This window comes from Bradyrhizobium sp. 164 (assembly GCF_023073715.1).
Lineage (GTDB): Bacteria > Pseudomonadota > Alphaproteobacteria > Rhizobiales > Xanthobacteraceae > Bradyrhizobium.
On sequence record NZ_JADPKA010000043.1, the window covers coordinates 57,672 to 114,585 of the forward strand.

General features: G+C 64.4%; 49 protein-coding genes (1 of these 49 running past the window's edge). 32 read left to right on the plus strand and 17 right to left on the minus strand.

Features of this window, described 5'->3' with window-relative positions; all coding sequences use genetic code 11:
• Positions 1–2: 2 nt before the first annotated feature.
• The 3 genes from IVB01_RS15700 (at position 3) to IVB01_RS15710 (ending at position 4,639) form a co-directional block, all read left to right on the plus strand.
• A complete protein-coding gene (locus tag IVB01_RS15700; protein WP_247421914.1) occupies positions 3–509 on the plus strand; it encodes a ferritin-like domain-containing protein in 507 nt (168 codons plus the stop codon).
• A 209-nt stretch (positions 510–718) separates the two neighbouring features.
• Positions 719–2,128, plus strand: coding sequence for an MFS transporter (locus IVB01_RS15705; RefSeq protein ID WP_247421912.1), 1,410 nt, complete (start codon positions 719–721; stop codon positions 2,126–2,128).
• A 111-nt stretch (positions 2,129–2,239) separates the two neighbouring features.
• Positions 2,240–4,639, plus strand: coding sequence for an EAL domain-containing protein (locus IVB01_RS15710; RefSeq protein WP_247469406.1), 2,400 nt, complete (start codon positions 2,240–2,242; stop codon positions 4,637–4,639).
• Positions 4,640–4,643: 4 nt separating this feature from the next.
• Here the strand turns inward: IVB01_RS15710 and IVB01_RS15715 are convergent, their stop codons facing one another.
• Entirely contained in the window at positions 4,644–5,078 is a 435-nt protein-coding gene (locus IVB01_RS15715) for a hypothetical protein (RefSeq protein ID WP_247421907.1), read from the minus strand.
• A gap of 78 nt (positions 5,079–5,156) precedes the next feature.
• Between IVB01_RS15715 and IVB01_RS15720 the strand changes: the two genes are divergently transcribed.
• On the plus strand, positions 5,157–5,738 hold the full coding sequence (locus tag IVB01_RS15720) for a hypothetical protein (RefSeq protein ID WP_247421905.1): 582 nt from the start codon (positions 5,157–5,159) through the stop codon (positions 5,736–5,738).
• A 7-nt stretch (positions 5,739–5,745) separates the two neighbouring features.
• On the opposite strand, the gene IVB01_RS15725 is transcribed toward IVB01_RS15720, so the two are convergent.
• On the minus strand, positions 5,746–7,089 hold the full coding sequence (locus IVB01_RS15725) for a PLP-dependent aminotransferase family protein (protein WP_247494684.1): 1,344 nt from the start codon (positions 7,087–7,089) through the stop codon (positions 5,746–5,748).
• Positions 7,090–7,275: 186 nt separating this feature from the next.
• Between IVB01_RS15725 and IVB01_RS15730 the strand changes: the two genes are divergently transcribed.
• Positions 7,276–7,512 carry a DUF1127 domain-containing protein gene (locus tag IVB01_RS15730; protein ID WP_247421900.1) on the plus strand — a complete coding sequence of 79 codons (237 nt, stop codon included), beginning with the start codon at positions 7,276–7,278 and terminating at the stop codon, positions 7,510–7,512.
• A gap of 1,109 nt (positions 7,513–8,621) precedes the next feature.
• Here IVB01_RS15730 and IVB01_RS15735 read toward each other — a convergent pair.
• Together IVB01_RS15735 and IVB01_RS15740 are read right to left on the minus strand one after the other, a co-directional pair.
• Positions 8,622–9,047, minus strand: coding sequence for a universal stress protein (locus IVB01_RS15735; protein ID WP_247421898.1), 426 nt, complete (start codon positions 9,045–9,047; stop codon positions 8,622–8,624).
• A 49-nt stretch (positions 9,048–9,096) separates the two neighbouring features.
• Positions 9,097–9,633 (minus strand): histidine phosphatase family protein, encoded by a 537-nt coding sequence (locus IVB01_RS15740; RefSeq protein ID WP_247421894.1) that lies wholly within the window; start codon positions 9,631–9,633, stop codon positions 9,097–9,099.
• Between the two features lie 92 nt (positions 9,634–9,725).
• On the opposite strand from IVB01_RS15740, the gene IVB01_RS15745 reads away from it, so the two are divergent.
• From IVB01_RS15745 to IVB01_RS15780, 8 genes are all read left to right on the plus strand, one after another.
• Positions 9,726–11,183: an FAD-binding oxidoreductase gene (locus IVB01_RS15745; RefSeq protein ID WP_247421893.1), complete on the plus strand. Its 1,458-nt coding sequence runs from the start codon at positions 9,726–9,728 to the stop codon at positions 11,181–11,183.
• A gap of 87 nt (positions 11,184–11,270) precedes the next feature.
• The gene (gene msrB, locus IVB01_RS15750) at positions 11,271–11,783 is read left to right on the plus strand and encodes a peptide-methionine (R)-S-oxide reductase MsrB (protein ID WP_247421890.1); all 513 of its coding nucleotides are present in this window, start codon (positions 11,271–11,273) and stop codon (positions 11,781–11,783) included.
• 178 nt (positions 11,784–11,961) lie between these two features.
• Positions 11,962–14,223 (plus strand): flagellar hook-basal body complex protein, encoded by a 2,262-nt coding sequence (locus IVB01_RS15755; RefSeq protein ID WP_247278680.1) that lies wholly within the window; start codon positions 11,962–11,964, stop codon positions 14,221–14,223.
• Between the two features lie 34 nt (positions 14,224–14,257).
• On the plus strand, positions 14,258–16,141 hold the full coding sequence (gene flgK, locus IVB01_RS15760) for a flagellar hook-associated protein FlgK (protein WP_247494685.1): 1,884 nt from the start codon (positions 14,258–14,260) through the stop codon (positions 16,139–16,141).
• Between the two features lie 21 nt (positions 16,142–16,162).
• Positions 16,163–18,046, plus strand: coding sequence for a flagellar protein (locus IVB01_RS15765; protein WP_247421884.1), 1,884 nt, complete (start codon positions 16,163–16,165; stop codon positions 18,044–18,046).
• Between the two features lie 71 nt (positions 18,047–18,117).
• Entirely contained in the window at positions 18,118–18,903 is a 786-nt protein-coding gene (locus IVB01_RS15770) for a hypothetical protein (protein ID WP_247421882.1), read from the plus strand.
• A gap of 10 nt (positions 18,904–18,913) precedes the next feature.
• Positions 18,914–20,137, plus strand: a complete 1,224-nt coding sequence (locus IVB01_RS15775) for a hypothetical protein (protein WP_247421879.1) — start codon at positions 18,914–18,916, stop codon at positions 20,135–20,137.
• Positions 20,134–21,633, plus strand: a complete 1,500-nt coding sequence (locus tag IVB01_RS15780) for an aspartate aminotransferase family protein (RefSeq protein ID WP_247421876.1) — start codon at positions 20,134–20,136, stop codon at positions 21,631–21,633. The genes IVB01_RS15775 and IVB01_RS15780 overlap by 4 nt, the downstream gene beginning before the upstream one ends.
• Before the next feature lie 104 nt (positions 21,634–21,737).
• Here IVB01_RS15780 and flbT read toward each other — a convergent pair whose 3' ends face one another.
• Positions 21,738–22,178 carry a flagellar biosynthesis repressor FlbT gene (gene flbT, locus IVB01_RS15785; protein WP_247421873.1) on the minus strand — a complete coding sequence of 147 codons (441 nt, stop codon included), beginning with the start codon at positions 22,176–22,178 and terminating at the stop codon, positions 21,738–21,740.
• Between the two features lie 321 nt (positions 22,179–22,499).
• Between flbT and IVB01_RS15790 the strand changes: the two genes are divergently transcribed.
• From IVB01_RS15790 to flaF, 3 genes are all read left to right on the plus strand, one after another.
• Positions 22,500–24,746 (plus strand): DUF1522 domain-containing protein, encoded by a 2,247-nt coding sequence (locus IVB01_RS15790; RefSeq protein ID WP_247421870.1) that lies wholly within the window; start codon positions 22,500–22,502, stop codon positions 24,744–24,746.
• A gap of 218 nt (positions 24,747–24,964) precedes the next feature.
• Positions 24,965–27,205 (plus strand): DUF1522 domain-containing protein, encoded by a 2,241-nt coding sequence (locus IVB01_RS15795; protein ID WP_247449110.1) that lies wholly within the window; start codon positions 24,965–24,967, stop codon positions 27,203–27,205.
• A gap of 288 nt (positions 27,206–27,493) precedes the next feature.
• Positions 27,494–27,862 (plus strand): flagellar biosynthesis regulator FlaF, encoded by a 369-nt coding sequence (flaF, locus tag IVB01_RS15800; protein ID WP_008554779.1) that lies wholly within the window; start codon positions 27,494–27,496, stop codon positions 27,860–27,862.
• 119 nt (positions 27,863–27,981) lie between these two features.
• On the opposite strand, the gene IVB01_RS15805 is transcribed toward flaF, so the two are convergent.
• The 4 genes from IVB01_RS15805 to IVB01_RS15820 form a co-directional block, all read right to left on the minus strand.
• Positions 27,982–28,341: a hypothetical protein gene (locus IVB01_RS15805; RefSeq protein WP_247334423.1), complete on the minus strand. Its 360-nt coding sequence runs from the start codon at positions 28,339–28,341 to the stop codon at positions 27,982–27,984.
• A 161-nt stretch (positions 28,342–28,502) separates the two neighbouring features.
• Entirely contained in the window at positions 28,503–29,000 is a 498-nt protein-coding gene (locus IVB01_RS15810; RefSeq protein WP_247300105.1) for a hypothetical protein, read from the minus strand.
• Positions 29,001–29,011: 11 nt separating this feature from the next.
• Positions 29,012–29,380: a flagellar assembly peptidoglycan hydrolase FlgJ gene (gene flgJ, locus IVB01_RS15815; protein WP_247421864.1), complete on the minus strand. Its 369-nt coding sequence runs from the start codon at positions 29,378–29,380 to the stop codon at positions 29,012–29,014.
• Entirely contained in the window at positions 29,380–30,504 is a 1,125-nt protein-coding gene (locus IVB01_RS15820; RefSeq protein WP_247278668.1) for a flagellar basal body P-ring protein FlgI, read from the minus strand. Before IVB01_RS15820 ends, flgJ begins: the two co-directional genes overlap by 1 nt.
• A 286-nt stretch (positions 30,505–30,790) precedes the next feature.
• On the opposite strand from IVB01_RS15820, the gene IVB01_RS15825 reads away from it, so the two are divergent.
• Entirely contained in the window at positions 30,791–31,204 is a 414-nt protein-coding gene (locus IVB01_RS15825) for a flagellar assembly protein FliX (protein WP_247421860.1), read from the plus strand.
• A 221-nt stretch (positions 31,205–31,425) separates the two neighbouring features.
• On the opposite strand, the gene IVB01_RS15830 is transcribed toward IVB01_RS15825, so the two are convergent.
• Positions 31,426–31,797 (minus strand): helix-turn-helix domain-containing protein, encoded by a 372-nt coding sequence (locus tag IVB01_RS15830; protein ID WP_247421857.1) that lies wholly within the window; start codon positions 31,795–31,797, stop codon positions 31,426–31,428.
• Between the two features lie 151 nt (positions 31,798–31,948).
• Between IVB01_RS15830 and IVB01_RS15835 the strand changes: the two genes are divergently transcribed.
• From IVB01_RS15835 to IVB01_RS15850, 4 genes are all read left to right on the plus strand, one after another.
• Complete coding sequence (locus IVB01_RS15835) at positions 31,949–32,560, plus strand: NAD(P)-dependent oxidoreductase (RefSeq protein WP_247421854.1); 612 nt, start codon at positions 31,949–31,951, stop codon at positions 32,558–32,560.
• 216 nt (positions 32,561–32,776) lie between these two features.
• Positions 32,777–33,142: an RNA polymerase-binding protein DksA gene (gene dksA / locus IVB01_RS15840; protein ID WP_085966600.1), complete on the plus strand. Its 366-nt coding sequence runs from the start codon at positions 32,777–32,779 to the stop codon at positions 33,140–33,142.
• A gap of 259 nt (positions 33,143–33,401) precedes the next feature.
• Positions 33,402–34,211 (plus strand): phytanoyl-CoA dioxygenase, encoded by an 810-nt coding sequence (locus IVB01_RS15845; RefSeq protein WP_247449109.1) that lies wholly within the window; start codon positions 33,402–33,404, stop codon positions 34,209–34,211.
• 430 nt (positions 34,212–34,641) lie between these two features.
• Positions 34,642–35,421 carry a fumarylacetoacetate hydrolase family protein gene (locus IVB01_RS15850; protein ID WP_247421849.1) on the plus strand — a complete coding sequence of 260 codons (780 nt, stop codon included), beginning with the start codon at positions 34,642–34,644 and terminating at the stop codon, positions 35,419–35,421.
• 339 nt (positions 35,422–35,760) lie between these two features.
• Here IVB01_RS15850 and flgH read toward each other — a convergent pair whose 3' ends face one another.
• The 4 genes from flgH to flgF are packed head-to-tail and all read right to left on the minus strand — an operon-like array spanning position 35,761 to position 39,237.
• Positions 35,761–36,525, minus strand: a complete 765-nt coding sequence (gene flgH / locus IVB01_RS15855) for a flagellar basal body L-ring protein FlgH (RefSeq protein ID WP_247300082.1) — start codon at positions 36,523–36,525, stop codon at positions 35,761–35,763.
• Between the two features lie 4 nt (positions 36,526–36,529).
• Complete coding sequence (gene flgA / locus IVB01_RS15860; RefSeq protein WP_247421847.1) at positions 36,530–37,660, minus strand: flagellar basal body P-ring formation chaperone FlgA; 1,131 nt, start codon at positions 37,658–37,660, stop codon at positions 36,530–36,532.
• A 10-nt stretch (positions 37,661–37,670) separates the two neighbouring features.
• A complete protein-coding gene (gene flgG / locus IVB01_RS15865) occupies positions 37,671–38,459 on the minus strand; it encodes a flagellar basal-body rod protein FlgG (protein WP_247278072.1) in 789 nt (262 codons plus the stop codon).
• Positions 38,460–38,475: 16 nt separating this feature from the next.
• Positions 38,476–39,237: a flagellar basal-body rod protein FlgF gene (gene flgF / locus IVB01_RS15870; protein ID WP_247421844.1), complete on the minus strand. Its 762-nt coding sequence runs from the start codon at positions 39,235–39,237 to the stop codon at positions 38,476–38,478.
• 377 nt (positions 39,238–39,614) lie between these two features.
• Between flgF and fliL the strand changes: the two genes are divergently transcribed.
• The 5 genes from fliL to IVB01_RS15895 all read left to right on the plus strand — a co-directional run bounded on the left by fliL (position 39,615) and on the right by IVB01_RS15895 (position 43,397).
• Positions 39,615–40,115 carry a flagellar basal body-associated protein FliL gene (gene fliL / locus IVB01_RS15875; RefSeq protein ID WP_247278070.1) on the plus strand — a complete coding sequence of 167 codons (501 nt, stop codon included), beginning with the start codon at positions 39,615–39,617 and terminating at the stop codon, positions 40,113–40,115.
• Between the two features lie 18 nt (positions 40,116–40,133).
• Positions 40,134–41,336 (plus strand): flagellar motor switch protein FliM, encoded by a 1,203-nt coding sequence (fliM, locus tag IVB01_RS15880; protein WP_247278069.1) that lies wholly within the window; start codon positions 40,134–40,136, stop codon positions 41,334–41,336.
• Entirely contained in the window at positions 41,333–41,779 is a 447-nt protein-coding gene (locus IVB01_RS15885) for a DUF6468 domain-containing protein (protein WP_247421842.1), read from the plus strand. The genes fliM and IVB01_RS15885 overlap by 4 nt, the downstream gene beginning before the upstream one ends.
• 10 nt (positions 41,780–41,789) lie before the next feature.
• The gene (locus tag IVB01_RS15890) at positions 41,790–42,551 is read left to right on the plus strand and encodes a flagellar protein FlbB (protein ID WP_247421840.1); all 762 of its coding nucleotides are present in this window, start codon (positions 41,790–41,792) and stop codon (positions 42,549–42,551) included.
• Between the two features lie 600 nt (positions 42,552–43,151).
• Positions 43,152–43,397, plus strand: coding sequence for a hypothetical protein (locus tag IVB01_RS15895; protein ID WP_247421838.1), 246 nt, complete (start codon positions 43,152–43,154; stop codon positions 43,395–43,397).
• On the opposite strand, the gene IVB01_RS15900 is transcribed toward IVB01_RS15895, so the two are convergent.
• Entirely contained in the window at positions 43,364–47,518 is a 4,155-nt protein-coding gene (locus IVB01_RS15900) for a VCBS domain-containing protein (RefSeq protein ID WP_247458421.1), read from the minus strand. The two genes, IVB01_RS15895 and IVB01_RS15900, sit on opposite strands and share 34 nt — an antisense overlap.
• Before the next feature lie 378 nt (positions 47,519–47,896).
• Between IVB01_RS15900 and IVB01_RS15905 the strand changes: the two genes are divergently transcribed.
• The 3 genes from IVB01_RS15905 to IVB01_RS15915 all read left to right on the plus strand — a co-directional run bounded on the left by IVB01_RS15905 (position 47,897) and on the right by IVB01_RS15915 (position 53,457).
• A complete protein-coding gene (locus IVB01_RS15905; RefSeq protein ID WP_247278064.1) occupies positions 47,897–48,532 on the plus strand; it encodes a FecR family protein in 636 nt (211 codons plus the stop codon).
• A 126-nt stretch (positions 48,533–48,658) separates the two neighbouring features.
• Entirely contained in the window at positions 48,659–49,504 is an 846-nt protein-coding gene (locus tag IVB01_RS15910) for a tetratricopeptide repeat protein (RefSeq protein ID WP_346015467.1), read from the plus strand.
• 224 nt (positions 49,505–49,728) lie between these two features.
• Positions 49,729–53,457: a tetratricopeptide repeat protein gene (locus IVB01_RS15915; RefSeq protein ID WP_247421832.1), complete on the plus strand. Its 3,729-nt coding sequence runs from the start codon at positions 49,729–49,731 to the stop codon at positions 53,455–53,457.
• A gap of 230 nt (positions 53,458–53,687) precedes the next feature.
• On the opposite strand, the gene fliP is transcribed toward IVB01_RS15915, so the two are convergent.
• Both fliP and IVB01_RS15925 read right to left on the minus strand, forming a co-directional pair.
• On the minus strand, positions 53,688–54,446 hold the full coding sequence (gene fliP / locus IVB01_RS15920) for a flagellar type III secretion system pore protein FliP (RefSeq protein WP_247278061.1): 759 nt from the start codon (positions 54,444–54,446) through the stop codon (positions 53,688–53,690).
• Complete coding sequence (locus tag IVB01_RS15925) at positions 54,443–55,402, minus strand: flagellar biosynthetic protein FliO (protein ID WP_247421831.1); 960 nt, start codon at positions 55,400–55,402, stop codon at positions 54,443–54,445. The genes fliP and IVB01_RS15925 overlap by 4 nt, the downstream gene beginning before the upstream one ends.
• A gap of 352 nt (positions 55,403–55,754) precedes the next feature.
• Here IVB01_RS15925 and flgB point away from each other — a divergent pair, with 352 nt between their 5' ends.
• The 3 genes in view from flgB to fliE are tightly spaced (at most 36 nt apart) and all read left to right on the plus strand, a layout consistent with a single transcriptional unit that may run on beyond the window.
• Complete coding sequence (gene flgB / locus IVB01_RS15930) at positions 55,755–56,159, plus strand: flagellar basal body rod protein FlgB (RefSeq protein ID WP_247278059.1); 405 nt, start codon at positions 55,755–55,757, stop codon at positions 56,157–56,159.
• 36 nt (positions 56,160–56,195) lie between these two features.
• The gene (gene flgC, locus IVB01_RS15935) at positions 56,196–56,621 is read left to right on the plus strand and encodes a flagellar basal body rod protein FlgC (RefSeq protein WP_247278058.1); all 426 of its coding nucleotides are present in this window, start codon (positions 56,196–56,198) and stop codon (positions 56,619–56,621) included.
• A 16-nt stretch (positions 56,622–56,637) separates the two neighbouring features.
• On the plus strand, positions 56,638–56,914 hold the 5' portion of the coding sequence (fliE, locus tag IVB01_RS15940; protein WP_247278057.1) for a flagellar hook-basal body complex protein FliE. 32 nt of this gene lie beyond the right edge of the window; the window shows 277 of its 309 coding nt (coding positions 1–277); the start codon lies at positions 56,638–56,640; its stop codon lies off the right edge, out of view.

A 56,914-nucleotide genomic window follows, 5' to 3' on the forward strand; every position in this document is an offset into this window, starting at 1 on the left:
CGATGGGACTGTTCACAAAAGACATCAAAACCATGAACGACCTGTTCGTGCACCAGCTCCAGGATATCTATTACGCCGAGCAGCAGCTCACCAAGGCGCTGCCGAAAATGGCCAGCAAGGCCACCGACCCGCAGCTGAAACAGGGCTTTTTGACGCACCTTGAAGAAACCAAGCAGCACGTGGCGCGTCTCGAGGAAGTGTTGAAGATGCACGGCGTCGCCGTGAAGGCGATCGACTGCCCGGCGATCGACGGCATCATCGAGGAAGCCGACGAGACGGCGGGCGAAGTTGCCGACAAGGCCGTGCTCGACGCGGCGCTGATCAATGCGGCCCAAGCCGCTGAGCATTACGAGATCGCCCGCTACGGCAGCCTGATCGCCTGGGCCAAGCAGCTCGGCCGCAATGATTGCGCGGCGGTGCTTGCCAAGACGCTTGAGGAGGAGAAGGCGACCGACAAGAAGCTGACGACGCTCGCCGAGAGCAAGGTGAATCTGCGCGCGGCGAGCTGAGGCAAGACGGAGCCAAGACGACGACGCCGCGCGATGGTCGCGCGGCGTCTTATTTCCGGCGCATCCCAGTGCGCCACTGCGCACAAGACGGGCGATGCACTTTATGGGTGGCGGCCGGGCGCAGCCACATCCATTATTCGACCATTGTCGAAACATGACGGCCCGCCGGAGGGGTATATTTCGCATGGGGCTGCAAGCGAGGTGGCAGCATGCGAGCAAGCACCATCAAACACCGAACCTTAGACAAGGCGAGTGCTGCGCCGCGGGCCCGCTCGCATCTTGCAACCTCCCTCACGCTTGCCGCCATGAGCCTCGGCTATGGCGTGGTGCAGCTCGACGTCACCATCGTCAACACCGCGCTCGATGCAATGGGCAGGGCGCTCGGCGGCGGGGTCGCCGAGCTGCAATGGGTGGTCAGCGCCTACACCATCGCGTTTGCAGCCTTCATCCTCACGGCCGGTGCGCTGGGTGACCGGATCGGCGCCAAGCGCGTCTTCATGGCGGGGTTCGCCATCTTCACCGCGGCCTCGCTCGCCTGTGCGCTGTCGCCCAATGCGGTCGTGCTGATCGCAGCACGGCTAGTTCAGGGCCTGGCGGCGGCGATCCTGGTGCCGAATTCTCTTGCCCTGCTCAATCATGCCTATGCGGACGACCGCGAGCGCGGCCGCGCCGTCGCGGTCTGGGCCGCCGGAGCAAGCCTTGCACTCACCGCCGGCCCCTTTGTCGGCGGCGCGTTGATCACGCTGGTCAGCTGGCGCGCGATCTTCCTGGTCAATCTGCCGATCGGGCTCGCGGGCCTGTGGCTGAGCTGGCGCTATGCCAGCGAGACCACGCGCGCGCGCTCGCGCGAGATCGATCTGCCTGGCCAGCTGGCTGCGATCGGTGCGCTGGGCGCGCTTGCCGGAGCAATCATCGAAGGCGGGGCGCTCGGCTGGGACCATCCGGCCGTGATCGCAGCCTTTGTCGGCGCCGCCATTCTCGCCGTGCTCTTTGTCTGGCGTGAGAGCCGGGCGGCGCAGCCGATGCTGCCGCTGTCATTGTTCGGCCAGCGGCTGTTCACGCTGACCTCGCTCGTGGGACTGCTGGTGAACATCGCGATCTACGGCCTGATCTTCGTGCTCAGCCTGTATTTCCAGAGGATCAACGGGCTGTCGGCATGGTGGACCGGGCTTGCCTTCGTGCCGATGATGGCGGCGGTTCTGCCGGTCAATCTGCTGGCGCCGCGCCTGGCCGAGCGCATCGGCTCGTGCCCGACCATCATCCTCGGCGCCTGCATCTCGGCAATCGGCTGTCTCGGCCTGCTCTGGATCGAAGCCGGGACCAGCTACTGGGCGATCTGCGCGCAGACGATCGCGATCAGCGGAGGGCTCGGCCTACTGGTGCCGCCGCTGACGTCAACGCTGCTCGGCAGCGTCGAGAAGGCGCGTTCCGGCATCGCGGCCGGCGTCCTGAACGCGACGCGGCAGACCGGCAGTGTGCTCGGCGTTGCTCTGTTCGGTTCGCTGGTGGCGTCTGACCGTGCGTTCATGACAGGGCTGCATCTGTCGCTGGTCATCTCGGCGGCGGTCTTGCTGATTGCCGCCGCCGTCATCGGCGTCGGTGCGCCGGCGCGAGGATGAACAATTGAGCGAACGCACACATCTCCCATTCACCATTCCCGGAGCAGGTTTGTAGCCAGTTACCAATCGTCCATCTCTGTCGGCTCAAGTGCCGGTCGATAGGGGCCGGCGATGTATCAAGTTCTCTTCTGTCTCACCGACGAGCACGATTGGCGACTGGTCGCGCTTGGCGCTGCGGTGTGTCTGCTCGCCAGCGCGGCGGCAATCAGCCTGTTTCAACGCGCACGCGCGACGCAGGGGCCCGGGCGTCTGGTCTGGATCGCTCTGGATGCCGCCGTCAGCGGATGCGGCATCTGGGCGACGCATTTCATCGCGATGCTCGCCTACGGGCCGGGCGGTGCCGGCGCCTACAACATCCCGGTAACGCTCCTCTCCTTGATCCTTGCGATCTCCGTGACCTTCGTGGGGCTGAGCATCGCGGTATCGTCCTCGCGCCAGGTGTGGATCGCCCTCGGCGGCGCGATTGTCGGCTCTGGTGTTGCGGCGATGCACTACACCGGCATGGCGGCGCTGGAGATTCCGGCGCGGGTGGCCTGGATCGGAAGCACGGTTGCCGCCTCGGTGCTGTTCGGAATCGTCTTTGCGGCCTTCGCATTGTTCATCGCCGCGCGGCGCGACGACCTCTCCCATACGCTGAGCGCGACTGCGCTGCTGACGCTTGCCATCGTCGCGCATCATTTCACCGCGATGGGAGCGGTGCTGCTGACGCCGGACCCGACCCGCGCGATCAGCGGGCTCTCCATCCCGCCGGCCTCGCTGTCCTTCCTCACCGCCAGCGCTGCGGTCGCGATCATCGCGATTGCGCTCGTGGCCGCGCTGCTCGACCGCCGCGCCAAGGGCGAACTGGGGCGCCAGCAGATCGTGCTGGACAGCGCCCTCGAGAACATGTCGCAAGGACTGTGCATGTTTGACGCGAACGGCAAGATCATCCTGTTCAACGAGCGCTATGCCGCGATGCTCCGTCGCACCGACATCCTGCTCACCGGCCGCCTTTTGGTCGACGTGCTTAGGGAAGAGCAGGCGAACGGCCAGTGGCAGGGCGACGCGGATCAATTCTTCGCCCGCCTCGTCGCCGACGCGCGGGAGGGACGCACCACGACCGACGTCGTCAACCGGTTCGGCCGCTCCATCCGGGTGGTCAACCAGCCGATGCAGGGCGGCGGCTGGGTCGCCACTTTCGAGGACATCACCGAATGGCTGGAGGCGCAGGCCAAGATCTCGCACATGGCGCGCCATGATGCGCTGACCAGCCTGCCGAACCGCGTGCTGTTCCACGAACAACTCGAGCATGGGCTGCGCCGGACCACGTCGGGCGACCAGCTCGCGGTGCTTTGTCTTGATCTCGATCACTTCAAGGACATCAACGACTCGCTCGGCCACCCCATCGGCGATGCGCTGCTAAAGGAAGTCGGCCGCAGGCTGAAGTCCACCGTCGGCGAGCACGACACCGTGGCGCGGCTCGGCGGCGACGAGTTTGCGGTGGTCCAGATCGGACGTTCCGAGGAAACCGCTGCGAGATCGCTTGCCGGGCGCCTGGTCGAGGTGATCTCGGCGCCTTACGAGATCGACGACCATCAGATCGTGATCGGCGTCTCGATCGGCATCTCGCTGTCGCCGCAGGATGGCAGCCATCCGGACGAGCTCCTGAAGAACGCAGACCTCGCGCTCTACCGCGCCAAGGCGGACGGCCGCGGCACCTATCGCTTCTTCGAGACCGGCATGGATGCGCGCGCGCAGGCGCGGCGCCTCCTGGAAATGGATCTGCGCGCGGCGCTGCAACGTGACGAGTTCGTAGCGTATTATCAGCCGATCCGTGACGTCGCGAGCGGCCGCGTCGTCGCCTTCGAGGCGCTGCTGCGCTGGAACCACCCGCAGCGCGGGCTGATCGCACCGATCAGCTTCATACCGCTGGCCGAGGAGACCGGGCTCATCGTTCAGCTCGGCGAGTTCGTGCTGCGCTCCGCCTGCACCGACGCGGCGACCTGGCCCGACGATGTCGACGTCGCCGTCAACCTGTCGCCGGTGCAGTTCAAGAGCCCGAACCTGATCGCATCGGTGACCGAGGCGCTGGCCATCTCGGGACTTGATGCGCGCCGCCTCGAGCTCGAGATCACCGAATCGGTGCTGCTCCAGAACAGCGAGGCGACGCTGACGACCCTGCACGAGCTGCGCGCGATGGGCGTGCGGATCTCGCTCGACGATTTCGGCACCGGTTATTCGTCGCTGAGCTATTTGCGCAGCTTCCCGTTCGACAAGATCAAGATCGATCGCTCGTTCGTATCGGAGCTGGCGACGCGCGAGGATTCCATGGCGATCATCCGCGCTGTGACCGGCCTCGGCCGCAGCCTCGGTATCGTCACCACGGCGGAAGGCGTCGAGAACGACGCGCAGCTCGAGCTGCTCCGGCGTGAAGGCTGTACCCAGGCGCAAGGCTATTTGTTCAGCAAGCCGCGGCCTGCTTCCGATATCGCGATCATGCTGGACCGGCCGCGGCTACTCGCGTCGGCGTGATGGCCTAGCCGCGGCGCACCGCAAAATGCGCGCCGCAAAATGCCATCACAGCGCCGAGGCACAGCGCAGCGAGCCCGGCCAGGACGCCCGAGACCGTTGGGATCGGGCTCGGTGCCGAGGCCGCCTGGCCCGCGCCCGCGAGCAGTAGCACGCCGACTGCGATCAGGAATTGGCGCATCCGTTGCGGGATCTGGCCGGAGACGGCGCTCTGCATCAATGATGCCGTGAAATAGCCGCCGGAAAAGCCGACGGTGGCGATCAGCCACCAGGCGATCGCCGCGCCGGCCGGGATGAACTCATGCGTGTCGGCGCGCCAGAGACCGCCGAGGTCGAGCCCGTAGCGCGCGCCCAGCATGTGCACCGCGAGCGCGAGCAGCACGCCGGAGATCACGGCGGCGCCGAGAATCAGGCGGCGCGGAAAAAAGGTCGTCTCAGCCATGCCCCGCTTGTAGGATGGGCGAGGGTGTTCGCGCAAGCGGATCGCTGACGGGATCGCGCGGACGGGATCGATGTCGAGATGCAGGTTTCGGATGCTGACGCAGTCACGAGCTATGCCTACAAGGCCTCGCTGATCGGTTCGGCGCACCGCTTCGAGCTGACGGACGAGGGCCTGTCCTGGCACATCGCCGGGCGCTCCGCGCTGTGGCGCTATGACGAGATCAGCGCGATCCGGCTGTCGTTCCGCCCAGTTTCGATGCAGCAGCACCGCTTTCGCGCCGATGTCAGCCACGCCGATGGTGGGCGCATCGCGATCCTGTCGACGAGCTGGCAAACGGCCGCGCTGATGGCGCCGCAGGACAGCGGTTTTCGCCAGTTCATCGTCGCGCTGCATGCACGCATGGCCAAGGCTGGCAGCCGGGCGACGCTGAGCGCGGGCCTCGGCCGCATGGCCTATGCGGCGGTGCTGGTCTTCCTTGCGGTGCTGACGGCGGCGATGGCGGTGCTGTTGATTCGCGCGCTGATGATCGGCGAGTTCGCCGGCGCGCTGTTCATCCTCGGCTTTGCCGCGCTGTTCGCCTGGCAGGTCGGCGGCTTCGTCCGGCGCAACCAGCCGCGGAGCTACAGCTTCGATCAATTGCCCCGGTCCTTGCTGCCATAGACGATCGCTACTCCGTCGAGTCGAAATCCTCTTCCTTGTTGCCGAGCAGCGAGACGATCGTGCGCAGGCCGGAATCGAGCTGCTCGGGCGACGGCGGAGCGAGCGCGAGCCGCACCGCATTCGGTGCATGACCATGAGCAATTGCGAACGTCGAGGACGGCGTCAGCGCGATGCCGCGCCGGGCTGCCGCGGCGACGAAGGTCTGCGAACGCCAATGCGGTGGCAGCGTCAGCCAGAGATGATAGGCGCGCGGATCGGCCGCGAGCTGGTAGCCGGCCAAGAGCCTCGCTGCGGTCTGCTGGCGGCGCGCGGCGTCGATGCGCTTCAGCCTTGTCAGCTCGGCGACGGTGCCGTCGGCCATCAGCCGCTGGCCCGACGCCAGCGCGTGGCCGGAGGCGATCCAGCCGCCGGTGCGGATCGCGCTCATCACGCTCTCGCGCAGATGCGGCGGCGCGACCAGGATGCCGAGCGCAAGGCCGGGCGCGACCTTCTTGGACAGGCTGTCGAGCACGATACAGCGGTCGGGCCCGAGCGCCGCGAGCGGCGCGTCGTCGGCGAGGAAGCCGTAGACGGCGTCCTCGATGATGGTGAGATCGAGCTTCTCGGCGATGCGCATGATGTCGGCGCGCCGCGTTGCGTTCATGGTGACGCCGAGCGGATTCTGGATGATGGGCTGGAGATACAGCGCCGACAGGTGGGCTTCGCGATGCGCTTTCTGGATGGCGTCGGGCCGCGCGCCGTGCTCGTCCATCGGGATCGGGACCAGCGTCACGCCGAGCCGCGCGGCGATGCTCTTGACGTAGGGATAGGTCAGGGCCTCGACACCGCAGCGGCCCCCGGTGGGGACGAGCGCTGCGAGCGCGGCCGCGAGTGACTGCTTGCCGTTGGCGGTAAAGAAAATCTGCTCGGCCTGCGGCGCGAAATCCTTGCGTGCGAGATAGGCGGCGGCCGCCACGCGCGCGCTCTTGGTGCCGGTGCTGGTCGAGACGCGCAGCGCGGATTCGAGCGCGTCGACGCGCTCGAGCCCCGCAAGGCTCTTGGCGATCATCGCCCATTGCTGGGGCAGCAGCGGATAATTGACCTCGAAATTGATGCGCGCGTCGACAGGCTCCCTGATCGTCTCGACTTCGCGCCTGACATCGCCGGAGATGAAGGTGCCGCGGCCGACCTCGCCGACCACGAGCCCGCGACGGAGCAATTCGGTGTAAACCCGGCTCGCGGTCGAGACCGCGATGCCGCGGTCATAGGCAAAATTGCGCTGCGGCAGCAGCCGGTCGCCGGGCCTTAACCTGCCGTTAGTGATATCGGCCGCAATGGCATCGGCGAGCTTCACGTACTCGAACTTGGACATTATTGCACCGAGAGCAATGTTTTACTTGCTCCGAGCAGTGTACTGAAGCATTTAGGTTCCATCAAGTTCCGCGATTGAGCCGAGGAGAGCGAGAGCAATCCCACGGCAAATGAGGTGCAAGCGCTCGAAGCGTCTGCGCCAACGGCATCGGCTTCGCCGCGCGGGACAGCACGCCGGAGAAGAACAATGACCACGATCTCGCAAACTGCCGGGCGGAGTTTACGCCCCTCCTCATCGAGCGGATTTTTCAGCACGCTCGTCGCCGCCACTTATGCGCTGTTCGACCGCCTCGAGCGCCGCTCCGCCGTCAAGACGCTGAACCAGCTCGACGACCGCGCCCTGCGCGACATCGGCATCACGCGCAGCCAGATCGAGGACGCCGTCTACGGGCAGTTCAAGGCCGAGCTGACGCGGTATTTGTGAGACGATGGCGGAGGTGGGGTGACGGCGTTCGCCCTCCGCGTGTCTCAGACACGCTGCAGCGTTTACGCTGCGGCGCAGAGTCGGGACCCAGCAGGCCACCGCACTAGCGGATGGATGGGCCCCGGCTCTTGAGCGCACCGATGAAGAAGCGCTGCGCTGCGTCCAGGGCACGAGCGGGGAGTTTTGTCGCGCGCCTGCATCAACATCGTCGTTGCGAGCCAACGGGTCCGCGCGAAGCGCGGCCCGATGACAGGCTCCGCGAAGCAATCCAGAATCTATCCGCGGATACATTTTTGGATTGCTTCGCTGCGCTCGCAATGACGGAGTGTGGGGTGATGGCATCGCGCTTTCAATTCGCATTTCAATCGTAGACACACCTTCGCATCCTCGCGGCTTGTTCGCCCGAGCTCTGCTTCGGTGCCTTGCCCTCTAATTGAAGAGGGCGCAGGGAAGACCGGGAGCCGGTTGGCTCCCATGGGCCGCCATGCCAAGAGCAGATTGCGTGTGCTTCATGCATAGCGGACAACAGGGCAACCGGAGACATCCCGGCCTTCCCTGCGCGGATGGTTGGAACGGCTTATGTCGCGGTGCTCCCCGGGGAGCGATGCACTATTGCCCCCGTCGCCTTGCCGATAACTGATGCCGCGGTCCGGTTGGGCCGCTCACATCACTGCAAGACTTGGCGCACAGACCCCGGGCGCCAGGACCACACGATTTCGCCGTACGCCGATCACACCGGTCGAGTGCGCGAGGTCCCCGCTCACGGCTCTCCGCCCTGCGAAGTCCTTCGTGCCGATGTGACCTGCGTCCACCGCCGCCCGGCCCGCGTGTCGTGACGATCGCGATACGCCCCTCTTGCTTGGGCCGGGTTGCGGAGAGGCATACGTCATTTCCGAATTTCGGTAAAGCGGAATATATCGAACGGCGCGGGTTGACCCAGCCCTGGCGTGTTTTGCCCGACAGGCAACGCGAGATCTTGTAGGCCGAGCAATGGGCGGACGGTGCCTCGCCATCGTCATTGCGAGCGCAGCGAAGCAATCCAGACTGCCGCCGCGGAAAGACTCTGGATTGCTTCGCTGCGCTCGCAATGACGGAGTTGGCTGCGACACTCAGTGCCTGACCACCAGCACCGAGCATTTGGCGTAGCGCACGACGTGTCCGGCGTTGGAGCCGAGGAAATAGGTGCGCATCGCCGGCCGGTGCGAGGTCATCACGATCAGGTCGGCTTTCATGTGCACCGCTTCCTCCAGGATCTCGTGGTAGATGCCGCCCTGGCGCACCACGCTGGAGATGCGGGAGGGTTCGATCCCGGACTCCCGCGCGACGATGGCGAGCGCTTCTTCCGAGGTCTGGCGCTGCTGCTCGTCGAAATCGGCCGGCACGTATTCGGCCAGCATCACCGGCGTCATCGGCAGCACGTTGAGCAGGCGTACAACGCCGCCCCAGGTTTGCGACAACGTCGCCGCGGTCGCGATCGCCGGCTTAGCGAGTTCGGTGTCGGCGAGGTCGATGGGCACGAGGATGGACTTGAACATCTGCGCCTCCAATCTTTCGGTCAGCACGTCTTAGCGGTACGTCGCGCGATCATCCCGATCGAAGCAGCTTGGGGCTGACCAACAGCACCAGTTTGCCGCGGCGGTAGGCCACGTCACCCCAATCCTTGACGTCAAAGTCGAAGATCGCAAGCCCCGCGGTGGGCAGGTTGTGGCCGAGTGCCCGCGCGCCGGCCGGATCGCCGCCGCCCATCAGCATGAGCGCGACCTCGTGCATGCCGGGATTGTGGCCGACCAGCAGCAATTGCTTAGGGTCGGCCGGGGCGGTTGCAGTGCGAATGGCGTCCAGGATCTGCGCGGGATCGGCGCCATAAAGTTCCGGCAGGACCTCGACCTGCGGCGCAGCGACGCGGTCCTTCATTGCCTCCCAGGCGATGTCCCAGGTCTGCCGGGCCCGGACGGCATGCGACACCAGCACGGTCTCGGGGAAGGGCGGATGGGCGGCGATCCAGTCGCCCATCCGCGCAGCATCCTTGTGGCCGCGGTCGTCGAGCCGGCGATCCTGGTCACGGCCGCTCGGCGCGTCGGTCTCGGTCTTGGCGTGACGCAGCAGCATCAAACGGCGCATGGCATTCTCGAATCGTTACGCATCCAGGATAATCAACAGGCGCGGGTTGAGAACAAGGTGACAAGCGCCCGATGGGTCCGTTAAGAAACGACATGAGCGAGACTTTCACAAGCGTGTCCCAGGAAGAAGCCGGCTTTCGCGAGCGGACGCGGCTGACGTTCGATCTCGATGCCGACATCTGCGTGATCGGGGCGGGGCTTGCCGGCCTCTCCATCGCGCTGGAGGCGGCCCGGCTCGGGGCCAGCGTCGCGGTGCTCGAGGGCCGCCATATCGGCTGGAACGCCTCCGGCAACCAGCTCGGCACCGTGATGCCGGGCTTTGCACTGTCGCTCGCGGATCTGATCGAGCGCGTCGGTCTCGAGGACGCGCGCGAATTGTGGACGCTGTCGAAGCAAGGCGCCGAGTTCGTCCGCGCCAACGCCACCGAAGAGAACATGCCGGGGATCGGCCTCCGCGAGGGCGCGCTGGAAGTGTCCAATGTCGATGACGGCGACCGGCTGATCAGCCGGCTGCAGATGCTGCACGAGGATTTCGACACCGAGGTCGAGGGCTGGCAGGTCGATCGCGTCCGCGCAGCGCTCAAGACCGATCGCTACTTCCACGGCATCCATTATCCCCGCGCGTTCCAGGTCGACGGCCGCGAATATGTGCACGGCCTTGCGGCATTGGCGCGGCGGGCAGGCGCCAGCATCTTCGAGGATACCCCGGTCGTCAGCATCGATCATTCCGGCATCCGCAAGCGCATCGTCACGCCCTCGGCGCGGCTGCGCGCGACTCATATCGTGCTCGCCGGCAACATCCATCTCGGCGCGCCCCTGCGGCGCCTGTCGGAGACGTTGCTTCCGGTCTGGCGCTATGCCGGCATCACCGCGCCGCTTGGCGAGCGCGTGCACGAGATCACCGCCTTCAAAGGATCGGTGATGGATGCTGGCGGCATCGACCATTTCCGTATCGTCGACGGCGACCGGCTGATGTGGGAGAGCCCGGTGACCACCTGGGCGGCGCGTCCGCAGCGTTTCGCCGGCGCGGTCAGGCGGCGGATCCGCACGATTTTTCCCCAGCTCGGCAATGTCGAGATCACCGATATGTTCGGCGGCGCCACCGGCCAGACGGTGCACGGCATGCCGCAGATCGGCCAACTGCGCAAAGGCCTGTGGGTGGCGAGCGGGTTCGGCCGCCAGGGCATGAACACCTCGGCCATGGCCGGACAGTTGATCGCGCGCAGCATCCTGCGGGGTGATGAACGCTGGCGCCTGTTTTCGCCCTTCGAGCTGGTCTGGGCGGGAGGGATGACCGGACGGGTCGCGGGCCAGTTGGTCGGGCTCTGGGGCAGGGCGAGTTCCGCGGCCGCCGGCTCGCTCGCCCGCTACCGCGAGCGGGCGCGGGTCAAGGACGGGAAACGCGAGGCGCGCCTCGCCGAAGCCAACCGGGCGGCTGGCACCGGTCCGCGCCGTCTGCCGCCCGGGGTCCGGCCACGGCCGGCACCGCCGCCACGAGCTGCGGCCCAGGCGTCGGAACCAGCCCCGCAGGAGGACAGCGTCTCGCAATAGACCCGAGAATAATTCTGCCCGGAAGTGTAACGTCGGCCGTCAGAAGCCCGTATCTCAGGGCGTGAACGCTCCCGCACGGAGAATGAGATGTTTGATCGCCGCATCCTGCTATCGACTGCCGCCGGGTTGTTCGGCCTTTCGGCCTTCCGCTGGCTGAGGGCATCGCCGGCCGAGGCTGGCGAGAAGGCCGCGGAAAAGTTCGAGATCGTGAAGACGGAGGCCGAATGGCGTGCCCAGCTCACGCCGCAGCAATATGAGATCCTGCGCAATCACGGCACCGAGCGGCCCGGCTCCAGCCCACTGCTCAAGGAGCATCGCAAGGGCATCTTCGCCTGCGCCGGCTGCGACCTGCCGTTGTTTAGCTCCGACACCAAGTTCGAGAGCGGCACCGGTTGGCCGAGCTTCTACCAGCCGATCGAGGGCAATGTCGGCAAGACCGAGGACCGTGCTTACGGCATGATCCGCACCGAAGTGCATTGCCGGCGCTGCGGCGGCCATCTCGGCCACGTCTTCGACGACGGTCCGAAGCCGACCGGACTGCGCTATTGCATCGATGGTTTCGGGCTGGTCTTCCATCCCGCGGCGGCGTCGGCGACGTGAAGTTTGATCCGGCAATTGTTGCCGGCCCGGCAATTGTGCCCCGGTCGTCCGACCGGGGCATGTTGATTTAAGTCGTTGATTTCCTGAAGATACCCGCATTGGCATAGCCTTTGCGGCTGTCTCCTCCGACTGCGGCCAGGCTCGACCGGCCGCCGGGATCGGATTTGGAGACAAAGTTATGGGTATCTTCGATGCAATGAACACCTCGGTGGGTGGCCTGCAGGCGCAGTCGTTCGCGCTTCAGAACATTTCCGGCAACATCGCGAACTCATCGACCACCGGTTACAAGGGCATCGGCACCAGCTTCGTCGATCTCATTCCCGACTCGTCCGTGCCGAGCAAGCAGGTCGCAGGCGGCGTGACGGCCAACGCCAAGGCCACCATCACGACGCAGGGAACGATCTCGTCGTCCACCGTCGCCACCAACATGGCGATCACCGGCGACGGTTTCTTCTCGATCCAGAAGGCGACCGGCGTCGTCGACAACGTACCGGTGTTCAGCGGCGTCACCTACTACACCAGGCGTGGCGACTTCCAGCTCAATGCCAACGGCAATCTGGTCAATGGCGCCGGTTATTACCTGATGGGCGTCACGGTCGACCCGAAGACGGGCAATCCGCAGGGCAACGTGGCGACCGTCCTGCAATTCCAGAACAATTTCATTCCGGCGCAGGCGACCACCTCGATCCAGTACGCCGCGAACCTGCCGACGCAGCCGAACACGGTGGCGAGCACGACGGCGGCGACGGGCACGCTGCTGGCGGCTGGTGGACTGAACCCATCCGACTTCGCCGCCAACCCGTTGCCCGTCGGCACACCGCCGGCACCCTATGCCAACGCAAAAGTTTCCGGCGCGGCGGCGACCGGCAACGTCCGCTCGCCCTACTCGTCGACCACGGGCACGGGTACGGTTGCGCTTCAGAACAATTCGTCCGCCGTGGCTTCGACCACCACCTCCCTCGACAACACGGTAGGTACGCATCTCGCCTCTAGCATTCTCACCGCGCTGAGCGGCCAGACGCTGACCATTAACGGCAACACGGTCACCTTCAACGCCGGCACGACGGTCTCGACGGTCGGCAGCAACACCACGATCGGTCTCGGTGCGGGCACGACGGCTACGGTGGCGGACATCCTGAACGCGATCCAGACCGCCGGCGGCGCCGGTGTCACGGCGTCGCTCTCCGCCAGCGGCAACATCGTGATCTCCAGCGGTACCGGTACCGACGTGGCGGTGGGCAGCGGTACGGCAGCCACCGCGCTCGGCATCAGCAGCGTGACGCGCGGCGGAAACGTGCTGTCCTCGCCCGCGATCTCGGGCTCAACGGTGCTGAGCGGCACGGCGACCGCCGGCGGCGCGCAAGTGCTCTCGTCGGGTTTTTCCGCAGGCCCGCCCGCCGACACGATCACCGTCAACGGTCAGACGCTGACGTTCGTCGCCTCGGGTGCCTCGGGTCCGAACCAGATCAACATCACCGACAACATCACGACCCTGCTCGGCAAGATCGACGCACTCTCCGGCGGGTCGGGGTCGTCGGTGAGCAGCGGTGGCGTGATCACGCTGAATACCGGCACCGTCTCTAATCTCACAGTGTCGAGCTCGAACAGCGCGGCCTTTGCCGCGCTCGGCTTCACCTCGACCATCACCAAGAATCGCGACGGCGGCGGCACCGCCGGCACCGGCGGTGTGATCGGCAACGACATCGCCACCTTCACCAAGGAATCGATCAGCGGCGGTGCCGTGACCGCCTACAACGCCGCCGGCACGCCGGTGAATCTGCAATTGCGCTGGGCCAAGACGGACAGCGCTTCGCTGGGCGCGGGCCATTCCGATACCTGGAACCTGTTCTACCAGACCGACCCGAATGCGACCGGCACGACGGTCGGCTGGGTCAATACCGGCCAGGCCTTCACTTTTGCCTCGGACGGCTCGCTGACCTCGCCGAGCGGCTCGGGCATCACCATCAACAATGTCAGCGTGAGCGGCCAGTCGCTCGGCTCCGTCGCCTTCAACATCTCCTCGGGCGGGCTAACGCAATATGCCAGCACGAGCGGCGCGGTGACCATCAACACCATCACCCAGAACGGCTATTCCGCCGGTCAGCTCCGCTCGGTTGCCGTCAACAACAATGGCATCGTGGTCGGAACCTTCTCGAATGGCCAGAACCTCAACCTCGCTCAGGTCCAGCTGTCGCATTTCAACGGCACAAACTATCTGAAGGCGCTCGACGGCGGCGCTTATGCCGCGACTGAACAGTCGGGAGACGCCATCGATGGCGCTTCGGGCACCATCAGCGGCTCGTCGCTGGAGGGATCCAACACCGACATCGCCGACGAATTCACCAAGCTGATCGTGACCCAGCAGGCCTATTCGGCCAACACCAAGGTGATCACGACCGCGAATTCGATGGTGCAGGACCTCTTGAACGTGTTGCGCTGATCGGCGCGTAACGTAACCAAAGGCGGCTAGTAACATGGGTTTGAGTTCGGCCCTCGCCAGTGCGATGAGCGGTCTGCGTGCCAACCAGGCCGCGCTCTCGATCGTCTCCTCGAACGTCGCAAATTCGCAGACGCCGGGTTACGTCGTCCAGACGCCGAACCAGATCGAGGTAACCACTGGCGACTTCGGCTCGACGGCGATGACCACCGGTGTCAGCCGCGAGCTCGACAGCTACGTGCTGAACCAGCTACGGACCGAGACCGGTGGCAGCGGCTACGCCGACCAGATGGCCAACATCCTGAAGCAGCTTCAGAATGTCTATGGCACGCCCGGCAATTCCGGCACGCTCGAAACTGCGCTGAACAATTTCACCACGGCGCTGCAGGCGCTGTCGACAAGCTCGGGCGCGTCGTCGGCGCAGACCGTGGCCCTCGGCGCGGCCCAGGCGCTGGCACAGCAGCTCAATGTCACGACCAAAGGCATCCAGTCGCTGCGCTCCAACGTCGAGCAGGATCTGGGCACTTCGGCGCAAGCCGCCAACGCGGCAATGCAGCAGATCGCCGAGATCAACACCAGGCTCCAGGGCCTGTCGGCCAACGATCCCTCCGCCGCGACGCTGATGGATCAGCGCGACCAGGCCATCAACACGCTGTCGAAATTTGTCGACGTCCGCGTCACGACGGACGGCTCGAACCAGGCCAACATCTACACCACGACCGGGATTCAGCTCGTCGGCGCCGGGCTCGCCTCGGAATTCTCCTTTGCGTCCGCGGGCGCGCTGTCGGCGACCTCGCTCTACAACATCGATCCGGCCAAGTCCGGCGTCGGCGCGTTCAACATCAAGCTGCCGAACGGCTCGCAGGTCGACGTCGTCGCCAACAACGTGGTGTCTTCCGGCCAGATCGCGGCTGACCTGAAGCTGCGCGACCAGACGTTGGTGCAGGCGCAGAACCAGATCGACCAGCTCGCCGCCACGATGTCGAGCGCGCTGTCCGACAAGACCACGGCCGGCAGCACGGTCTCCGGTCCGCCGGCCGGATTCGATCTCGACCTCGCCGGTGCGGCGCCGGGCAACACCGTCAACATCACCTACACGGACACGACCACCAACACGCAGCGCCAGATCACGCTGGTCAACGTGACCGATCCGGCCGCGTTGCCGTTGCAGAACGCGACGAATGCCAACCCGATGCGGATCGGCATCAACTTCGCCGGCGGCATGGGCGCGATCGCCTCTGCGCTCAACACCGCGCTATCAGGCACGCATCTGTCGTTCGCCGCCGCCCCGTCGCCGGCGACGGCCACGACGCTGCGGGTAGCCGACGACAACACCGGCCTTGCCAAGGTCAATTCGGCCTCGACCACCAAGACGATCTCGACGCTGACCTCGGGCAACCCGCAACTGCCGCTGTTCACCGACGGCGGCCAGGCGCTCTACACCGGCGCGATCACCGCGTCGGGTTCGCAGATGACCGGCCTTGCCGGACGCATCGCCGTGAACACGCAGCTGGTTTCCGATCCGACCCGGCTGTCGGTCTACAACACCTCGCCGGTGACGTCCGCGGGCGACACCACGCGTTCGGACTATCTCTATTCCCAGCTCACCAATGCCGTGTTCTCCTATTCGCCGCAGAGCGGGCTCGGCTCGGCGAGCCAGCCCTTCACCGGCAGCGTTTCGAACTACCTCCAGCAGTTCCTGAGCGTGCAGGCCAATGCCGCGACCCAGGCGACCCAGCTCCAGCAGGGCCAGAGCGTCGTGGTCTCGACGCTCCAGGCCAAGTTCAACTCGACCTCCAGCGTCAACCTGGACTCGGAGATGTCGAACCTGATCCAGCTTCAGAATGCCTATGCCGCCAACGCCCACGTCATGTCGGTGGTGCAGAGCATGATGAACACGTTGCTCCAGGCTCAAGGGTAACAAGTAACAGGGCTCTGAAACATGTCGATCAGCAGCATCAACTACTCGTCGTCGGTTCTGGGCTCGCAGATCCGCAACATCAATCAGCAGCTCACCGATCTGTCGACGCAGCTTTCGACCGGCAAGCTGTCGCAGAACTATTCCGGCATGGGCACCAACGAGGGTTTTGCGATCGCCGGGCGCGCGCAGCTCTCCAACATCGCCGCCTATACCGACACGATCACCAACGTCAATGTCAGCATCAACCTCGCCAATACCGCCCTGCAGTCGCTGACGAAGATCCGCAGCACGGTGCAGACGGGCTCGGCCTCTACCGCGCAGGATCTCAACGTCAACGGCCAGACGGTCGCGCAGAACACCGCGGCCGCCCAGTTCGGCTCGATGGTCGGCGTTCTCAACACGCAGACCGGCAGCCGCTATCTGTTCTCCGGAACGGCCGTCAACACCCAATCGGTCGCCGATGCCGGCGACATCATCAACGGCACCACGACGCAGGCGGGGTTCAAGACCGTCATGGCGGAGCGCCAAGCCGCCGACCTCGGCGCCAACGGCATGGGCCGTCTGGTGCAGACGCAGCCGACGCTGAGCTCGGTGCAAGTCGCGGAAGACGCCGCCGGGTCACCGTTCGGGCTCAAGATCAAGTCGGTCTCCTCGACGTTGACCGGTGCGACCGTCACCGGCCCGAGCGGCTCGCCGGTGTCGTTCTCGGTCGATCTCAACGGCGTCAACCCGAACAACGGCGACAAGCTGAGCGTCCAGTTCACGCTGCCGGACGGCACGATCGAGCAGATCGACCTGACCGCCTCGACGGCGACGCCGACCCCGCTCGGCAGCTTCGCGATCGATGCGAGCGTCCCCGTCAACCCGAACAACACGGCCGCGAACCTCAACACGGCGCTGAACACCGCGATCACCAAGCTCGCCAACACCTCGCTGGTGGCGGCATCCGCGGTCGTCGCCGGCGACAACTTCTTCAACAGCGCGAGCTCTGCAATCGGCGCGCCCGTCAACAACCAGGCGACGCCGCCGGCCCCTGTCTCCGGCGCGACGGCACTGTCCGGCGCGAGCCCCTCGGACTCGATCTCGCCGGGCTTCGTCGCCGGCGACACCATCACCATCAACGGCACCACGCTGACCTTCGTCGCTTCCGGCGCGTCCGGCAACCAGCTCAACGTCACCGATAGCATCCAGACCCTCTTGAGCAGGATTGACCAGATCACGGGGACGTCGAAGCCCTCGACCGTCCATGGCGGCTCGATCACGATCAACACGGACGATGCGGCGAGCCTCAGCATCACGAGCTCGAATACGGGCGCGCTGAGTTCGCTCGGTTTCAGTTCGACGCCCGTGACCGCCACGCAACCGCCACTGCGCGTCGGCTCGTCGCCGGCGAGTTCGGCAACCACGCTGGTGAACGGCTCGGCCAATACAGTGAAATGGTACTTGGGCAATGACGGGCCGGGTTCGCCGCGCTCGACCGCGATGGCGCGGGTCGACGATGCCGTGACGGTGCAATATGGCGCCCAGGCGAATGAGGATGCGATCCGCCGGCAATTGCAGGCGATCGCGGTGTTCGGGACCTTCTCGACCTCGCCGACCGGCCAATATTCGGGCGGGCAGGTTTCCGCGCTGAGCCTGCGGGTGACGCAGGCGCTGACCCAGCAGCCCGGGCAGCAGCGCATCGAGGACATCCAGACCGACATCGCGATGGCCCAGAACACGATGAAGGATGCGTCCACGCGCCAGACCCAGGCCAAGGCGCAGCTCCAGACCATCATCGACCAAGCGGAATCGGCCTCGCCGGACCAGGTCGCGAGCGAGATCCTGGCGCTGCAGAATGCGCTCCAGGCGTCCTACCAGGTGACCTCGAGCCTGGCGCAGCTCTCGCTCGTCAAGTTCCTGTAAGGACGCGTTAAGGCGCCGTTAACCATGCCTCTTTACCTCTTGGTGAGGACTGGAGCGGGGCGGAGCTGGGGATGCCGGACAAGATACAACTGGTGGTGGCGACACCATGCTTCGGCGGGCAGGTGTCGAGCATCTATGCGAGCTCGATCTTCGCGCTCCAGCGCGCCGTGCACGGCATGTCCAATCTCGAGCTCAAGGTGCACTTGCGCGACGGCGACGCGCTGATCACGCGCGCGCGGGCCAATCTGGTCGCACTGTTCCTGGACGATCCCAAGGTGACGCATTTCCTGTTCATCGATGCCGACATCGGCTTCAAGCCGGAGCAGGTGTTCCGGCTGATCGAATGCGGCGCCGACGTCGTCGCCGGCTGCTATCCGATCAAGCGGGTCAACTGGGACAAGGCGAAGCGTGCGATTGAGGCCGGCCGCGCTGACGTGCCGGCGGCCGCGCTCGATTACGTGCTGGAGATCGAGGATCCCGAGCGCATCGTGGTCGTCAACGGCTTCACCCGCGTGCGCTATGCCGGCACCGGCTTCCTGATGATCCGGCGCCACGTGCTGGAAGCGATGTGCCGCCACCCCGACTACGCCAACTTGCAATTCTTCCGCGAGCATTCGCAGGATACGCTGGCGGCGAGCCGCAACCGGTTCGCGCTGTTCGAATGCATGATCGATCCAGCGACCGGAACGTATCTTTCCGAGGACTTCGCCTTCTGCAAGCGCTGGACCGACATCGGCGGCGAGATCTGGGCCGACATCCAGAGTTCGCTCGATCACGTCGGACCGTCGGTGTTCCACGGCGATATCGCCTCGCAATTCGCGCCGGCGCCCGCAGCGGCGGCGGCCGATGCGGCGTGAGCCTTTCGGGATGAGCGCCGGCGCGTACGCCGACCGCATCGGCTTTGCGCAGCTGACGCGCCAGGCTTTCGAAGGCGTCGATTTGCAGCCGTTGCGCGACCAGCTCGTGGCCCGGATCAGAGAGGGGACGGCACAGGCGGGCGAAGGCCTGGATCTGTCGCTGATCGTCCAGCTCCTTGGCGACAAGGAGGCGGGGCTTGCGATCCAGTCGGAGGTGCTGACCTTCCATCAGTTATTTCGTACGCCCAGCGCTGCCCCGAAGCCGGGCTTGCGCGTACTCGCGCTTGCAGCCGACATCGACATGGGCGGCAACACGCCGATCGACTTCCTACTCGAAGGGTCCGACATCGAGCTGTTGACCCTCTACGTGGTCAAGGGCGTCGGTCTGCCGGAGAACTTGCCCGAGCACGACGTCTCCATCGTGGTTGCGTCCGACTCCGAGGAATGCCGGGACGCGCTCGCGCTGATCGAGAAGGCCGCGCCACACTGGCCGCGGCCGCTGCTCAATCGCCCCGATCTCATCGGCAACCTCGATCGCGACAAGCTGTACCGGCTGCTGACGGGTGTGCCCGGCCTTGACATTCCGGCGACCGTCCACGCCACGCGCGCGCAATTGTCGGAGCTCGCGCTGGGGCGGATCGCCTGCGATTCCATCGCGGAAGAATTGCACTTTCCGATGATCGCGCGACCGCGCGGCTCGCATGCCGGCGTCGGGCTCGCGAAGGTCGCTGATGCGGCAGCGCTCTCGGCCTATCTTGCCGAACGGAAGGATGAGGACTTCTTCGTCGCACGCTTCGTCGACTATGTCAGTCCCGACGGGCTCTATCGCAAATATCGCCTCGCCATGGTCGACGGCAAGCCTTACGCTTGCCACATGGCGATCGCCGATCGCTGGGACATCTGGTATCTCAACGCCTACATGGCATTCAGCGAGGAGAAGCGGGCCGAGGAGGCCGTCTTCATGCTCGGCTTCGACCACACCTTCGCGGTGCGCCACAGGAGCGCGCTCGAGGAGATGAGCAGACGCGTCGGGCTCGACTATTTCATCGTCGATTGCGCCGAGAACCAGGACCGTGAGCTCCTGGTCTTCGAAGCCGACAACACCGCTGTCGTGCACAACATGGATTCCCCGGTCGTGTTTCCGTACAAGCCGCCGCAGATGCGCAAGATATTTGCGGCGTTCACGGCGATGCTGTCGCGGCATGCGCGCGCGGGCAAGGAGAGCGCAGCATGAATGAGATCATCCGCAACACGCCCGGCTCGGTCACCCACACCTCGCTCGATCCGCAGGACTGGAGCGAGTTTCGCGCGCTGGCCCATCGCATGCTGGACGAGGCGATCGACGGCATCGCCAACATCCGGGCGCGTCCAGTCTGGCAGCCGATCCCCGACGAGGTCCGCGCGGCGTTCAAGGCCGACGTGCCGCGCCAGGCGAGCCGCCTCGCCGATGTCTATCGCGAGTTTGTCGAGCATGTCGAGCCCTATGCGACCGGCAACGTCCATCCGGGCTTCATGGGCTGGGTCCATGGCGGCGGCACAGCGGTCGGCATGCTCGCGGAGATGCTCGCAGCCGGCCTCAATGCCAATCTTGGCGGACGCGACCACATGCCGATCGAGGTCGAGCGCCAGATCATTGCGTGGATGCGCCGCCTGTTCGCGTTTCCGGACGACGCGAGCGGCATCTTCGTCACGGGCACGTCGATGGCCAATCTGATGGCCGTGCTAGTGGCACGTACGAACGCGCTCGGCGCGCTGGCACGCCAGCACGGTATCGGCAATGATGGCGCGCTGCTCACGGCCTATACGTCGCACGCCGCACATGGCTGCATCTCGCGGGCGATGGATATTGCCGGGCTCGGCACGGACGCGCTACGCAAGATCGGTGTCGATGCCGATCATCGCATCGATGTTGCCGCGCTGCGCGCGCAGATCGCTGTTGATCGCGAGGTGGGATTCAAGCCGTTCCTGGTGGTCGCATCGGCCGGCACGGTCGACGTCGGCGCGATCGACGATCTCAAGGCCGTCGCGGAGCTGTGCCGCGAGGAAGGGATCTGGTTTCACGTCGACGGCGCTTTCGGAGCGCTCGCGATCATGTCGCCCGAGCTCGCACCGCTGCTTGGCGGCATCGAGCTCGCGGATTCCATTGCGCTCGACTTCCACAAATGGGGACAAGTGCCTTATGACGCCGGCTTCCTGCTGGTGCGCGACGGCGAGCAGCATCGGCAGGCGTTTGCGCAGCCCGCGGCCTATCTGCGCCGGGAGGCGAGGGGACTTGCGGCGGGTGCGGTCTGGCCTTGCGATCTCGGACCTGATCTGTCGCGCGGCTTCCGTGCGCTGAAGACCTGGTTCACTCTGAAGACGTTCGGCACCGATCGGCTCGGTGCGGCGATCGCGCGAAGCTGCGCGCTTGCAAAATATCTGGAGGCGCGCATTCTGGCCGAGCCGCGGCTGGAATTGCTGGCGCCGGTCAATCTCAACATCGTCTGCTTCCGCTATCGCGCCGATGATGCGGTCAATCGCGAGATCGTCGCCGACATCCAGGAGTCGGGCGTCGCGGCACCGTCGAGCACCACGCTGGACGGCAGGTTTGCGATCCGTGCCGCGATCGTCAATCACCGCACCGACGAGAGGGACATCGACGCGCTGGTCGCGGCCGTGCTGGAGTTCGGTGGACGCCGGAGCGGCGACGGAGTGGTTGAGGTCGAGGCGCCGCCGCTCGCGGCGCTCTAGCAGCGATGCATGCCTGAGACGACAACGGCCCCGGAGGTGATCCGGGGCCGTTGTCGTTCGCGCGGCTTGATCGTTCGCGCGGCGTGCAGCGCGAACGCGTGTGGTCACGCGGCGGTGCTGACGTTGTCCTTGTCCGCTTCGGCCTTCGGATGCGTGGCTTCGAACTGATCCCGCAGCTTCTCCTCATAAGCGATCAGCTTGCGAGCGTCTTTCAGCGCCCGGTAGAGGTCGCCGTTGAGGATGTTGTTGTTGATGCCTTCGATGATCGGCCAGGCGCTCGGCACCGCGGTGACGATGTCGCGCACCAGATTGAAATAGGTGCCGTGCTGGGTCTGCGGATCCGGCGAGATGTACATGAGCTGGACCGCCAGATAGACCAGCTTGGCGGGCGTGTTTGCCGTCTCCGGCGTGAGGATGTCGCGCTCGCGCAGGATCGGCACGTTGTCGCCGTCGATCAGGAGGCGGGCGCGCTGGTCGGTGTTGGTAATCACGCAGTTACCGACGATGATGCGTTCGTGCGGTCTGAGCTCGACCTTGAGGGCCATGCCTGTTCTCCATCAACGCTTTTGTAACCGAGCGTTCGTTGCGGCTCATCAGGGCGTGATTCTCGCCCGGAATTAGTTAACGAGCTGTAAATCGCCGGCGTATGCGCGGGAAAGTGCAACATTATCAATGTTGTATCTGTTGTGGCGGTGCGGCGATGTGCGCAACTTCCACGCCCGAATCACGCACGGCCCGGCAAAAGCACGGATTTCATTTCATGTTTCGTTAGAGGTCTCGGCGCCACGGTCCGCCGGTCGCTGGGTCGATCTCGATCCAAGCTGACGCGTAACAGTAGCGTCGTTTACCAGAAAGGTAACAGTGTCATGTCCGGTATCGTCCTCTCCGCATCGGTTCGTCAGAACCTGCTCTCTCTCCAGTCCACCGCCGATCTTCTCGCCACCACCCAGAACCGTCTGTCGACCGGCAAGAGCGTCAACTCGGCTCTGGACAATCCCACCAACTTCTTCACGGCACAGTCGCTCGACAACCGCGCCAGCGACATCAACAATCTGCTCGACGGCATCGCCAACGGCGTGCAGGTGCTGCAGGCTGCCAACACCGGCATCACCTCGCTGCAGAAGCTGATCGACAGCGCCAAGTCGATCGCCAACCAGGCGCTTCAGACCACCGTCGGCTATTCCACCAAGTCCAACGTCTCCACCACGATCGCCGGTGCGACAGCTTCGGATCTGCGTGGCACGACCAGCTACACCAGCGCGGATGCGCTGAGCAACGTGCTCTACAGCGGTGCGGCCGGCGGTGTAACCGCTGCTGCGTCCGGTACCAAGCTCGGTGGCGTTCAGGGCACGAATACGGGAACCGTCATCAACGCTGCGACCACTGGTGCGAGCCTGCTGAACGGCACAGCGACCGCTGGCGACGCCAACGCCGGCGTTGCCGCGGGCGACACGTTCACCGTCAACGGCAAGACCATCACCTTTGCCGCCGGCGACGTGCCCACGACCGCCCCGACCGGTCAGACCCGGGTCGCTGCCACCGGTATCACGACCGGTAACGTCTACACGGACAACACCAGCGGTAACGTGACGATCTATCTCGGTTCGGGCACGAAGGCTGCGGTAGGCGACGTCCTGACTGCCATCGACCTCGCCAGCGGGGTGCAGAGCAACGTTGCCGGGACCCTGACGGTCAACAGCGGCCAGACGATCTCGTCCGTCAGCGGCGGCGGTGCGCTCGTCCTGAAGAGCACGATCGGTTCTGACCTCAGCGTAACGGGCAAGGCCGACATCCTCAACAAGCTCGGCCTGACCAGCGCGACCGGCGCCGGCAGCGTCACTGCGACGGCGGCCCGTACCACGAGCTCGGCGACCCTGTCGTCGTTCATCTCGTCGGGTTCGACCCTGAACGTCGATGGCCATGTCATCACCTTCAAGGACGGTCCGACGCCGACGGCGGCTTCGCTGGCCTCCACCCAGGGCGTGTCGGGTAACGTCGTCACCGATGGCAACGGCAACTCGACGGTCTACCTGCAGAGCTCGACGATCGCCGACGTGCTGAAGGCGATCGACTTCGCCACGGGCGTGCAGACCTTCACGCTCAACGGCAGCGGCGGCGGTACGCTTGCGACCGCCTCGGGTCAGACGGCTTCGTCGATCAACACCTCCGGCCAGCTCAAGATCTCGACTGGCGTCAATGCCGACCTGTCGATCACCGGCACCGGCAATGCCCTGTCGGTGTTCGGTCTCGCCGGCAACACCGGTACGGCTTCGGCCTTTACCGCGGCCCGTACCTCCGGCATCGGCGGCATCGCCGGCAAGACCTTGACCTTCAGCTCCTTCAACGGCGGTACGGCGGTCAACGTCACCTTCGGCGACGGCACCAACGGAACGGTCAAGACCCTCGATCAACTCAACACCGCGCTTCAGGCCAACAACCTGGCCGCGACGATCGATGCCAACGGTCAACTCACTATCACGGCATCCAACGACTACGCGTCGTCGACGATTGGTTCAGCGACGGCTGGCGGCGCGATCGGCGGTACGATCACCGGCACGCTGACGTTCACGACCGCCTCCCCACCGGTCCAGGACGTGGTGGCTCAGTCGGCTCGCGCAAATCTGGTGTCGCAGTACAACAACATCCTGAACCAGATCGACACCACCTCCGTCGACTCCTCTTTCAACGGCGTCAACCTCTTGAATGGCGACCAGCTCAAGCTGGTGTTCGACGAAACCGGCAAGTCGAGCCTGAACATCACCGGCGTGACCTACAACTCGAAGGGTTTGGGTCTCGCCGCGCTGACAGTCGGTGTCGACTTCATCGACAACGCTGCCACCAACCGGGTGCTGACCAATCTGAATGCCGCGTCCAGCACGCTGCGCTCGGAGGCCTCGGCGCTCGGCTCAAACCTGTCGGTGGTGCAGATCCGTCAGGACTTCAACAAGAACCTGATCAACGTGCTGCAGACCGGCTCGTCCAACCTGACGCTGGCCGACACTAACGTCGAGGCAGCGAACAGCCAGGCACTGTCGACCCGGCAGTCGATCGCGGTCTCCGCGCTGTCGCTGGCCAACACCTCGCAGCAGAGCGTGCTCCAGCTGCTCCGCTAATAAGCGACTGAACTAACTGGATAAAATCGAGCGGCGGGGCTATTTTCCCGCCGCTCTTTTTTGCGTCCGGAGGCGGGCAGGGGCGTTCACCCGCTATTAACCCTATCGCTTAAACCGGCGTTAACCATACTTTAAAGGACACCTCCTAAAACTGGACAGAAGCCCGCTTTCGAGACCGCGCGGCCGATTCGTACCCGGTTCAAGAGGAAGACTCGCCAATGTCCAACATCGTTCTCTCGGCGTCAGTTCGCCAGAACCTGTTGTCGCTGCAGTCGACGGCCGACCTGCTGTCCACGACGCAGCAGCGCCTTTCGACCGGGAAAAAGGTCAACACCGCGCTCGACAACCCGACCAACTTCTTCACGGCACAGGGGTTGGACAATAGGGCGAGCGATATCAGCAATCTCCTCGACGGCATCAACAACGGTGTGCAGGTGTTGCAGGCCGCCAACACCGGCATCACCTCGCTGCAGAAGCTGATCGACAGCGCCAAGTCGATCGCCAACCAGGCGCTCCAGACCACGGTCGGCTACTCGACCAAGTCGAACATCTCGACCACGATCCCTGGCGCGACGCCGGCTGATCTGCGCGGCACCACGAGCTATACATACGCAACGGCAACCGGCAATGTGGTCACCAACGGTACCGCTGGCGGTACGACACCGGCGACCACCACGACCACGCTCGGCGGCATCTCGCAGTCGCTGGTCGGCTCGGCTGCTCCTGATGGTGCCGGCACCGCGGCCAGCCTGGCTGCGGGTCTGACGCTGCTCGGCACGCCCAGCGCGAGCACTATCGCGACGAACGGTGCTCCGTCGGATGGTGATGTGCTCGTCGTGGACGGCAAGACCATCACATTCAGGGCCGGCGCTGCGCCCGCGGTGGCCAACGTTCCTGCCGGCTCCGGCAAGAACAACAACGTCGTCACGGACGGCAATGGCAACTCGACTGTCTATCTCGGAACAAACGCCGCTCCGGCCGCAACCGTCCAGGACGTGATGGATGCGATCGACCTTGCAAGTGGCGTGCAAAAGGCTGCCATCACGGGCGGCACCGCGACGCTGTCGAGCTCGTCCGGCGCCAACGCCTCCATCACCTCTGGTGTTCTCACCCTCACCACTGGTACCGGCGCCGACCTCAGCATCACCGGCAAGGCCGACTTCCTCAAGGCGCTCGGTCTGACAACCGCGACCGGGTCCGGCAATGTCAATGTGACCAAGGCGCGCCTGACGACTTCGGCGACGCTCGGCACTCTCGTTCAGGACGGCTCCACGCTCAATGTGGATGGCAAGACGGTCACGTTCAAGAATGCGGCCGCTCCTGCTGCCGCGCCGACAGGCTCCACCAAGATCGGCAACATCGTGACGGACAACAACGGCAACTCCGTCGTGTATCTCCAGGGCGGAAACGTTCAGGATTCGTTGAACGCGATCGATCTGGCTTCGGGGGCCGGCATCGTCAGCAGCGGCGCCGTGGTTGCGGCGAGCGGTTCGTCGCTGTCCTCGGTCGTGAATGGCGCTCTCAAGCTCAGCACCGGCACCACGGCGGATCTGTCGATCACTGGAACCGGCAACGCGCTGTCCTCGTTCGGTCTGACCGGTCCCACCGGCACCGGCACGGCCTTCACCGCGGGACGCGCGCCGGGAGTAGGCAGCATCTCGGGCAAGACCCTGACATTTACCTCCTTCAACGGCGGCACGGCGGTCAACGTCACCTTCGGCGACGGCACCAACGGCACCGTCAAGACACTCGATCAGCTGAACTCGCAGCTTCAGGCGAATCACCTCACGGCGACAATCGACGCCAACGGCGTGCTCACGATCACCACCGTGAACGAATACGCGTCTTCGACGCTCGGCTCGGTGGCGGCCGGCGGCGTCGTCGGTGGTACGATCACCGGTACGGTTGCCTTTACGACGGCCCAGCCGCCGATCCAGGATCCGGTCGCGCAGACGGCGCGCTCGAACCTGGTCAACCAGTTCAACAACATCCTGGCCCAGATCGACACGACGTCGCAGGACGCCTCCTTCAACGGCGTCAACCTGCTCAACGGCGACACGCTGAAGCTGATCTTCAATGAGACCGGCAGCTCGACGCTCGGCATCAATGGCGTGGTGTTCAACGCGGCGGGCCTCGGCCTGTCCAATCTCGTCAACGGCGTCGATTTCATCGACAACGGCGCCACCAACAGGGTGCTCGCGAGCCTCAATGCGGCCTCGAGCACGTTACGCTCGGAAGGCTCTGCTCTCGGCTCCAACCTCTCGATCGTGCAGGTGCGTCAGGACTTCTCCAAGAACCTGATCAACGTGCTCCAGACCGGCTCGTCGAACCTGACGCTCGCCGATACCAACGAGGAAGCGGCCAACAGCCAGGCGCTGTCGACCCGGCAGTCGATCGCAGTCTCCGCGCTATCGCTGGCCAACCAGTCCCAGCAGAGCGTGCTCCAGCTGCTCCGCTAATTTCACGATGCAAGATACTGAATTGAACATCACGGCGGGGCTCACGCTCCGCCGTTTTTATGGAGATCGCTAAGGCAGGATTAGCCGAGATTGATGCGCGTCGTGCGAGGCGTGTTTACAGCATGCGTGCGCGCATCTAGCCTTGCGGTGACGAAGGACTCCGCGACCGTAATAATCCGGAGTCCTTCCACTCGTCACGTAAGCAAAATCTTAAGCGGTGCTGCCTAGGGTCGGGAAAGAAATCCTTAAGCGCGTTCAACGCGCTAGGTAACCTCCAGGGTGTGATTGATGTCGAATTCCGCTGCCTCGGCCTACGCGCGTGTTGCAACGACCACTGCATCTCCTCGCGACATCGAGGCTCAAACCCTGCTCAAGGCCGCGAACAAGCTTCAGGATGCGGTGAACAACGCCGATCCGCTCAGCGAGCAGACCATGCAGGCCCTGATGTTCAACCGCAAGCTCTGGACCATCTTCTTGAGCGAGGCGATGCGCGACAACAATCCGCAACCGATCGACGTCCGGCAGAAGATCGCCAACATCAGCGTCTTCGTGCTGAGCCAGACCGCCGCGCTGCAGATGAGCCCGCAGTTCGATCACTTCCGTCCGCTGATCGAGATCAACCGCAATATCGCAGCTGGTCTGTCCGGAAGGCCGTGACAGCAAGCCGTCTGCGTCATGGTCGAGCATTCTGTCGAGTGCGGGCCAAGGTCACGCCGACAGATGCGGCAAGCCAGACCTATTTCGATATTGCCGTTACGCCGCTCGACGCTTGATCGTCAGGCGCTGCGGTCGGTGCTGAGCGGGCGCGAGGGTTCGGACTTCAGATCCAGCGCATGGAAATAGGCCCGCCGGCGCAGCATCGCTTCGTCGGGGAACTGGTTGACCACCGCATCGGTCTTGTCGTTGACGACCTGGAAGACGAAGGATGCGGCCGCCTGGTCGAACACGACCTGGCGCGAGACGTTCTCGTGGTTTGGCGGATCATTGCGCACGGGCGCGCCCGTATCGCTGGCGGCGACCGTCTGCCGCACCGGAAGATCAGTTTGCACAGCCTCGTTCGCCGCCGCGTTGGACGTCGGTACGATCTGCACGGGGGCCGGGATCCCCACCGGCCGGATGCTGAAATCTGTACTCATTGGCAGCCTCCTGGTTGCCTAGTATTGAGTCAAATCCCAACCCCTCTCATTGCGCAAGCATGGAACACCAGGACTGAAGACCGGGTAAGCAAACGTGCCTAACCGCGCGACGACATCGCCGCGCGGTTTTTCGTAAAATTGTCTCTTGTTCTTGCGGGCGCTCAGAGCGAGCGGCTGACCGCGAGCGGCGTGATGTGGCGCGGGCCAGGGGCCGCGCGACGACCCGCAGCCGTATAGGTGTTCGGCACGTTGCGCTTCTGGATCTCGGCATTGACGCCGCGCACAACGCTCTCGGACACCGCGTGTGCGGTGGCGAGCACGGTGAGGTTGACCTGAAGCATGGCGCGGAACGCATCGTGGTGGCGATGCAACGTCGAGAGCAACTCGGGCGCGGATTTGGCGAGCTGGGCCTGGTTCGCTTTCAGCTGGCTGACGGCGCCAACATAGTTGCGCGACAACTCTTGCTTCTTGCCCTCGAGCGTCATCGCCTCGCGGACGTTGCCGGCGCGGACGAGCTCGGTCTCGCGCTCGATCAGTCCGAGCAGGGCGCTCATAGCATCCATCAGGTTCTCGCCGATCTTACGTGCCTCGGCGCTGCCATGCACAGGGTTTGGGCGCTGCGCTTGCATCGGCTGACGTGAGGCGTGGGAATGGTTCATCTCGGTTGACCTTATGCCGTGCGGATCGTTTTCGCCTGCTGCATGATCAGGGTGCGGTAGACTTCGGTGGCAACACCGACGCCGCCGGCACTGGCGAAGTTCTTCGAATATTGCTCCGTCAGCATCGAGCGCCACACCCCGGTTCCAGGCGTGTCGCCGAATGGGCCTTCGCCCTTCAGGCCGGAGGTCATTTGCGAGAACATGCTGTTGAGGAACATCGCCTCGAAATCGGTGGCGGTCTTCTGCGCCTTGGCCTGCTGTTGCGGCGAGACCTTTTGCAAGGCACTCGCGAGCTCGAAATCCGGCCGGCCGTTGCGGCTCTCGACCGAGAAGGCCGAAGCGTTGGCGACGCGCGGGGTGTTGATTGCGCCGGTCTGCATCACATCACCTCGATGTCGGCTTCGATCGCGCCGGCGGCCTTGATCGCCTGGAGGATGCTGATCATGTCGCGGGGACCGATGCCGAGGCCATTGAGGCCGTCGACGAGTTGCTGGAGCGATACGCCGTCCTTGACGACGGCCAGTTTCTTCCCGTCCTCGGTGACGGTGACGCTGCTGCGCGGCGCAACCACGGTCCGCCCGCGCGACAACGGGTTGGGTTGGCTCACCTGGGGACTCTCGGAGATCGTCACGGTGAGGTTGCCCTGCGCCACCGCAACCGTGGCGACGCGGACGTCGCGGCCCATCACGATGATCCCGCTGCGCTCGTCGATGACGATCTTGGCGGCGAGATCGGGATCGACCTGGAGCTGCTCGATCTCGGTGAGAAAGGCGACGACGTTGCCCTTGAACTCCGGTGGTATCGACAGCTGCACCGTCGAGGGGTCGATCGGCTCGGCGGTCTTGACGCCGAGATAGTCGTTGACGGCGGCCGCGATGCGTTTGGCGGTGGTGAAGTCGGCGTTGCGCAGCGCCAAGCGGACGTTCGGCAGGCGATTGAGCGCGAACTCGATCTCGCGCTCGATGATGGCGCCGTTGGCAATGCGCCCGACGGTCGGCACGCCGCGCACGATTTTCGCCGCTTCGCCCTCGGCCTGGAAGCCGGAGATCGCGAGCGAGCCCTGCGCGACCGCATAGACGTTGCCGTCGGCGCCGAGCAGGGGGGTGACGAGCAGGGTGCCGCCCTGGAGGTTCTTGGCGTCGCCGAGCGCGGAGACAGTGACGTCCATGCGCGTGCCCTGGGTGGCGAACGCCGGCAAATTGCCCGTCACCATCACAGCGGCGACGTTGCCGGTGCGGATGGTGGCGCCGCGGATGTTGACGCCCATGCGCTCGAGCATCGCCTGCAGCGATTGCTTGGTGAAGGGGATGTTATTGAGCGTGTCGCCGGTGCCGTTGAGGCCGACGACGAGGCCGTAGCCGATGAGCTGGTTCTGCCGCACGCCCTCGATATTGGCGAGGTCCTTGATGCGCGATGTCGCGCTTGCAGGCGTGACCGAGAGCGCCAGCGCCGACAGCGCGGCACAGGCCACCCCAACAATCCTCACCCAACGAACGCCTGGCATCCTCTGCTCCCCAAAGGTCCCCCCCAAAAAGGGCTCCTCAAATCAAAGGACCGTCTGCGACACTCCCATGACGAGCTGGTCCGGCGCTTTCCTTGCGAGCGCCGTGCCAAGCGAGGGCAGCAGGGTAGATGGCTGAATAGGTTGAGTAAATCTGTTCCGACCGGTGTCAGCCGGCGTTCGCCCTGAGGAGCGAAACTGCCGCCTGTCGGCAGATTTTGCCGAGCCGTTTACGCGCCGTTAACCATAAAACGGCGAAGGTGAGGCATCGACCACCCGGATTGCTGCGATGCGCATCTACGGACCGAACGGCACCACGCTTGGAACGACGGCCAGCCAGGCCCGGCGGACGGGTTCCGGCACCTTTGTCCTGCCCGACACCTCGTCGGCGCAGGAGACGCGGAGCGCTGCCGCGCCGAAAGCCGCCGGGAACATCGATGCGTTGCTCGCACTGCAAGGCGTCGAAGAAGATCCGGTCGCGCGCCGCAAGCGCTCGGTCGCCCGCGGCAAGACTGCGCTCGACGTGCTTGACGATCTCAAGATGGGGCTCCTCTCCGGCAATCTCGACGCCTCGACCGTGATGCGGCTGCGCGACGCGGCGGCGAACCTGAAGTCGTCGTCGGGCGATCCCGGACTTGATTCCGTGCTCTCGGAGATCGAGCTGCGCGTGGAGGTCGAACTGGCGAAGGCCGGCCGGGCGTAAGACAGGCAGGCTGTCATCGCCCGCGTAGGCGGGCGATCCAGTATTCCAGAGACAGACGTTGTTGATTCAAGAAGCCGCGGCGGACTGGATGGCCCGGTCCCGTCTCCGCCAACGCTACGCCGGGGCCACAAGAGTACTCGGCCCGCCGGAGCTTAGCGAAGGCGGCAAGCCGGGGCATGACAGCGGAGGTTGGGGTGCAGAGCGCGCTCCTGCGAGAGCGCCTACGCCGCTTCCTCCTTCTGTTGTGCGTCGTAGCGGCGCTGGGCAGCGAGCACGTCCTTCAAATTCTGCTCGGCCCAATCGCGCAGGGGATCGACCGCCGCCGCCAGCGTCAGCCCGAGCTGCGTGATCGAATATTCCACCGTGACAGGCACCGTCGCGATGGCGCGGCGCCTGATCAGGCCGTCGCGTTCGAGCGATTTGAGAACCTGACTCAGCATCTTCTGTGAAATGCCTTCGATCGTGCGGCGCAACTGATTGAAACGCATCGGCTGCTCGCGCAGCAGCAAGAGGATCAGCACCGCCCATTTGTCGCCGACGCGATCGAGGATCTGGCGCGTCGGACAGTTCGCTGCATAGACGTCTGGCTTCATCGTCGAGTCCTCGGATTCCATCCTAGTGCTTTGCGAATATGCTCGCCGGTTACTCCAGCGTTATCAGGTAAGCACGAAGTGCTCTCTTAACACCAGCATTCTTTGCGATATCAAGTTACTACTAGGTACTAAAGAAGCAAAGGAGCCTTCCATGAAAATCGCAGTTGCCGGCGCCTCGGGCCGGGCCGGGTCGGAAATCACCAGAGAATTGTCTCGTCGCGGCCATAGCGTCACCGCCATTGCTCGCAACCCCGAAAAGATCGCCGCCCTGCCGAACGTCACGCCCACCAGGGGCGACGTGCGCGATCAGGCCGGCCTTGCCAAGCTGTGGGATGGGCACGACGTCGCCGTGAGTTCCGTGCACTTCCTGGCCAGCGACCCGCTCCGGCTGATCGGCGCTGCGAAGGACTCCAAGGTTGGCCGCTACCTCGTTGTCGGTGGCGCCGGCAGCCTGGAAGTGGCGCCGGGCGTGAAACTGGTGACGACTCCCAACTTTCCCGCCCAGTACAAGGCGGAGGCGGAAAAGGGCGGGGCCTTCCTGGACCTGTTGCGGCAGGAAAAGGACCTGAACTGGACCTTCATCTCGCCGTCGGCGCTGTTCGTCGAGGGCGAGCGGACGGGCAAGTTCCGGCTCGGGAGCGACCAGCTTCTCGCAGATGCGAACGGAAAGAGCTGGATCACCTTCGCCGACTACGCCATTGCGCTCGCCGACGAGATCGAGCGGCCGGCCCATCCGAGGCAGCGTTTCACGGTCGGCTACTGAGCTGTCAGCCGCCCCCGGGCCTTTGCGGATAAACCTTCCTGTGCAAGGGCTTGGGGGCGGCGACCGAGGCGGCAGGGAAATATTGTCTGTCACAGGAGGCCGCTATATAACGCCCCGCTCGACGGACCCCGTTCCGTTTGCGAGTCGTTGCTTAGACAGATAGGCCGCCCTTTGGAAAAGTTGAAAAACTACCGTCCGACCGACAAAGAGCCTTTCATGAACGACCGGCAGAAGGAGTACTTTCGTCTGAAGCTCCTCGCCTGGAAGGATGAGATCCTCAAAGAGTCCAAGCTCACCCTGCAAGCCCTGCAGGAGGAGAACGTGAACCACCCCGATCTCGCCGATCGGGCTTCGTCTGAAACCGACCGTGCCATCGAACTTCGCGCCCGCGACCGCCAGCGCAAGTTGATCGCGAAGATCGACGCCGCGCTTCAGCGCATCGAGGACAACACCTACGGCTATTGCGAGGAAACCGGCGAGCCGATCTCGTTGAAGCGGCTCGAGGCCCGGCCCATCGCGACGCTCTCGGTGGAGGCGCAGGAGCGCCACGAGAAGCGCGAGAAGGTCTATCGCGACGAATAGAGCCCGAGCCACAGAGTTGCGGCTCTTTGTTTTTGGAGGCAGGGCGTCGCTTGAACGCCGCTGGTTTGGCGCGTAGATCGCGCCGCTATGATGATTCGCACTCTCAATATCGCTTGGGCTGATCCCGCTTCCAGCCGGAAGCGCTGATCGACCGCGCAGGCTGCCGCCTGGCCTGACTCCAGTGAACCGAAATGAGCCGGCCAGGCTCCGCATGACGCGGGCCCAAGGATGGCTGGCGATAGCTTGAGAGACAATAATCATGAGCGATCGAGATGACGCGCTTGCCCTTGAGCCTGCGCAAATCCAGGAATTCATTGAACAGGGCTTTGTCCGGATCGACAACGCCTTTCCCCGCGCACTCGCCGAGCAAGCACGAGCCATCCTGTGGCGCGATCTACCGTGCAGCGAACACGATCCGTCGACCTGGACGCGCCCTGTGATCCGGCTGTCCGGCTATGGCGGTCCGCCATTTCGAGAGATCGCCAACATGCCGGTGCTGCATCGCGCGTTCGACCAGCTGGTCGGCGCCGGCCGTTGGCGGGCGCGCAAGGATATCGGCGGCACCTTTGCGGTGCGCTTCCCACATCCGGACGATCCCGGCGATGCTGGCTGGCACATCGACCTCAGCTTTCCCGGCGAGGACTGCGACCCCAACGAGCGGCACGACTATTCGGCGTGGCGAGCCAATATTGTCTCGCGCGGCCGCGCGCTGCTGATGTTGTTCCTGTTCTCCGATGTTGGCGAGCACGACGCGCCGACGCGGATCAGGAGCGGCTCGCACATGCCGATGGCGCGCTATCTCGCGCCGGCGGGAGAGGCGGGTCGTGCGCGGATGGTGCTGGATGACATGGGGGCCGATTGCGAGATCGCCCTTGCGACGGGCGAGGCGGGCACGGTCTATCTGTGCCATCCTTTCCTGGTGCACGCTGCGCAAAAGCACCGCGGACGGACACCACGCTTCATGGCACAGCCCGACCTTCCTCCGGCCGAGCCCTATCGGCTGGACCGTGTAGACCATGACTACTCGCCGGTCGAAATTGCGATCCGGATCGCGCTCGGCTACGCCTGAGGCGAGCAGCTTCGCTTGGCCTGTCGTGGTGCTGGTTCAGGCACCACGACAAGGCGCCCGTCTCATGATCGCGAAATATGAATCAGGATCAATGAGGTAGCGTCGATTCCTGCAAGCTCACATGAGTTCACATGAGAAACAACATTCACTTCAGCTGCGGGGAGGGTTTTGCGAGTCGCATCAACGAGATCGACCAGCAACTTGATGCGCCGCCGCAGCGGCTTCACGCATCGCTGCAATCCGAGCCTCGGTGCTGCGTGGGGCGAGTGGGCCTGGCGCGCGGCTCCATAAGGCCCGAACCAACTCAATATTTTCTTAAGCGGCGGGAGCCCCCGTAATCGGCTCGGCCCAGCGCCGAGCAGCGCTTGTCAGGCGCGGACGGGAATGCTGAACTGAGCCGCAATGTTGCGTAGCGTGGGAGGCGGCGCCGATGGACAGGATTCTCGAAGCCGCAAAGGCGATCGCGCAGGCGCGCCGCAACCATGCGCCGCTCGCGGCGCTGAAGCGCCCCCCCACGGACGAAGCCGAGGGTTATCAGGTCCAGCGCGCGCTGCACGATCTCCTGCTGCCTCATGTCGGGCCGCTCGTCGGCTACAAAATCGGTTGCACCAGCCAGGTGATGCAGGATTACATCGGTATCCCGCACCCTTGCGGCGGCGGCGTGTTCCAGAACGGCGTCCATGACAGCGGCGCCAAGCTCGCCGCGTCCAACTATGTCCGCGTCGGCGTCGAATGCGAGATCGCGGTGCGGCTGAAGCGCGACCTTGCCGCCGGCGAGGCGCCGTTCACGGCCGAATGGGTCGGCGAGGCCGTCGACGCCTACCATCCCGCGATCGAGATCGTCGACGATCGCTACGTGAAGTGGGAGACGATGGGGGCGCCGACGCTGATCGCCGACGATTTCTTCGCCGCGGGCTGCGTGCTGGGGCCCCTGGTTCCGCGCTCGTCGGTGCCGGATCTGAACGCGGTGAAGGGGGGGGCCATCGTCAACGGCGAGGAGGTGAGCCAAGGCACCGGCGCCGACGTGCTCGGTCATCCCCACAACGCACTCGCCTGGCTCGCCAACCATCTCGCCGCCGAAGGCAAGAGCCTGCATGCGGGACAGCTCGTGCTCACCGGCAGCCTGGTGAAGACGCTCTGGCTGAAGGCCGGCGACAAGGTGCGCATGGAGCTGGACGGATTGGGGACGGTGGAGGCGGAGTTTACGTGAGGGGGCTACGGCATTCTATGCTGTCATTCCGCGCGAAGGCGGCGAATCCAGTAAGCCGCGCCGCATCGATTTAGCAACGGGCGCCTTGGAGTACTGGATCGTTCGTCCGCCTTCGCGGACGATGACAGGGGGGGAGAGTAGATAGCGCCCGGCAAGCTCGTCATTGCGACGGTGTTTGAGGCAGCGACGTCGTTTCTATGGCGCGACCTGACTCACAGCCCGCTAGCATCCACCTCCAAAATACATGCGGCCTCCGGCAGGGGAGCTACCGGAGGCCGCGTCGTACATCGTCGTTCGCGCCTAGGTTCGCGAACACGATGTGGGAGCTCTTAAAGAAGCTTAGAAGGGCAGCAGCACGTCCATGACCTGCTGGCCATAGCGCGGCTGTTGCACGTCCATGATCTGGCCGCGGCCGCCATAGGCGATGCGGGCCTGTGCGATCTTGCTGGAATCGATGGTGTTGTCGCTCTGGATGTCTTCGGGGCGAACGATGCCGGCGACCACGAGCTCGCGGATCTCGTAGTTGACGCGGATTTCCTGCTTGCCCTCGACCACGAGGTTGCCGTTCGGCAGCACTTGCGTGACCACCGCGGCGACGTTGGTCTGCAACGCTTCCTGGCGGTTGACCGAGCCCTTGCCGTCGGCCGAGGATGTCGAGTCAGTGGTGAGAAGACGTCCGGGGAGAACCTTGAGCGGCTGCGTGACTGTCTGGCTGCCGATGAAGTCCGTAATTCCAGAGTCTTCTTTGCTGGTGCGGCTGCGCTGGGTCTCGTTGGAGAGGTTGGCCTTGTCGGTGATGTTCACGGTCACCGTCAGGAGGTCGCCGACCTGGCGGGCGCGCTGGTCCTTGAAGAAAGCGCGGCTGCCGTTGCGCCACAGCGAGTTTGGATTGTAGGAGGCGACTTCCGGCTTCGGCATCGGCATCTGCACCGGCTTGTAGCCGGGCTGCGTCGTCGGATTGTCGATCGCCGACAATTTCGGTTGCTCGCCGATCTGCGACAGGCGGTCGATCGAGGAGCAGCCGGTTGCGAGGGCGCAAGTCGCCAGCAGCAGGGCAGAGATCGCGATGCGACGAAGGTGGAAAGCCGAACTGAACGGAGACATGAACTTACTCTGACTTGGCTGGAGCTTGCGAGACGCGAACTTGCGCGATCTGGGCTTGTGCGATCTGGGCCGGAGACACAGGGGCTTGGACCAGACTTTGGGCGAGGGCTGCGGCCGCCGGCACGTCGTCACGCTTGATCGACGAGGTCTGCTCGATCGCGGGCGTCATCGGTGCGGACTGGCTGGCGCCCTGGACGGTGACCTGGCCGCGGCCGGTGACGGTTCCGGTCAGCGTACGCTTGGATTGCAAATTGAGCACGCTGACGGTGTCCCCCTCGGCGCCGCTCTCGATCGCCTTGCCGCGCGTGGTGAGGTGGAGGCCGGGCACCTGGTAGATGATGGTCACGGTCTGATCGCGCACCACGAAGTCGGGCTTGACGATGTCGGCGACGCGGATCGGCATGCCGGCGCGCATCGGCCGGCGCAGCTGCATCCCGACGGTGCGATCGCGCGAGGCGGGCTCGCCGGTGACCTCGGCCTTCGGCCGGCGCTCCAGCGCGACGTCCGAAGATTTCAGGAGCTCGGTGCGGTCGATGTCGCGCGTCAGCACGGCCACTTCCACCGTCTCGATCGCGGTGCCGGTGAAGCGCAGCTTGGTCGGCGTCGGATTGTTGTCGTTGTTGATCTCGAAGGCGACGTCGAAACGGCCGCTGCGGGCGTCATAGCGGGTTGCAACCGGCTGGAGCGCGCCGGTGTTGGAGGCATCCAACCGCATGTCGGAGATGCCGCGGTCGAACGTGACGGTGATGTTGGCGGCTTCCCCGAGGCCGAAGCGGCGCTCGAGCGCGGAGGCGACTGCGGTTTCGAGGTCCTTGCTGGCGAGCGTGCGGGCGAGCCGGGTGACCTGGACCTCTTTGATGTCGCCGGTCATGATGCCGATCACCTGTTTTGCGCGGAGCACCGACAACACCTGCGCGACCGGCAGTGCGCCGGTGGTGCCGAGATCGGGCGAGCGGTAGACGGGGATCAGCGCGGCAGATCCTGCGTTGTCGATGAGATCGCCGACCCGCACCACGTCCGAGGTCACGGTGACGCTCGCGCGCAGCGTCGGCGCTGCGATGAAATCGTCGGCCGCCGCTGCCGGCAGTGCCAGCGCGAGCAGAGCGAAGATCGTGGCGAGGGTGGTCCGGATCATGGTCATCACCTCAGCGGAACAGCGCCGTCGTCGATTGCATCATCTGGTCGGCGGCGCTGATCACCTTGGCGTTCATTTCGTAGGCGCGCTGGGCCGCGATCAGGTCGCTCATTTCCGAGACGACGTCGACATTGGCCTGCTCGAGGCTGCCTTGCGTGATATTGCCGTAACCTTCGGCCGTCGCGGTGCCGTCCTGCGGCGGGCCGGAGGAGGGTGTCTCGGTGAACTGATTGCTGCCGACGGGCTGGAGGCCGGCCTTATTGATAAAGCGAGTTAGGCCGATCTGGCCGAGGATGGTCGAGGTCGACGAGCCCGGCAGGGTCACCGAGACCTGGCCCTGGACGTTGACGGTCAGGCCCGAGGCGTTGTTCGGGATCGTGATCGTCGGCTGCACCGGGTTGCCCTGTGCGGTGACAATGCGGCCCTGATTGTCCATCTGGAAGGTGCCGTCGCGGGTGTACTGGTAGGTGCCGTCGGGCATCAGGATCTTGAAGAAGCCGTCGCCCGAGACCGCGAGGTCGAGATCGTTACCGGTCTGCGACAGCGTGCCTTGCGTCATGCTGCGCGGCGTGCCGACGGTCTTGACGCCGCCGCCGATGTCGACGCCCACCGGCAGGATGGTGCCCTGGTCGGATGACTGCGCGCCGACGCGGCGGACGTGCTCGTAGATCAGGTCCTGAAACGCCGCGGTCTGCTTCTTGAAGCCGGTGGTGCGGAGGTTCGCGATGTTGTTGGAGATCACCTGAACGTTGAGTTCCTGTGCCGCCATTCCGGTCGCTGCGGTGTGAAGCGCCTGCATGTCAGTTCTCCTTCAATCAGGCCGGAACGTCGGCGAGCTTTTCGATCGCCGATTTGTGGAGGTCGCTCTGCTGCTGGAGCAGGCTGGCGATGGCGGTGTAGCTGCGCATGACTTCGACCATGCGGCTCATCTCGCCGACCGCATTGACGTTCGACTTCTCGACGTAGCCCTGGCGCACGCTGGATTTGGTGTCGGCCTGCTGGACGGCGGAGCCGATGTCATAGAGGTTGGCGCCGAGCTTGGTCAGCTTGGCCGGATCGTCGAACGAGGCCATGCGGATCTTGCCGCGGATGGAGTCGGTCTTCGCCGTGCCCTCGAGCACGGTGACGGTGCCGTCGGGTGCAACGTTGATGTCGTGGTCGGTCGGCTGGAAGGTGATCGGGCCGGCGGTGCTCAGCACGAGGTTGCCGTCGGAGGTGACGAGCTGGCCGGTGCTGTTGAGCGAGAACTTGCCGTCGCGGGTGTAACGCTCGCCGCCATTGGCCTGCACCGCGAAATAGGCGTTGCCGTCGATCGCCATGTCGAGCGGGTTGTTGGTCGGCTCCATCGGCCCCTGGCCGACGTCGCGAAAGGTGCCGCGGTCCTGCACATAGGAGACCCGGCGGTCGGAGCCGAGGAAATTGTCCTCACGCGCGTTCGAGTTGAGGTACTCCTCGAACAGCGAATGGTCGGCCTTGAAGCCGTTGGTATTGGCATTGGCGACATTGTTGGCGATGACATCCATCTGCCGTTCCAACGTCATCTGCCGTGACAAGCCGATCAGAAGCGCGTTCTGCATCGGAATTCTCCCCTGAGTGAGATCTGCCACCTCGCTCTCCCAAGCGCCTTGGCGGACCCCGTGAACGAGACCGTCTGGTTCTCCCAAACCGTCGGGTCTCGGCCCTTTCTCAGCGAAAGCCGTGCCAACTCTAAAAGTCGTGTAATTTAAAGCACTTGATGAAATTTGAGGGGTGCGGGAGGGCGGCAGAAAGGTTCTGTTAGCCATGTTTGCCCGGCAGATTTTTCCTAGCGGAGGCCCAATCGAAAGGTTCCGTTAACCATTATTACCGTAGCGTTTGCCATGAAGAGGAGCGCATCGCGCTGGGGCATTTGTATCGCGTCACTGTCTGAGGCTTCGCTCTTTCGACCCCTTTGAGAGATCCGGGCGCGGCGATCATGGCAGAGAATGAAGCGGAAGGCGGCGCAGCCGCTGACGGCGCGGAAGCCGCTCCGCCGAAGAACAAGCTCAAGCTTATCATCATGGCCGTCGGCCTGCTCGCCGTCCTCGGCGGCGGTGCTGCGACGTGGTTCTTCTTCTTCCGTCATGGCGACGACGAGCACCATGCCGAGGCGGCGCCGCCGCCGAAGCCGCCGGCTTTCGTCGACGTTCCCGACATGATGGTCAACCTCGCCGGCGCGCCCGGCGAGCGCGTGCAATATCTGCGGTTGAAGATCGTGCTGGAGCTGAAGGAAGAAAAGCAGATCGAGGCGATCAAGCCGACGATGCCGCGCGTCACCGACATCTTCCAGACCTATGTGCGCGAACTTCGCCCCTCCGACCTCAACGGCTCCGCCGGCATCTTCCGCCTCAAGGAGGAACTGACCAAGCGCGTCAACGCGGCGGTCGCCCCGATCCAGGTCAGCGCGGTGCTGTTCAAGGAAGTCGTGGTGCAGTGAGGGGAATGAGCTAGCGCCATGGCCGGCACCGAGCAGATGGACCAGGATGCGATTGCCGCCCAATGGGAGGCCTCGCTCGATTCGGAGGATCCGGCGGAGGCCGCCAAGGCTGCCGCCGAGAACGAACTTTCCGAGACCATGGCCCTGCAATGGGCGGCGATGGTCGAGGACGGCAGCCGCGATCTCGGCAGCGGCAAGAATTCCGGCGAGCGGGTGCTGTCGCAGGAGGAGATCGACAATCTCCTCGGCTTCACCGTCGGCGATGTCACGCTCGACGACCACTCCGGCATTCGTGCGATCATCGATTCGGCGATGGTCTCCTACGAGCGTCTGCCGATGCTCGAAATCGTCTTCGACCGTTTGGTGCGGCTGTTGACGACGAGCTTGCGCAATTTCACCTCCGACAACGTCGAAGTCTCGCTCGATCGCATCACCTCGGTGCGCTTCGGCGACTACATGAACTCGATCCCGCTGCCGGCCGTGCTCTCGGTGTTCAAGGCCGAGGAGTGGGAAAACTTCGGCATGGCGACGGTCGATTCCAACCTGATCTACTCGATGATCGACGTGCTGCTCGGCGGCCGCCGCGGCACCAGCCAGCTCCGCATCGAGGGGCGGCCCTATACCACGATCGAGACCGAGCTGGTCAAGCGGCTGGTCGAGGTGGTGCTGGCCGATGCCGAGCAGGCGTTCCGGCCGCTCTCCCCAGTGACCTTCACGATCGACCGGCTCGAGACCAATCCGCGATTCGCCGCGATCAGCCGTCCCGCCAACGCCGCGATCCTGGTGCGCCTGCGCATCGACATGGAAGACCGCGGCGGCAACATCGAGCTGTTGCTGCCTTACGCGACCATTGAACCGATCCGGGGCGTCCTGCTCCAGATGTTCATGGGCGAAAAGTTCGGCCGCGACCCGGTCTGGGAGGGGCATTTCGCAACCGAGATCGTGCAGGCCGAGATCGCCGTCGACGCCGTGCTCTACGAGGCCGACATTCCGCTCAAGCAGCTGATGCGGCTCAAGGTCGGCGACACGCTGCCGCTCGAGATGCGCGCGGATGCCAACGTGTCGGTGCGCTGCGGCAGCGTCACCCTGACCGAAGGACGGATGGGCCGGGTCGGCGACCGGGTCGCGATCCGGGTGACGAAACCCCTGCGCAAGCCAAGTACGACACTTGCGATGTTCGAGAAGGTTGACGAGCAGAACAAGATGATAGAGGCCCCATGAACCACTCCCTGGGAATGGCGATCGAGTCGCTGGTGGCTATCCTGCTGATGCTGACGATCGTCTATTGTGTCATGCTCAACAAGCGGCTGACGCGGCTGAAGGCGGACGAGCATTCGCTGAAGGCGGTAATCGGCGAGCTGATCACCGCGACTGAAATCGCCGAGCGCGCGATCGGCGGACTGAAGCTCGCCGTGCGCGACGTTAACGAGAACCTCGGCAGCCAGCTCGCGGCGGCGACGCAAATGTCTGACCAGCTCCACAAGCAGCTCGGCGAGGCCGACAACGTGGTGCGGCGCCTGTCCAAGATCGCGACCGCCGCGCGTCCCGTCACCAATCCGGAAACGGTTGCCGTCCCCGCGGCCAAGCCTACGACGGCGAAGGCGGTCGCGGCGGCGGCTGAAGCTTTCTCCGAGCGCCGGCGATCCAACGGCCTTGCCGCATGAAGTCAGGGGTATGAAGTCCTTTCGTAACATCCGCGTCATCCCCGTCGTTCTGGTGGCCGTCGCAGGTCTCGCCACGCTGAAGGTCGCGGGCCTCGCGATCAATGGCGGCTATGTGTTCGACTACAATCCGAACCAAGCCAAGAAATCCTGGGCGCAGGAGAATCTGAACTTCCCAACCGGTCGCGAGGATCCTGACATCACCGGATCGACTCATGGCGCGCCCAAGGAGGCGCCGAAGCCGGCTGCTCCCGAAAGCAAGCCCGAAGGCACCGTGATCAAGATGGACGAGGCCCAGCCGCAGGTCTCGGCCGCCGAGCGCGCGATCCTCGAGCGATTGCAGGCGCGCCGCCAGGAGATCGAGGCCCGCCAGCGCGAGATCGACATTCGCGAGAGCCTGCTGAAGTCGGCCGAGAAGCGCATCGAGAACAAGGTCGAGGAGATGAAGGCGGTGGAGACCCGCATCTCCGCAACCCAGGCCGAGCAGAAGGCGGCCGAAGCCCAGCGCATGAAGGGCCTCGTCACCATGTATGAGGGCATGAAGCCGAAGGATGCCGCGCGGGTGTTCGACCGGCTCGAGATGGGCGTGCTGATCGAGATCGCCTCGGCCATCGCGCCGCGCAAGATGTCGGACATCCTCGGACTGATGTCGCCCGAGGCGGCCGAGCGGCTCACCGTCGAGATGGCCCGGCGGGCCAATGGCGGCGGAGATCAGTCCGCCTCGGCCGGCGATCTGCCCAAGATCGACGGCAAGCCGACGCAAAAGCCGAATTGAGGGCGCGAGGCGAAGCGTGCTTTGGCAACCTGCGTTCGCGCGGTTGTCCGACTGCAGCCCAGCGAGACGCCCTTGCTTGGTTAGTTTGCAAGCGCCTGTTGCACCCTGCGAACAGGCGGGCGCAACTGCTTCTCAACGCGAGGAAGAGTATTGAGCTGCTGCTTGATCAGCGCGGCCTTCGTGACGCGAGTCACGAGCTGCAGCGTGCTATGACAACAGGAGCATTCATATACTTTCAGGGCATATCCTCTGGCAATCGGAACGATCGCTACGACCGCTCTTGCCCTGCTACACACAATGCAACCGGCTTCTCCGCTCATTGATTACCCCCAAAGCTAACCAATCGATTCGCATCGCCGAGATCACATCTGATTCAGAGTCGCGTGCGAAGCGCAACGCCTCCAAGGTTGTGAGTGCGCGCGCTCAGCAACTCATCAATGCAGCACATCAACCTCCCGTCGCGGGTGCAGCTGCCGCACGCGGCATCTTCTGAGACTGCGGTGAGTTGACGCGCGCGGGTGTGAAGCAGCGGACAGTGGCACTCGAGGGATCGTCGTAGGCTTGGGCCATTCGCAATCAGCAGCGCGGGAGGAGGAGGCCATGAACTACTCGTCCGCAGCAGAACGCGTAATTGAGGCCGTCAACCGGGTCCTCATAGCGGCGATGACGTCCGCCTGGATATCGGCGCTAAGCCATCAGCATGCAGCGCCGCCCGAAGGAGTCGACGGCAACGATGATGAATCTTCTCTCGATCAACAGAACTCCTCCGCGCCGGATGGCACCGGAAACAGCACTGAAGACGCAGTTGGGCGTCACACGATCAGATCGTGCAGCACGTGGCCGTGAGCTGTACCTGCCCGGTCAGTTGGATCAATATTTGGCGGGGACAGTTCAGGCATAGCCACCAGCTCGGATCCGTGGGCCCCTCCAGCGTGGTCGTGATGATCGGCCGGGTTAGAAAGATCATCGAGCTCTGCGTTGGGCAGTGACCGCCGGCCGTGTGAAGTGTCATCCTTGAATTCGAATGATTCGCCGAGCTGCTGGGGATCGGCAGGCGCTGACCCAGACGGTGCATGGTGCGGATCATGCTCCTCGTCGGCCGCTTTACTTGAGGGCGAATGATTGACGCCGCCAGCCGATTTCAGCAGGCTCGGGTTGGGCGTCGTGTCTGCGCCGTCATGGCCGGTGTGGCCGTGAGCAAGAGCGGCATTGTCAGCGTTTTCCGACCTCGCGGCGCCATGATTCCCGGCAACGCTCCCCAGCGCAAGCCCGGCGTGCTGTTCAGCGGGGTTGTGGGCCATGTCCAGTGCTGCAAGAGCAACATCAGGCATGTGGGCACTTCCGGCGAGCTCGCCATTCTTGCCAATGATAGTCTCCGTGTCGGCCACATCGATCTGATCGAAGATAAAAGTGACCTCCGTCGGTGCGGCCATGTGGTGCAAGATCGTAGACAGTCCGCTGGCTGAGGGAGCTAATGCGTCATTGCGGGGCGGTTCGGTCAGGTGCGTTTGCACGTCGTCTGAACTGGAGAGGCTGGAATATTCGGTCGGTCCGATCTGGTCCCAGCTCCAATTCAGGCTGTAGGTCGCCTCACTTGAGGGGATCGTGGAACTCCCATTGGCGGATAGCGTGCCGTCGCCGCTCCCGGAATCGGACGAGACCTCGGAAGTGGCTATCATCGTCGCGTCACTCTGCGCGGTTGCGCTGAGGTCGAGCGGTTCGCTGGCAGCCGCCATCACAGGTGCCGCAGCTGGCGCCAAGAGGAAGTCCGACGCGTCGATGGTTGCAATCCCCTGCAAATGGATTTCGAGCAGACCGGAATCGCCGATGTGCAGGGTCTGGTCCGTTGGATTGACGTACACGATGGTTTCATTCGCCGCGCTGTCATAGAGCCAGGCGATCGTATGTGCCGGCACGGCCGTGCTGGTTGAGCTCAAGGCCAAGATGACGAACCCAAGCGCGCCAAGAGCGGTCAAGTCGATCTTGTCGGACCCCGATGCGAAATCGGTGATGGTGTCGAACTGGCTTGCGTTGGAATCGGCTACGAACAAATAAGCGAAACGGTCGTTCCCATTGCTGCCGGTGAGTTGGTCCGCACCAAATCCACCAGTTATGGTGTCGCCGCCGTTGTTGCCGTTGATTGTATCGTTGCCCGAGCCCCCGTAGATGGCGTCATCCCCGTCGTTACCTTTGATCGTGTCATTGCCGGAGCCGCTATAGAGAACGTCCGCTTTGCCGGTGCCATTGACGGTATCATTGCCGGCCCCCGCGTAGATGATCTGACCTGTGTCGCCGCCGCCCGCGATGGTTTCGGGCCCCGGCGTCCCATACACGTTGGGTGGATCGGAGATCACGACAGATCCGGTGGCCAGATAATCAAAGTCATTCGGGTCTGCGTCACTGGCGCCATGGATGGCGACGGTCACCGCCTGCCTGGTACCGTCGATGGCAGTTACGGTGAAAGTGTCGGTCAACGGGTCGCCGACCTCGAGCGCCTGAACCACGCTGTTGTTGTTGTCGAGGGTGTAAGTCCATACGCCGGCCGCCGTCATGGTGAACGTGCCATATCCATCGTCGCTCGCAGCAGGCGAGGAGACTGCGGTGAACGTGTTCGGCGCGTTGTCGACGTCTGTATCGGTGAGCGTGCCGGTCGCGATCGGAATGCCGGGTGAGAAAGTTCCTGCCTCGGTCACTGAGCCGGTCGTGGTGCCGGAAATGATAGCCGCGTCGTTGCTGCCCTGAATAGTGATCGTCACCACCTGCGGCGTGCCGTCGAGGGTTGTGACAGAGAAACTGTCGGTGAGCGCGCCGCCGACATTGAGCGCCTGCACCGCGCCGTTGGCGTTGTCGAGCGTATAGGTCCACACGCCGGCGGCGGTTATCGTAAAGGTGCCATACCCATTCGTGCTTGCCTTGGGCGAACTCACAGCTGTGAAGGTATTGGACGTATTGTCGACGTCGATCGCAACGAGCGTGCCTGTTGCGCTCGGCGTGCCGGGTGTCGCGTTGGAAGCGCCTCCGGCCTCGGTCACCGAGCCGGCGGTGTTGCCGGAAATGACGGCAGCATCGTTGCTGCCGTGAATGGTGATCGTCACTACTTGGGCGGATCCGTCCAGCGTGGTCACGGTGAACGTGTCGGTCAGTGTCTGGCCGGCATTGAGCGCCTGCACCGCGCCGTTAGTGTTGTCGAGCGTGTAGGTCCACACGCCCGCTGCCGTCATGGTGAAGTTGCCGTAGCCGGCTGCGCTCGCTGTTGGCGAGCCGATTGCCGTGAAAGCATTTGCGGTCGTGTCGACATCGGTGTCGATGAGCGTGCCGGTCGCGGTGGGCGTGCCGGGATTTGCATTGGCGATGCCGCCAGCCTCGATCACTGCGCCGGTCGTCGTGCCGGAAATGACCGCCGCGTCACTGGCTCCGTGGATGGTGATCGTCACTACCTGGGCGGTGCCTCCGATCGTGGTCACCGTAAAGCTGTCGGTCAGCGTCTCGCCGGCATTGAGCGCTTGCACAGCGACGTTGGCGTTGTCCAAGGTGTAGACCCACACGCCGGCCGCCGTCATCGTGAAAGTGCCATAGCCGCCGGCGCTCGTCGTTGGCGAGCTCACGGCCGTGAACGTATTGGGCGGATCGTCGACGTCGGTATCGGAAAGGGTGCCGGTCGCAATCGGCGTGCCGGGCGTTCCATTCGCGATACCGCCAGCCTCGATGATCGAACCGGTCGTGGTGCCGGAGATCACTGCAGCGTCGTTGACACCGTTAATGGTGACCGTGAACGTCTGATTGACCGAGGTGAATCCATCAGAGACCGTGATAACGAAACCGTCAGTCGTGGGCGCCTTCAGCGCGTTGATCGCAGCGTCGTTAGGCACGAACGTATAGGCGCCGCTTGTGCTGTTGACGTAGAGTATCCCGTAGGGGCTTGTCTTCGACAGATCGTACGTCACCCCATCCAGGACCGTATGAGCGGCGTTCGCCCCGATGACACCGAAAGTCAGCTGGCCGCCGCCGTTGGTGCTACTGGCACTGAAAGTTCCTGTTGTCGCAGTGAATGTGTCAAACACCACCGTGTCGCGTTCAGCTGGCCCAGCCCCGGTGCTGAGCGTCGGCGGTAGACGTCCCACAGGCTCCAGAATGGCGAAGGGCAACACAATCGGCAAAGTCTGCAGCTCCGGCGTATCAGGCGGAACGAAGTTGATCGGCTGCAGCGGCTGGGATTTGACGAACGGAGGGGTGCTCGAGCCATGCGGCCCTTGCCCTTGTGTGAGATTGGCGAGCACATCCTGTTGCGCGGCGCGCAACTCGTCCATGCGAGCGGCGGTGTTCGCGACTTGATTGACGCTGATGGTGGATCCCACCTTCTTGAGGACGATCGTCTCGCCCGGATCCTCGACGATGATGTGGCGCGGGATCGGTTCCTTGGTCACGAGCTCAAATGCACCGTGCGCGAGGTCCTTGTAAGTGATGGAATCGTCATCCAAGAATGTGACATCTGGATCCGCGGCCTCGGCATTTTGCGCGGTCGAGAAAGTCAATGCCGCAAGCGTCAGCATCCCGAAGCCGCCCGCGTGGCTCCGGGCGCGAATGGCTGCGATGGGGGTATTCAGCTGGAATGACCCGGTTTCTACTAGCCGGCCTGGTACGAAACTGAAGCTCCCTCGGGTCACGTCGAACAAGGCTGCAGGTGACATGCCTTCGACGTCGAAGGCGAACTCGCTCAGCACTACGCGAGTGCCGCAGGCGATGTTGAAGAAAGTACCGTCGAGGAAGCCAATTGTGATCTGTCCGTCGGCATCGGTCTCCAGCACGTCGCCCCGGTAGACAAGCGCACCAGCTACCGCCTGTGTGGCGATGCCGGTCGCTCGCGTAAGCGTACCGCAACCGATCACTTTATGAATATGGCCGATGATTTCGACGGGCAGGGCCACGGCGGCCCCGTTACCAACCTCGATGCCGGATGCAACTAACATCGTTCGACCTCGCCTGGGTGATCGATTCAGGCTCGGCGTGCTGCCATGGTCTTCTCAGGGCGACCCTCGCCAAGGGACAGATATCCCAGGCGCTGGCAGCCGAGGCTCGCCCGCCGAAATAATCAAATCCGCTCTAGAGAGAGACGCATTCTCGGGGACGGCGATGCCGTACTGTCATTCCCGACATGCCCCTCCCGCCAAAGTGATTGCATTGACAAACGATTTAAATAGGTGGCGCTTTCGCAATATTGGATATAAATTAAGTCAATTAAACTAATTAAACAACAATTATATTTGTTGTGCTGCGTTCGCGGCTTCAATGCGCCGCCGATGCCGACAAGATCTTCTCAGAAAGGGGGGATCATGTGCAAACCTACGATGGTCGCTTTGGCAACCGGCCTTGTTTTGGCGCTTGCCAATTTCTTGCCGAGTGCGGCTCGAGGGCAAATCGATTCCGCCAAGCCCGCCCTTGCTACCTCGTCATCGAAACCGATTGGGAAGGTGGTGGTGGCCACAGGCTGGGTCACCATCGAGCATGCGAGCGCAGTGGTCGTTCAGGCGAATGTCTCGAGTGAGCCCGGCCGGGCCAACACCGGTGATCCTGTATATCTCGGTGATGTGGTGCTGACCGGGGCCGATGGCCGAGTGGGAATCAACTTCACCGACGGCAGCTCGTTCAATCTATCGAGCAACGCCCGTATGGTGTTGGATCATTATGTGTATGAGCCGGCCGGCAATTCCAATGCAACCCTGTTCAATCTCGCCAGGGGCACGTTCACGTTCGTTGCTGGCAGTGTCGCAAAGACCGGCGACATGAAGGTCGAGACTCCCGTCGCCACGCTGGGAATCCGAGGCACGACGCCGCATATCGAGATTTCGGATGATGGGTCGGTCAAGTTTTCGACCCTGATCGAAGAGGGCAAAAGTAAGCTCCTGAAGAAGCCGGCGACATCCGCGGCGCCGGAGCCTGATCGAAGCAGCAATCGCAGGCTCAACATCTGTCGGGGATGCTGAGAACTTTGCTTGGCCCGAAGCCGCGGTAATGCGCGCGCAGCGCCGGCCGGGCAGAGAGATCAGGATTAGCGCTTCGCTCGCTGTCGGAGTCGGACGCCTGGTGTGGAAATGACCGCAAGAGCCAGTTTGATCAAGGCCGTGATGCTCATTGTTATCCTTGTGCTGTCCGGTTCGTCGGGCTGGGCGCAGAAGCCGAAGAAGGGCAGCTCCCTGAAGAATGTTGAACTGTGTAACGGCTCAGACCGCGTGTCGCCCGAAGCTCGGATCGATGGTTGCACGGCCTTTATCGATGCCGGCGATGGGACGGCGAACGGCTTCGCTGTCGCCCACAACAACAGGGGCAATGCCTACAGCGCCAAAAACAACTATGAACGGGCGATCAAGGATTTCGTTGAAGCGACCAGGCTTAACCCGAATTATCCGAAAGCCTTCAACAACCTCGGCGTGGCCTATCTAAGAACGGGCGCGTACGACCTGGCCCTTGGCGCTTTTGAGGAGGCGCTCAAGCTCAACCCGAACTATGCCGCTGCTTTTGCCAACCGTGCGGCGGCCTACCTGAAGAGGAATGCGTACGACCGTGCAGCGCAGGACTATGACGAGGCAATTCGCCTCGATCCGAATCTCGAGGCGATGTGGAGCGGACGCTGTTGGGCCCGGGCCGTCCTCGGGGCTTTGCAGGCTGCGCTGGAAGACTGCAACAGAGCGCTTCTATTCGAAGCAAACAACGCCGCAACATACGATTCGCGAGCTCTGATAAACCTGAAAATGGGGCAACTCTCCGCGGCTATCGATGATTACAACTCGGCGCTGCGGTTCATGCCCAAGCTTGCGAGCGCGCTCTACGGCCGCGGGGTTGCCAGACTCAAGCTCGGCGACAGAGCTGGCGGCGATAGCGATATTTCGGCGGCAAGAAGAATCGACGCTGGAATCCGCGAGGACTTTGCCCGCTATGGAGTGCCCTCGAACGATTGACTGGTGGCGGCAGCGCAGTTGGGCAGGTGTGAACAATTCCTTAACCGCCTGCGTCTCAAATCCAAAGCTGGCGGACCGCCCACGCTCGATTTGACGAGGCGTGCTCTCTCCACAGCAAATCAAGATATAGCATTAACAAGTCCTTAATTGGCGAGACCTACAGTCGACGGCACCGGCCGGCGCGATTGCCGGCATGGATTGTCAGACCGGAAGAAATGCCGCTAATGGCGCGAAAGGCTGCCGCTGGATTTGTATCGCGAGCCCGCGCCCTGGCGCTGGGGCTGTCGCGTCATATCCGCAACGCGGTGCTCGCGGCCTGCCTGCTGATCGGTTTCGCTGCGCCTGCCCGGGCGGCCGATCCTGTCAGGGGCGAAGCGAGCTTTTCCGCCGGTGGCGGTTTTGCCCGTCTCGTGATCAAGCTCGGCGAGGACGTTCCCTCCGAGGTGACGACGGCCGGCTCCATTCTCGTGATCCGTTTCGACCGGTCCGTCGACGTTCCCGTCGACCGCGTTCCGGAAGGCGCGCCCGACTACGTCAACTCCGCCCGGCGCGATCCCGATGGCGGCGCCATCCGCCTGTCGCTGGCGCGCCGGGTCACCGTCAACACCATGAATGCCGGCGAGCGCACCTTCATCGACCTGTTGCCGGAGGGTTGGAAGGGGCCGCCGCCGAGCCTGCCGATGGAGGTGGTCAAGGAGCTGGCCGAGCGCGCGCGCGTCGCCGAACGTGCGCTGCGCGCCCAGCGCGCCGCGGCCGAGGCCAAGAAGCGTCCGCAGATCCGCGTCCGCGCCTCGGTGCAGCCGACCTTCGTCCGCTTCGTGTTCGAGATGCCCGACGGCGTCGGCGTGTCCTCCGTGCTCAACGAGCAGAAGCTCACGCTCGCGTTCAACGCCAACCTCAATTTCGATCTGGCGGATGCGGTCGTTGCTGCGCCGCCGAACGTCGCCTCGATCAAGCAGAAGGCCGACATCGACCAGACCAGTGTCGAGATCGCTCTGATCGGCGATTCCGACGTGCACTCGTTCCGCGACGAGAAGAACTATATTGTCGACATCGCCTTCCAGCCGGACAGGGGCAGAGCGGCGGCGACCCCCGAGGCGGCGATCGCGCAGGTCAAGCCCGCATCTCACGGACCTGCGCCTGCGCCTGAAAAGCCGGCGGCCGAGAAGCCGAAGGACGCTCATCGCGACATCGTGCCGCCGACGTCCGAGACGATCGCGCGTGAAGCCAGAATAGAGGCAAAGCCCGACGTCAAGCCCGAGGTGAAGCCGGAAGGGCTCGCCGCGATGCCGACGGTCGAAGCGCCGAAACCGGTGCCCGCGACTGAGGCTGCGCACGCTCCGGCAGCGCCCATGGAAGCCTCGAAGCCGGCGCCGCACGTTGCCGAAGCCGCCCCTGCCGAAGCACCGAAAGAGGTTGTAAAGGAAGCTGCGAAAGAGCCGGCCAAGGAATCCGTCAAGGAAGCTCCGAAAGCTGCTCCTGCGCAGGGGCCGGCGGCTGTGCAGCCCGGTATTGCCGGCGTCGATGTGCGCCGTGACAGCGACGGCCTGCGCGTCACGTTCCCGCTTCAGGTCGCAACGCCTGCGGCGGCGTTCCGCCGCGGCGATACGGTCTGGCTGGTGTTCGATACACTGAGGCCGATCGATGTCGAGGCGATCCGCAGCAAGGGCGGGGCGATGATTGGCGAGGTCGGTTGCGTGCCGCTCGACAAGGGGCAGGCGGTTCACATCCGCCTCACCCGTCCGCTGGTCTACTCGCTGACGAGCGAGGAGGTCGGCAAGGAGACCAACTGGCTATTGACGCTCGCCGACAAGATCCAGGCGACGCCGCTGCCGCTGATGATGTCGCGCAACATCACCGATCCTGCGCTCGCCAACATCGCGATCCCCTTCGCCAATCCAGGCCTGCTGCACAAGCTCACCGACCCTGATGCCGGCGATACGCTCTATGTCGTCACGGCGCAGCGGCCGGTGCGTGGTTTCATCAAGCGGCAGGACCTGGTCGATCTCTCGCTGCTGGAATCGGCGCACGGCATCGCGATCCGGCCGAACTCCGACGAGGTCGGGGTCGAGGTCGGCGCCGACAAGGTCATTCTCGGCAAGAAGGGCGGGCTGACGCTGTCGCCGGTGGACATCTCGGCCGAGCGCGCCCCGACCGCGGTGCGCCCGATCTTCAGTCCTGAAGGCTGGCGCAAGGGGCAGTCGGAGAATTTCTGGACGCGCCAGAGCGAGCTGACGACGGCGATCTCGGCCGTCGAGCCCGCGCTGCGGTCGCTGCCGCGGCTCGACCTCGCGCAGTTCTACATGTCGCGGGCCATGTATCACGAGGCCAAGGCCGTGACGGACCTGATGCTGAGCGATCCCCTCAACAAGGAGGAGAGCGGCGCGCTGATCATGCATGCGATCGCGAACATCCTGATCGGCCGGCCGGCGCAGGGCCTGAAGGACCTCGCCAGTCCCGTGATCGGCAACAGCCATGATTCCCAGCTCTGGAAGGCGCTCGCCTATGCGCGCCAGGGCAAATGGGCGGACGCGCGCGAGAAATTCAAGAACGTCGAGTTCGCCATCGCCTCGCTGCCGCTCGACATCCAGCGCATCGTGACGATGGACGCGATGCGCGCCGCGCTCGAGGTGAAGGACTATGCCGGCGCCTCCAAGCGCCGCAGCGAGCTCGAGGTGGTCGGCGTCTCGCCCGAAGCTGCGCCCGGCTTCGCCGTGCTGCGGGGCCGGCTCGCCGAGGCACTCGGCCACGACAAGGATGCGCTCGACGACTACAAATACGCGGTCGCCTCGAGCGACCGACCGGCAGCGGCCGAGGCCAAGCAGCTCGAGGTCGCGCTGCGCCAGAAGCGTGACGAGATCGGCAAGGAAGAAGCGCTGCGCGAGCTCGAGACGCTATCGATGACCTGGCGCGGCGATGCGATCGAGGTCAAGACGCTGCAGATGCTGTCGCAGCTCTATGCCGAGAACGGGCGCTACCGGGACGCGCTCACGGCGGCGCGCACCGCGACGAAGCTCCAGCCGAACGCGGAAGCCTCGCGCCAGGCGCAGGATCTCGCCTCCGACCTGTTCACGCAGATCTTCTTAGGACCAAAGGGCGACGATCTGCCGCCGGTCGAGGCGCTCGGGATGTTCTACGAGTTCCGCGAGCTCACACCGATCGGCCGCCGCGGCGACGAGCTGATCCGCCGTCTCGCCGATCGTCTCGCCTCAGTCGATCTGCTCGACCAGGCCGCCGAGCTTCTGCAATACCAGGTCGATCACCGCCTCGAAGGCGCCGCCCGCGCCCAGGTCGCCGCGCGCCTTGCCATGATCTATCTCGCCAACCGCAAGCCCGACATGGCGATCACCGCGCTGCGCGCGAGCCGCATCAGCGATCTCGCCGGCGAGCTCAGGCAGCAGCGCCTCCTCCTGGAGGGGCGGGCGCAGAGCGACGTCGGCCGTCACGATCTGGCGCTCGATATCGTCTCCAACGTCTCCGGGCGCGAAGTGCTGCGCCTGCGCTCCGATATCTTCTGGGCCGCGCGGCGCTGGCGCGAATCCGCCGAGCAGATCGAGCTCTATTACGGCGAGCGCTTCCGTGACTTCAAGCCGCTCAATGCGGTCGAGAAGAGCGACATCATCCGTGCCGCAGTCGGCTACGCGCTCGCCGACGATTCGATCGGCCTGTCGCGCTTCCGCGAGAAATACGCCCCGCTGATGAGCGAGAGCGCCGACCGTCTCGCCTTCGACATCGCCAGCAAGCCCGCCGCGGCCTCGAGCGCCGAATTCGCCGAGATCGCCAAGCTTGCCGCCAGCGTCGATACGCTCGACGGCTTCCTACGGGAGATGAAGCAGCGCTTCCCTGACGCCACCGCCCGCGCACCTAGCGCGCCGCAGGCCAAGGACGAGACGGACCACACCGGCTCGCTGCCCACGATCCCGGTCGTGCGGCAGATCAAGATGACGCGGTAGGGGACTGATGCCGCGCGAAGCGCGGCCTGTGAGAGCGCCGCATTCTCCGTCATTGCGAGCCACGGGCCCGCGCGAAGCGCGGTCCGATGACAGGCTCAGCGAAGCAATCCAGAGTCTTTTCGCAGCGGCAGTCTGGATTGCTTCGTCGCAAGGGCTCCTCGCAATGACGGGGAGAGGCCAGCGCTGGAGTGGAGAGGATCCGTCGCGCGAAGCTGCCGCCGAGCGCCCCATCACCCCCCGTAGCTCTGCACCAGGCTTCCCGCCACCAGCGACCAGCCGTCGACCAGCACGAAGAAGATCAGCTTGAACGGCAGCGAGATCGTTGCTGGTGGCAGCATCATCATGCCCATCGACATCAGCACTGAGGCAACGACGAGGTCGATGATCAGGAAGGGTAGAAACAACAGGAAGCCGATCTCGAAGGCGCGCTTCAGCTCGGAGATCATGAAGGCGGGGACCAGGATGCGCAGTGCGAGATCGTCAGGCGTGGCCGGCAGTGCCTCGCCGGAGAGATCCAGGAATAGCTTGAGGTCCTTCTCGCGCACGTTCTTCTGCATGAAGCCGCGCAAGGGCACCGAGGCGCGCTGGAGTGCGTCCTCGACGCCGATCTGGTTGGCGACGAGCGGGCGGATGCCCTCGTCGTAGGATTTCTGCAGGACCGGTCCCATCACGAAGAAGGTGAGGAACATCGCCAGCGCAATGATCACCGAGTTCGGCGGGGCGGTCGCCGTGCCCATAGCCGTGCGCAGCAGCGACAGCACGACCACGATGCGCGTGAACGACGTCATCATGATCAGGATCGACGGCGCGATCGACAGCACCGTGAGCAGGGCGATGAGCTGGATCGCCCGCTCGGTGACGCCGCCGCCACCCGGACCTCCGCCGAGATTGATGCTGATGTCCTGCGCATGCGAAAGGCTCGCGAGCGAGGCCGCGCCGATTAGGACAGAAAGAAAAAGAACTCTACGCGGGAGGGCCGGCAACCTCACGAAGACGGCTTCGGACGGCCGAGCAGGGACGCCATCTCGTCTTCCAGATTTTCAAAGCTGGTCTTTTCCGTGGCCGGCTTTGCGGGCGGGGCCGGTGGCGCCGGCGGATCGCTCCGTGCCGCGCGTGGGGGAGCGGCCGGCGGTTCCGGCGCAACCGGAGGCGCGACCGTCTCGCCGGCCGGGCGCCGCAGCGCAGCTTCGAGCCGCTGGGCCATTTCGGCGAGATTCTGCTCGGCGCTCGTGGCGGCCGGGGCAGGGGCCGGCGGAGCCGCCTGTGGAATCGGTGGAGGCGGCGGCGGCGCCGCACGCTCGGCGCGCACCGGCGGCACCTTCCCCGGGTCGTTGTGGCGCGGCGGACGCGGCATCAACGGCGGCTCGCTGCGGGCGATGCGCGGCGGCAGCGGCTCGGGCCGTGGTTCGCGCTCGGGCCGTGGCGCGATCGGCTCGGGCGGGAAGCCGGCCAGGGGATCGCCGCGGCGCTCGGCCGGCGCGGGAGCGGGCCGGCGCACCTCGTCGGCGAAGGACGGGCGCGCGGGCCGTGGCGGCGGCTCGGGCATTTGCGGCTCGGGGTGATCGAGCAGTTCGGGTCGCGGCGCTTCGTCGGCCCAGGCGCCGGAATCGGGCATGGGGGCGAGGCGCGGCGGTTCGGCAGCGCTGGAGCGCTGCGGAAACTGGTCGCGGCCGGACCCGGCGCGAACGATATTGGGCTCGACAACGATGTCCGTCGGGCCGCCGATCATCAGGAGATGCTCGACATTGTCGCGCCGGACCAGCACCAGGCGCCGCCGGCCGTCGACGGCGGCGGCATCGATCACGGCGAGTCGGGGCATCCTGCCGCGCTGGGTGTTGGCGCCCAGCCGGCTGCTGGCGAATCGGCGAACCAGCCATGCAGCGACGCCGATCAACGCCAGAACGACGATGAACGCGACGATGAAGGTGATAGGGCTGCCTTGCATACTTGTCCCCGACAAATGGCGCTTTTCTCGTGCCCGTGGTCAGACGCGCCAACCACCGGCATACGATGCCCCAAACTGCGATCTCTTAACGTTCCACGGCAAGTTTTGCCGTCCCCAACTCTTAATAACCCATGAATCGCTCGATCCAAAACGACTTCTTGGCCCGTGTACGCGCCGCCAAATGGTTGGGTTAATGCCACTTTTGGAAAGGTCGAATCGGAACTGCCCGCCTGTCGTGTCCATCGGGGAACCGGTGCCTGTGATGTCTTTAACCAGCTGTTAACCATACAGGCGGCAAATTCTGCCTAGCTTCGGATCTCAAGGTCCGCAAGGGGTGGAAGGAGCCGCAACGATGTCCATTAACGACCTCCCGGTGCTGTCGGCGCTTCGGACCAAGATGCAGTGGCACCAGGAGCGCCAGCGCGTCCTGTCCGAGAACGTCTCCAACTCCGATACCCCCAAATTCCGGCCCCGCGACTTGGTCGAGCCTAAGCTCGACAGGACCGGCGCCGTCACAGGCTCGATGGGGCCGCTGGCCCTTGCCCGCACCAGCGCCTCTCACATGACGCCGCTAGGGGCGGCCTCCGCATTCGACCAGAACAAGAATGCGGGTTTTGAGACCCGCCCTGCCGGCAACGCCGTCAATCTCGAAGAGGAGATGATGAAGGCCGCCAGCAACCAGATGGACTACGCGGCGGCGACCTCGCTCTATTCCAAGAGCCTGCGTCTGCTCAAGACCGCGATCGGCAAGGGCTAGAGCATGATCCCGGAACGGAAGAGCTAGAGACGCATCATGGCCAATGACAGCAGCGACTTTGCCCGCTCGATGGCGATCGCGACCTCCGGCCTCCGGGCGCAGGCCGGCCGCATGCGGGTGATCTCGGAGAACATCGCGAACGCGGATTCGACCTCGCAGACCGCTGGCGGCGAGCCCTACCGGCGCAAGGTGCCGACCTTTTCGTCCGCGCTCGACCGCACGCTCGACGCGCAGGTTGTCACGCTCGGCAGGATCAAGCCGGACCAGTCCAACTTCCGCGTCAAATACGAGCCGAATAATCCGGCCGCCGATGCGAGCGGTAATGTCAAATATCCCAACGTGAACTCGGTGGTCGAGATGACGGACATGCGTGACGCGCAGCGGTCCTACGAGGCCAATCTCAATATCATCAGTGCGACGCGCCGGATGATCCAGCGCACGCTCGACATCCTCAAGAGCTGAACAGGACATCTGAGCCATGGCATCACCGACAATCGCCGCCAATGCTTACGCCAATCTCGCCCGCGTGCTGGAAAACAGCGGTGCCGGCAAGGGCAGCGAGCCCACCGGACAATCCTTCGCTTCACTGCTGAAAGACGCGGTCGGCAGCGTCATGGAGTCCGGCCGCAAGTCCGACGCGCAGACGGTGGCGATGGCCGCCGGCAAAGCCAACGTGATGGACGTGGTGACGGCGGTTGCCGACACCGACGTCGCGGTGTCCACGCTGGTTTCAGTCCGCGATCGCGTGATCGCGG

Excerpts from the sequence above, each read along its gene's own strand:
- IVB01_RS15700 (WP_247421914.1), top strand. The coding sequence starts at position 3 with ATGGGACTGTTCACAAAAGACATCAAAACCATGAACGACCTGTTCGTG.
- IVB01_RS15705 (WP_247421912.1), top strand. The coding sequence starts at position 719 with ATGCGAGCAAGCACCATCAAACACCGAACCTTAGACAAGGCGAGTGCT.
- IVB01_RS15710 (WP_247469406.1), top strand. The coding sequence starts at position 2,240 with ATGTATCAAGTTCTCTTCTGTCTCACCGACGAGCACGATTGGCGACTG.
- IVB01_RS15715 (WP_247421907.1), bottom strand. The coding sequence starts at position 5,078 with ATGGCTGAGACGACCTTTTTTCCGCGCCGCCTGATTCTCGGCGCCGCC.
- IVB01_RS15720 (WP_247421905.1), top strand. The coding sequence starts at position 5,157 with ATGCAGGTTTCGGATGCTGACGCAGTCACGAGCTATGCCTACAAGGCC.
- IVB01_RS15725 (WP_247494684.1), bottom strand. The coding sequence starts at position 7,089 with ATGTCCAAGTTCGAGTACGTGAAGCTCGCCGATGCCATTGCGGCCGAT.
- IVB01_RS15730 (WP_247421900.1), top strand. The coding sequence starts at position 7,276 with ATGACCACGATCTCGCAAACTGCCGGGCGGAGTTTACGCCCCTCCTCA.
- IVB01_RS15735 (WP_247421898.1), bottom strand. The coding sequence starts at position 9,047 with ATGTTCAAGTCCATCCTCGTGCCCATCGACCTCGCCGACACCGAACTC.
- IVB01_RS15740 (WP_247421894.1), bottom strand. The coding sequence starts at position 9,633 with ATGCGCCGTTTGATGCTGCTGCGTCACGCCAAGACCGAGACCGACGCG.
- IVB01_RS15745 (WP_247421893.1), top strand. The coding sequence starts at position 9,726 with ATGAGCGAGACTTTCACAAGCGTGTCCCAGGAAGAAGCCGGCTTTCGC.
- msrB (WP_247421890.1), top strand. The coding sequence starts at position 11,271 with ATGTTTGATCGCCGCATCCTGCTATCGACTGCCGCCGGGTTGTTCGGC.
- IVB01_RS15755 (WP_247278680.1), top strand. The coding sequence starts at position 11,962 with ATGGGTATCTTCGATGCAATGAACACCTCGGTGGGTGGCCTGCAGGCG.
- flgK (WP_247494685.1), top strand. The coding sequence starts at position 14,258 with ATGGGTTTGAGTTCGGCCCTCGCCAGTGCGATGAGCGGTCTGCGTGCC.
- IVB01_RS15765 (WP_247421884.1), top strand. The coding sequence starts at position 16,163 with ATGTCGATCAGCAGCATCAACTACTCGTCGTCGGTTCTGGGCTCGCAG.
- IVB01_RS15770 (WP_247421882.1), top strand. The coding sequence starts at position 18,118 with ATGCCGGACAAGATACAACTGGTGGTGGCGACACCATGCTTCGGCGGG.
- IVB01_RS15775 (WP_247421879.1), top strand. The coding sequence starts at position 18,914 with ATGAGCGCCGGCGCGTACGCCGACCGCATCGGCTTTGCGCAGCTGACG.
- IVB01_RS15780 (WP_247421876.1), top strand. The coding sequence starts at position 20,134 with ATGAATGAGATCATCCGCAACACGCCCGGCTCGGTCACCCACACCTCG.
- flbT (WP_247421873.1), bottom strand. The coding sequence starts at position 22,178 with ATGGCCCTCAAGGTCGAGCTCAGACCGCACGAACGCATCATCGTCGGT.
- IVB01_RS15790 (WP_247421870.1), top strand. The coding sequence starts at position 22,500 with ATGTCCGGTATCGTCCTCTCCGCATCGGTTCGTCAGAACCTGCTCTCT.
- IVB01_RS15795 (WP_247449110.1), top strand. The coding sequence starts at position 24,965 with ATGTCCAACATCGTTCTCTCGGCGTCAGTTCGCCAGAACCTGTTGTCG.
- flaF (WP_008554779.1), top strand. The coding sequence starts at position 27,494 with ATGTCGAATTCCGCTGCCTCGGCCTACGCGCGTGTTGCAACGACCACT.
- IVB01_RS15805 (WP_247334423.1), bottom strand. The coding sequence starts at position 28,341 with ATGAGTACAGATTTCAGCATCCGGCCGGTGGGGATCCCGGCCCCCGTG.
- IVB01_RS15810 (WP_247300105.1), bottom strand. The coding sequence starts at position 29,000 with ATGAACCATTCCCACGCCTCACGTCAGCCGATGCAAGCGCAGCGCCCA.
- flgJ (WP_247421864.1), bottom strand. The coding sequence starts at position 29,380 with ATGCAGACCGGCGCAATCAACACCCCGCGCGTCGCCAACGCTTCGGCC.
- IVB01_RS15820 (WP_247278668.1), bottom strand. The coding sequence starts at position 30,504 with ATGCCAGGCGTTCGTTGGGTGAGGATTGTTGGGGTGGCCTGTGCCGCG.
- IVB01_RS15825 (WP_247421860.1), top strand. The coding sequence starts at position 30,791 with ATGCGCATCTACGGACCGAACGGCACCACGCTTGGAACGACGGCCAGC.
- IVB01_RS15830 (WP_247421857.1), bottom strand. The coding sequence starts at position 31,797 with ATGAAGCCAGACGTCTATGCAGCGAACTGTCCGACGCGCCAGATCCTC.
- IVB01_RS15835 (WP_247421854.1), top strand. The coding sequence starts at position 31,949 with ATGAAAATCGCAGTTGCCGGCGCCTCGGGCCGGGCCGGGTCGGAAATC.
- dksA (WP_085966600.1), top strand. The coding sequence starts at position 32,777 with ATGAACGACCGGCAGAAGGAGTACTTTCGTCTGAAGCTCCTCGCCTGG.
- IVB01_RS15845 (WP_247449109.1), top strand. The coding sequence starts at position 33,402 with ATGAGCGATCGAGATGACGCGCTTGCCCTTGAGCCTGCGCAAATCCAG.
- IVB01_RS15850 (WP_247421849.1), top strand. The coding sequence starts at position 34,642 with ATGGACAGGATTCTCGAAGCCGCAAAGGCGATCGCGCAGGCGCGCCGC.
- flgH (WP_247300082.1), bottom strand. The coding sequence starts at position 36,525 with ATGTCTCCGTTCAGTTCGGCTTTCCACCTTCGTCGCATCGCGATCTCT.
- flgA (WP_247421847.1), bottom strand. The coding sequence starts at position 37,660 with ATGATCCGGACCACCCTCGCCACGATCTTCGCTCTGCTCGCGCTGGCA.
- flgG (WP_247278072.1), bottom strand. The coding sequence starts at position 38,459 with ATGCAGGCGCTTCACACCGCAGCGACCGGAATGGCGGCACAGGAACTC.
- flgF (WP_247421844.1), bottom strand. The coding sequence starts at position 39,237 with ATGCAGAACGCGCTTCTGATCGGCTTGTCACGGCAGATGACGTTGGAA.
- fliL (WP_247278070.1), top strand. The coding sequence starts at position 39,615 with ATGGCAGAGAATGAAGCGGAAGGCGGCGCAGCCGCTGACGGCGCGGAA.
- fliM (WP_247278069.1), top strand. The coding sequence starts at position 40,134 with ATGGCCGGCACCGAGCAGATGGACCAGGATGCGATTGCCGCCCAATGG.
- IVB01_RS15885 (WP_247421842.1), top strand. The coding sequence starts at position 41,333 with ATGAACCACTCCCTGGGAATGGCGATCGAGTCGCTGGTGGCTATCCTG.
- IVB01_RS15890 (WP_247421840.1), top strand. The coding sequence starts at position 41,790 with ATGAAGTCCTTTCGTAACATCCGCGTCATCCCCGTCGTTCTGGTGGCC.
- IVB01_RS15895 (WP_247421838.1), top strand. The coding sequence starts at position 43,152 with ATGAACTACTCGTCCGCAGCAGAACGCGTAATTGAGGCCGTCAACCGG.
- IVB01_RS15900 (WP_247458421.1), bottom strand. The coding sequence starts at position 47,518 with ATGTTAGTTGCATCCGGCATCGAGGTTGGTAACGGGGCCGCCGTGGCC.
- IVB01_RS15905 (WP_247278064.1), top strand. The coding sequence starts at position 47,897 with ATGGTCGCTTTGGCAACCGGCCTTGTTTTGGCGCTTGCCAATTTCTTG.
- IVB01_RS15915 (WP_247421832.1), top strand. The coding sequence starts at position 49,729 with ATGGCGCGAAAGGCTGCCGCTGGATTTGTATCGCGAGCCCGCGCCCTG.
- IVB01_RS15925 (WP_247421831.1), bottom strand. The coding sequence starts at position 55,402 with ATGCAAGGCAGCCCTATCACCTTCATCGTCGCGTTCATCGTCGTTCTG.
- flgB (WP_247278059.1), top strand. The coding sequence starts at position 55,755 with ATGTCCATTAACGACCTCCCGGTGCTGTCGGCGCTTCGGACCAAGATG.
- flgC (WP_247278058.1), top strand. The coding sequence starts at position 56,196 with ATGGCCAATGACAGCAGCGACTTTGCCCGCTCGATGGCGATCGCGACC.